This window comes from Vibrio sp. 10N.261.51.F12, from assembly GCF_041471725.1.
GTDB lineage: Bacteria > Pseudomonadota > Gammaproteobacteria > Enterobacterales > Vibrionaceae > Vibrio.
This window is the reverse complement of sequence record NZ_JBFROV010000012.1, coordinates 1-57,671: the sequence shown is the minus strand read 5'-3', so window position 1 is coordinate 57,671 and position 57,671 is coordinate 1. Positions and strand designations below refer to the sequence as shown.

Below are 57,671 nucleotides of genomic sequence, written 5' to 3'. Positions count from 1 at the left end.
GCCTGACCTGTGGATAATTGGTTTGGCTTAAGTCCCAGCACTTGGGGTGGTAAACCCACATCATCTAATGCTTGTTGAGCCAGCGCTTGATGGTCTCCGACAATATGCAAGTTCACGAGTGGTTCGATTAAAACCTGACTCACCGTATAGTAGGGATTTAAGCTCGTATGCGGTTCTTGAGGCATCATTTGTATGTTGCGGCAGACTTTGAGGCGATCATGTTGAGAGCGAATCGGCAGCGTGAATCCAGATACTTCCACTCGTCCTTTCGAAGGCGCTTTCAAGCCAAAAAGTAACTCAATGAGCGTCGATTTTCCGGCACCAGAGGGCCCAACAATAGCGAGGTTCTGATTATCAATAACCAACGAAATGTTGTTGAGCGCTTGAAAAGGTGTCCCACCTAGCCAGCTCGGGATTGAATAGTGATGGACACTGACGTTGTCAAATCGCACGCAGGCAAACTTGTTGTTAATGTTGCCTATTGTATTCGTTTGAGCTAATACCCTCATTGAATCAGTGCCTGTAATGAACGACAAAACTCATGGGTACTGCTCTGTATTACTTCTTTTGGTTGCCCATAAGCAATCGCTCGTCCCTCGTCGAGCACGAGCAACTTATCACATTGCAACGCGCTGTGAAGATCGTGAGTAATCAAAACTCCAGCCATGTTATGGTGTTTTACGTTTTGATGGATGAGCAGTAATATTTCCTGCTCTGTCACCGGGTCTAATGCACTGGTAGGTTCATCGGCAATCAGGACTTTTGCATCACTCAATAATCCCATGGCAATACAAATGCGTTGTCGCTGACCGCCAGACAGTTGGCTAGGGAATAAGGAGAGGATTTGCTCGGGTTGATGAAACCCCAACTGAGTCAACAATTGGCGAATAGTACTCTTGTTTTTTTCCGTTGGTTTGGTGCGACATGAGGTTAACGCGAGGCACAATTGGCTCTGTACAGAAACCAAGGGATTCAGCGCCTGCAGTGCATCTTGGAAAATAAAAGCGGGCCTTTGGTTTGCTGTCCGTTTGAGTAAAGGCAGGTTACAGACATTGCTATCAGCCAGTTTAATGTCTCCAGACACTAAAAGATAGTCGGGTGTAAAGCCAGCGATCGCTTTAGTTAACATCGACTTACCAATGCCTGAAGGGCCCATTACGGCTAGCATCTCTCCGGGGTACACATCGAAGTGAACATCTTGGAATAGTACTCTCTCCGAGTTTTCTATGGAAAGTTGTTTGACTGAAAGAAGTGGAGATGTCACTGAAATTACTCAAACGTGGAATGTTATAACGTAACAAATTATATCATTTCATTTTAGCGTTGAAAAGTCTTTAGCTATAAGTGATTGAGCTTTATCGAAATAACAAAATGGGCGACGCAAAGGCAAATAAAGCGCTATTCTTCAGCGCTTTACTTATGAAAATGAGTATTTTGGTCACTGCGTACTTAGGCACTATTTTAGTCAGTGCCCCAAATACTCATATGCTGAGCGCTATGCGACACACTTTTTTCTTATCTGATTGATAAAAGGATAGAGGAAGGCAATACGACCGCAGTAGAACAAGGTAAAAGCAAACCATAATCCATGATTTCCCCATTCATCCACAGCAATAGTTTGTACGATAAGGAACAGGCACAAGGCTAGAACACTGGAGTCTCTTACTGGTTTTGTCGTACCCGTACCCGTGAAAATACCATACACGGTTAAACCGAACCCAGCGGCAAGCGGGAATAAAATTAACCAAGGTGTCATTTCCTGATAAAGATGAATGATGTTAGATAAATCAGTAAAGAGATAAACAAACCGCGTTTGAAATAGGAATGTTATTGCGGTGAGAACCACAATAAAGCCAGCCGTCCATTGCGTATTGAGCTTGAGCACTTGCTCGAGCATAGCGGGACTTTTTTGGCCAACTGCCTTACCTGCAAATACGCTGGAGGCATTAGCAATGCCATCAAACATATAGCTGATGATAAAGGTCAGCTGCATAAGAATAGCGTTGGTTGCGAGTACATCTGTACCCAACTGAGAACCCATCCTTGCCATCATATTAAAGAAAATCAATATACATACGGTCCGTAGTAATAAATCGGAATTTGAAGAGACAATGGTGGCAAAGTCTTGCTTTGTCATCTTCGTTGATTTTACTAATTCAGCCATGGATATCGTATTGACTCTCATCACTAAGGTAATCCCGATGACGAAGGTCGTGATTTGAGCAATCAAGCTCGCGTAGGCAACACCAGCAACCCCTAGGTCGAAAGAAAGTACAAAAAGAAGGTTGAGGACGATATTTAGCACGTTACCAAAAACTTGGGTATACAAGGTTTCCTTTGCTTTCGCTTGTCCCATCAACCAGCCAATAATGGTGTAATTGAGTAAGACGAAGGGCGCACCAAAAATTAAAATACTAAAATACACATACGCTTGTTCCGCAACCACAGCTTCAGGTTCTACGGCCCACAAAGCAGCGTGCCAAATTAGCGGTTGTAGTACAATAAAGCATAATCCGATGATGGCAGACAGAATAAATGGGCGCATTAAGCTGGTTGCTAATAGTCTTCGATCACCATTCCCCAAAGCCATAGCGCTTTGTCCAGTGGTACTGACGCGAAAGAATCCAAATAGCCAGTATAGGGTATTCATTATGATGGTACCGATGGCTACGCCGCCAATAAGTTCGGCCATACCAAGTTGTCCAATCACAGCAGTGTCAACTGCGCCGAGCAACGGTTGCGTCACAGTTGAAACAACAAAAGGGAGTGCGATTTTGTAATAGTCTTTGTGGGAGATAGTCATTAAAGGTACTGTTAATCAGAGAATCTATGTGGAATAGATAATGAAAATTATTATCATTGATGTTGGTGGCGATAATAACGTGCTGATGACTATTTGTCATTAAGGAATAGGCAAGGTTCGTAGCGATTGATCTGTTTTCGCAAAATTATAACGACGTTATAGCGTGAGGGACGTTTACAATACGCTGCTGACGTATGCTTATTTTCAATCATTTCTCGAAGGCTAGAGGCTAGAGCTAAGTTCTAGGCTGTCGGTTGCCGTACGCCGTAAATCCGTTCTCTTAGTTCTCTTAGTTCTCTTCGTTTTTGACTGAGAATTGTTCTAGCTGGTTGACAAATCCTGAGCGTGTAGCAAAATCCTTGCTACTTATTGCTCTGGTTATTACTCAAGGAACTCGATTAATGAAATACGACTGGATTCTTTTTGACGCTGACGAAACCATTTTCAACTTTGATTCCTTCTCTGGGATGCAGCTTATGTTTGAAAGGATGGGCGTTGATTTCACTCGTGATGACTATGCGGACTATCAACTCATTAATCAGCCACTTTGGGTTGATTATCAAGATGGGAAAATTACGGCCGACCAACTAAAGCACATTCGCTTTGAAGGCTGGGCTGCAAAACTTGATACCACGCCATTGGCATTAAACAGCGCGTTTTTAGAGGCGATGGTGGATATTTGCACGCTATTACCCGGCGCTCGTGAGCTAATGGATGCGTTGTCTGGTCATGCAAAACTGGGCATTGTTACCAATGGGTTTACCGAGTTACAAGCAATTCGCTTAGCGCGCATGGATATGACTCACTATTTCGAACACGTTGTTATTTCAGAAGAAGTAGGCATCGCTAAACCTGATTTAGGCATCTTTTCTCACGCAATGACGCTCATGGGTAACCCATGTAAAACACGCGTGTTAATGGTCGGGGATAACCCGCACTCAGATGTCTTAGGTGGGTTAAACTTTGGCATTGAGACGTGTTGGTTGAATACCAAAGGGCAAGAAAAACCTCATGGTATCGAGCCACATTATGAAGTCAGTTCACTGCAGCAACTGCAAGAGATTTTAATTGCGTAGCTTGATCAGGTGTTATCTTTTTGAATAGTCACGAATAGGTGGCTATCTTGTCTGCAATAAGCCAGTAAATACGACTAATTTTATGGGCTTTCTAACACGGCGAGTTGGTAGAGGTGTCTAGAAAAAGGTCTCTTTTTAACTTGATTCAGAATAAGACATGTCAGAGCAGTAACCCCCTGTCGAAATAGAAAATAATGCCAGTGACTGATGAGCCACTGGCATTATTTTTAGCTGATGATGGTGAATATCTAGGAAAAATCGAGCATTAGTGCTTGTTGGTTGCATGGTGCTCTTCAAGTGGAGAACTGCCTAGCGTGACACCATTGATGGTCTCTCCATAGGCACTATTTTTACTGTGATACGTTTTCTTAGTTTCAGCCGTTGAGTTCTTATATCTAGGGTCTTGTGGTCTTTCGTGAGAGTTCATAAAAATTGCAACATCCCAAGCTTGTTGTGTCGTGAGCTGTATACTTTTCCCCAGGGGCATATTTTCATAGATAAACGCGGCAGACGTGGAGAATTTGTGCATGCCTGCACCCCAATTATAGCTATTGTCTCCCCAAAGTGGCGGTAACGATTTTATACCGGCGACTTCTTTACCTTGTCCATCTGCACCATGGCAAGCGGCACAATGCTTCTGAAATACCAGTTCGCCACGTTTATAGTCGGGTGTTAGCTCTGGCTTTGCCAATTTAGGAAAACCACGACCAGGCATTTTAGCTCTCGTATCCACGGTACTGCCTGCTTTATCTAGTGCTTTTTGCAATTCCGGATGAAATGGGAAATCATCGACTTTTCCGCCTGTTAGGAGTTGCTTATCAGAAACCTCTGGCACGGGCAGCCCTTTTAATCCATTCATGTTGTATAGCGTTGTAACGCCCAGCCAATAGGCGTACGCGGAAAAGTCGACAAGTACATCGCTATCAGTCGCTGGCATGACGCCATTCATTGAATAAATAAAGCAACCTTGGACTCGTTCTTGATAAGAGTTTACATGCTTGTTTTTTGAACGATAAGCAGGGTAAGCAAAAAAGGAAGCGCCCATTGGCGCGGCATTGGGCAATCGACCTGATGACAAGTGGCAGTTAGTGCAGTTCTGTTCATTGAAAACATATTTGTCACGCATCCTTTGCGAGTTCGTCATAAATTGATATCCCCGTTTAACTTTTTCACCGAAAGGTGTGTCAGGGATTGTTGATAACTCATAAGGTACGTGGTTCTCACTCCCTTCGACCTTAGCCACCGACGGCAGATCGGGTTGTTTTTCTATTAAATCAGAGTGATCCGCGTAAGCGAGTAATGGAAACAGCAGCGTAAATAATGTCAGTATCGGCTTCATTTTTAGCTCCTATTTCATTTTTGAAAGGTAATTAGCAACGGCTTTTATCTCGTCGCTGGAGAGTTTGACAGCAATATTTTTCATCATATTGTCGTGGTCACCGGTACGTTTATTTTGTTGCCAGTCGAGTAACTGATTCTCTAGGTATGCTGCGTTTTGTCCAGCGAGGCGTGGAAAGTTATCCACCCCTAGAGTGTCGGTACCATGGCAGGTGACACATGAAGGGATTTGTCGTTGCCAGTCGCCTTGATTGACAAGACGGGCAGCAGGATCGTTGTAGATAACCTGCGCTCCTCGTGGAGAGATTTTGCTAAGAGGTGATGTTTGTTTGGCATAGTATTGCGATACGTCCTCAATGGACTTTTTATCTAATCTGACAACCATCGATTTCATCGTGGCATTTTGTCTTAGGCCACTTTGAAAATTATGCAGTTGGTTTTGAATGTAGTGTGCTGAGAGCCCTGCGAGCTTAGGTGCAACGTCCCCTTGGCCCTCTCCATTCTTACCGTGACAGGCAATACAACTTTCTGCAGCCGCTGGTATCTTGCTAAGACTACTTGTATCTGTTGTTTGGCTTAATGGCGCTGAAGGTTCAACCTTGTAATCCGTTTGAATGCTTCGCAGGTAAGTGCCAACGAGTAAGATTTGATTATCGCTAAAACGGGCATCAAAAGCAGGCATCTGATTGTTGAAACCGGTAGCAATAGAATGATGTATCTCTTCTTTTGTCCCACCATGTAGCCAGACATCATCGGTCAAGTTCGCAGCGCCTATCGCTTTATTCCCTTTACCGCCCGGACCATGACAAGCGCTACAATTATCAGCGAATAGCGCATTGGGCTCTTTTGCATTATTGATATTCATTACATAGTCGGTGAGTTCAGATATCTGAGGGTCGGTAAGCTGGGGTGACCAGGCGGGCATCATTCCGTGGCGACCATGAGTAATTGAGCTGATAATGTGTTGGTCATTCCCGCCATACAACCAATCCTCATCGATCAAGTTAGGATAGTTATACTGCCCTTCTGCGGATTCAGTATGACAGGCTGCACAGTTATCTTTAAACAGTGATTTACCCGCATTAGTAAGATCTCTATTTTTTGTAAGTACCGTCAGAGGTGTGTTCGTGGGTGTTGCCAGTAGTTGGGCAATCTCGTGATCAGGGTTTTTGATATGACCATTGACGGAATCGTTTTCACCAGTCCAGTTGAGTACGCCTTTCCAAGATGCAATACCAGGGAATAGTAGTAAATAAACAAACGCCCCGATAAAAAAAGTGAGGTAGCCAAAAAATACGATACCAGGGATAGGCGCATCGTTTTCTTTAACACCGTCAAAAGTCATTAGGGTTTTGTTTTTGTCTGCCTGTTTATTTCGTCGATAGGGAGACACCACGACAGCAATCATGATAAGAAGGAATAGAATAGTAAAAAAGCTTGCCCAACCTAACCAGAAGTTACTCATTGTAAGTCCTTCTTATTCTTATGTGTATCAACACCCAAACTCATTAAATAGGCGACCAGTGCATCGCCCTTAGTTTTACCGTTCACGGCTTGCTCGGCATTGGCTATCTCTTCATTACTATATGGCACACCCAGCTCACGCAATGCTTGCATCTTTTTAGCGGTAATGGAGCTGTCTACAGGTTGATCAAATAGCCAGATAAATGGCGGCATAATTGATTCAGGAACTAAACTTTGTGGATCTTTTAAATGTTGGATCTGCCAATCTTCTGTGTATTTCAAACCGATATTCGTTAGGTCGGGACCGATACGAGAGGAGCCCCATAGGAAAGTATGCTCGTAAATGTCATCTTCCATTTTGTTCGCTCGTCCGTAACGCAAACGCTCAGCTTCTAGGTTTCTGACCATTTGAGTATGGCAAACATGACACCCTTGAGACATATAGACATCACGTCCCTCTAGCTGGAGAGGGGAGTATGGTTTGGCATCGGTGATCTTTGCTAAATGGGGCGTTATAAAAAAACCGGGCAAGACCCAGACAACGAAAGAGAACGCAGCAACACCAAAGGAAATAACAATAAAAGCGACGACAGATTTAGTCATATTAAAACTCATCGTTTATCCCTCCACTGTTTTAGTTGAGACAGAATAGGCGGTTACGGTTTTGTAGAGGTTGTAGGCCATAATGAACATGCCAGAGACATAGAACGCCCCCCCTAGAAAGCGAATAAACATATAAGGTGAGATAAATCTAAGTGTATCTACAAAGCTATAGGTGAGAGCTCCAGTGTCTTCCTGAGCCTGCCACATTACGCCCTGAGCAATACCTGCAATCCATAGTGCGACAATGTAGAGAAGTATCCCAATACTGGCGAAATAGAAGTGGATTTTGACCAATTTCATTGACCAGAGCTCAGATTTTCCAAACAGCTTTGGTATGAAGTAATAGAAGACGCCAATACAGCTCATGCCAACCCAACCCAGTGCACCGGAGTGAACGTGGCCGATGATCCAGTTAGTATTGTGAGCAATCATGTTAAACCAGCGAATTGCTAGTAGCGGTCCTTCTGCGGTTGATAACGCATAGTAGATGATCGACGATAGGAAAAACCAAAGGATATAATTTTCCTTTAGACGTATTTTATCGGCTGTTATCGTCCGGTACATATTGTACGCACCAGCCCAAGAAGGTAACCAAAGTAACAAGGACATCACGATTCCAATATTTTGAATCCAATCGGGAATAGAGGAATAAACCATGTGGTGAGTCCCTGCCCACGTATAGAACCCAATCAGCCCCCAGAAATTAATCATTGAAAGACGGTAGGAGTATATGGGCTGTCCAGTGACTTTGGGAATGATGTAGTAATTAATACCAATGATAGAGGCGGTTAATAAGAAACCAACAGCGTTATGTCCCCACCACCATTGAACCAGTGCGTCACTTGCGCCGGAAAAAATAGAGTATGATTTTGTTAGAGTGACGGGCAGTACGGCGTTGTTGACCACGAAGATCATGGTAATAATAATAATTACTGAGCCGAAAAACCAATTAGAGACAAAAATGTGTTTGGTTTTTTTGGTTGCTAAGGTGGCAAAAAATATATAAGCGTATAGCAGCCACATTGCGGCCATTAAGATATCGAGTGGCCACTCTAGTTCGGCATACTCTTTTGTTGATGTAAACCCTAAAGGAAGCGTGATATAACCTAAAACTAATAAAACCTGCCAACCATAAAATAGAATCCAAGCGAGTTTCTTTGAGACTAATTTTGTTTCAGATGTGGTGCAAACGACATAAAGAGATACACCCATTAAGATATTGCAGATTAGCCCGAAAATGACGCCGTTAGTATGTAGCGGTCTTAGACGCCCAAACTGAATAAATTCAGAACTAAAGTTGAGCTGAGGCCAGTAAAGCTGCGCTGCGAGAGAAACACCGATGAGCATTGCAGCAATGCCCCAAAATAAAGCCGCAAACATAAAGGCCTTAATTACCCTAGTTTCTTGCACCATAAATATCCCTAATTATGAATCGTAATATTTTTACGTTGGTCGTAGCGTCAATGCGACATCCATAATTAGAGATTAGTCCATTTCAATTAATTATCAGATTTTATTTATTAAATAGTATTGATGAACTTGGAGCCATATTCTGGCTATATATTGTGCATCGAATGAAGAGTGACTCTACTGAGCTCTGGCCTCATCAATAGATACGTACTCGATAGAAAGCGAGAGCATTCGATAGAGTAATAGTCCTCGAGAGAGCAACACACATTGGTAACTCGTCGCATGTTTTCAATGCACTAGGAAGGCCACTCCACTTGGTGGTGATAACGGTTATGTTCGCATTAAATAAGTGAAGGCGATTGATTTTACGAGGTTTCTTCTTTCCTAAATTGCTTTGGTGTTTTGTTATAAGCCAAGCGGAATTGTTTAGCGAAATACGCCGAGCAGTTAAAACCGCATTGGTTTGAAATATCGGTAATCGATTGAGTGCTATTCAGTAGCAGGGTGGTTGCCTTCCGCAGTCGGTAGTGGAGTAAATATTGATTGGGGGTACACTTAAGCGTTTTCTTGAATAGCCTATAACATTCACTTTCACTAATGGCGGCCGCTTTACTGATGCTACCTACCGACAGGTTGCCATCGTAATTGCAGTGAATATAACTCAGTAAAGAGTGAATACGTTGTTCACCAATTGACGATACGCCGTGTTTAGACAAAATGGTAGGTTCATGATGACAAAGCTGTTGCCAAGTCTTCATGAGTGCGGCGGTCATTATGATTTCATAACCCATAATATCTTGTTGCCAGGATTGGAATGCCTGCCGCATTTCCTGGATAATTTTGGAGTGCCAATGGTGGCTGTCGTCAAATACATAGCAAAAAAATTCAGGGTTGTTGATAACGGGGTAGACGTACTTCTTATACACGCGACCAAAATCCACACCGCCCAATATTTGTGGCTTAAACAAGACATTCAGAATGTGGCAATCTGTGTCACCGTGGTTAGTCAATTTATGTAACATCCCCGCATTAATCAGCACCATCTCACCTGTATTGATTACGGTGCTGGTGCCAATATATTCGAGAGTGGTACTTCCTTCTAATACTAACACAACCTCGATTTCATCATGCCAGTGCCATGGGACTTCACCATTGATAAACTCAGAGAAACGTTCGTCGTAGAAAGCGCAAGGAAAGTCATCGGAGCCATGAATCGTTAACTCTCGACCTTCTTTATTTGTTTCAATGTTATAGATTTGCATGATGATGAATTTGGTAGGATAATTATAATTTATAGTAGCATAAGTATAGAGTTAACCAATATTTGAGAGTATTTTATCAAATATTGATTTTTGTGTGACTTATTCTGTTTAGTGAAAACTCTATGTTGCTTCTTCTTGCGATTATTTATTTAGCGTTTATTAGTCTCGGTCTTCCCGATGCTGTTTTAGGCTCATCATGGCCAGTGATGAGTCAGGACCTCAATTCAACCTTGGAATTTGCGGGCATTATCTCCCTCATCATCAGTGCCGGCACTGTGTGTTCGAGCTTGATGGCAACCCGGCTTATTCATCGTTTTGGTACTGGCAAAGTCGTGGCATTCAGCGTGTTGATGACCGCTTGTGCCTTGCTTGGTTTTACGTTTGTTCATCATGCCCTCGCGTTAGTGATATTGGCGGTGCCATTAGGTATTGGAGCGGGCGCGGTGGATGCAGCGTTAAATAACTTTGTCGCCTTGCACTACAAATCTAAGCACATGAATTATCTTCATTCTTTTTGGGGGGTAGGGGCGACGGCCGGGCCGCTTATTATGGCAACATACTTGAGTTTGAATAATGGGTGGCGCGAAGGTTATACCACCATTGCTATGATTCAATTTGTGCTAGTGATTGTTTTGTTCTCGACGCTACCCTTGTGGAAAAAAGCCATGAGTATGACGCAGCTTAATCGAGCAGAATCGAGTGAAAGTTTGGACGACCATTCGCTGATAACTAACCGTCAAGCCGTGAATATTGATGGCGTTAAGCTTCAATTGTTGCTGTTTTTTTGTTATTGCGCCTTAGAAGCGGGGACGGGATTGTGGGCGGCCAGTTACCTAGCCATTGATAAAGGAATGTCGCCGGCAGATGCTGCATTTTGGACGGCAATGTATTACTTGGGGATTACCGCGGGGCGCTTTGTGTGTGGCATGCTCGCAGACCATATTAAAGAAGAGTCGCTGATTCGTGGTGGCTTAATAATGATAATGGTTGGGGTAGTAGGACTTATCGTTCCGATTCCAGACGTGATGACGCCAATGAGCTTAATTGTTATTGGCGTTGGCTGTGCTCCTATTTACCCAAACACCATACATCTGACGCCAAAACGATTTGGCAAGCGCGCCTCGCAAGCCATTATCAGCTTAACGATGGCCACAGCATACATCGGCACCACCGTTGTACCGCCAGTTATTGGTGTTGTCGTTGCGACACTCTCGTTTACGTATTTTCCGGGTATTTTATTGGCGTTGAGCATCACAATGTTTGTGATGAGTGAGCGATTAGTGAAGAGGCGCACTTGTCAGGAGAAGTGTTCATCAACGACGTCGTCGGAATGGTAGCGAGAACGACAAATCCTGAATTGGTGACCGTCACCGCATAAGACTAGCTTAAGAATAGAAAGGTGGATAAATAAATTGAATAAATCACAACTAGAGAAGCAACAAGACCAATGGGATCACCCGCACTTAGGTGAACTTGTCCTAAGCACTCAACAAATCGAGGAGGGCGTTGAGATTGTAGCCACAAAGCTAAACAAACAATTTACTGATGCTGTTGTCATTAGCGTGGTGCCTGGTGGGATTATTTATACTGCCGACTTGGTCAGAAAACTAACGTTTGAGGTTAGTCTTGATTATATCTCATGCCCTCATACGCCTGGAGACAGAAACAACACATCGGCTATCGTTTATCACAATAATATTGATCTGACAGATCGACATGTCATTGTGGTTGATGATGCGATTGAATCCGGCGGTACAATGAAGCGGTTAATTCAGCACCTAGCGGACAACTATGAGGTTAAGTCGCTGTCAATTGCCACACTGTTTGTTAAGCCGAGTCGAGTCTTTATTGATGCCACTCAGTATTTTGCTTACGAAATGACAAACGATGATCTTTTGGTCGGCTATGGTCTCCCTTGGCAAGACAAGCTGAGAAATGTTCCTTTTATTTCGAAAGTAGCAAAATGATTCGACGTGATGTGAACAAGGTATTGAGCGCATCACTTACTTAGCGCAGCATGTCTAACAAAACCTCGATGCCACTTTTGTTTAGCTTAAAAATACGTATTGATGGTTAGATATTTTTAATATCAAACTCTTAACGTTACTCTCTACGCTGGCCCTATATTTATCTCAATTGAATACGGCCTTGTTGCGTTTTTATTCTCCTTGTTTCGCCATAGCTGCATAAAACGACTTAGATAGAAGAAACCCCTTGCCGAACTCAGAACTAATTCTGACGACGGTAATATGGAAGGCTGCGGTGAAGGCATGATTGATTTCAGATCATTGAGGTTGATTATCATTGAAGGACAGGGCACTGTACTCTAACCATCTCATTAACAACGGATTGCTCGATGATAGCTAAAATAATTCTTACTGCACTAGTGGCGCTGATTGCCTATATGGTTTACAAAAATAATACAACGCCGTCTTATTTAGGGGTTAATGATGGACAATTTTCACCTATGCCAACCACGCCTAATGCGGTCTCGACTCAAACTAATGATGCAGAAAAAAGAGTTGAGCCCCTTATTTTTTCAGATAGGAGTCATGCAAAAAATAGTGTCGCAATGGTATTGGATAAAATGGGTAACAATGAGGTTGTGGTCGATTCAGGTGACTATATGCACGTGATTTTTACCACCCCTACTATGAAATTTCACGATGACCTTGAACTCTATTTTGATACTGAAAGCAACACGCTGCAGTATCGTTCTCAATCACGTACAGGCTACAGTGATAAAGGACTCAACAGAAACCGCTATAGCGAATTTTCGCAGCGGTTTGCCGAGGCAGAAAGCCAGGAATAGCGGCTAGCAAACGGCGCCGTGCCGGCTTAGCAATCGACATCAAGTCGCTTTGAGACGACATAGCCTTGAAGCCAACTATCCTTGAAGCAAATTGGTCTTGAAGCTGGATGGTTTTGAAACTAAGTGGCGTTGACGTTTATTAGTATTTGATCTAAATAACATCGCTTGAGTATGTTTGAACGTAAAAAATCGACTCGCTGATTACAGTTAGTCGATTTTTATTATTTATTTATCAATGAGGTAAGGCAGGGCTTACTTAAAGAATGATTCGTCTAGTAGACTGGTGACGGGTTAATTATCCGCCCAGTTGAACTTACTCTCGTCTACGCCGTCTTTTGCTTCTTTTAAGCGCTCTTGTCTGAAGTTTTCTTCACTGCGAGCTGCATCAATTTCCTGCATGATCGCGGCAAGATCTGCTTCAACATTATTCTCTTGAACTTTTCCGGTTAATTCCGTTTCTGGTGTCAGTTCGCCTTTTTCGTACAATGCCCACATTTCTTTGGCATATTCAGTCGTGCTTAATTCTGGGGCAAATTGGCTGTAATAGTCGCGGATGTTGTTGACGTCACGCGTCAACATCCATTCTGCATTGTTATTCGCAGACGCGTCGACAGCCTGAGGTAAATCAATGATAACGGGACCATATTCATCGACCAAAACGTTGAACTCTGACAAATCACCGTGGATAAGGCCGACACACAGCATTTTAACCACATAATTCATCATAACATCATGGTCTTCAATGGCTTGTTCAGCGGGCATCACTACATCGTTGAGTCGTGGGGCAACGTAGCCCTCGTCATCGGTGACCAATTCCATCAATAACACGCCGTCAAAGCAACCGTAAGGAACGGGTACACGTACGCCTGCTTCAGCAAGCTTGTACAACGCGTCAACTTCGGCACTTTGCCAAACTTTTTCTTGTTGCTCGCGTCCAAACCCAGAGCCTTTCTCCATCGCACGTGCGCGCCGACTGTTACGGACCTTGCGGCCTTCTCTGTAGGCGGAGGCCTTCTTAAAGCTTCGCTGGCTAGCTTCTTTATACACTTTAGCGCAGCGGATCGTGTCGCCACACCGCACAATGTACACCGATGCTTCTTTGCCACTCATTAACTGGCTCTTCACCTCGTCGACGAGACCATCGTCAACCAGAGGCTGTATTCGTTTAGGTATTTTCATCGCATCGTTATACCTTAATTGACGGTGAAATGTCATGTTAAGTTCGAAAATAAAGCGCAAATAACGCTGGAAACTGAAATGGCTGGTGAAAACCGACTTCGAATAAGCACGTTGTTTGACTCATTTATATATTATCTGCGCCTTTGACCTAGATTGATTTGCCAATCCCTCTTCTCGCTTCTATGTTTTTAAACAGTACTCTCTATTGTTCTATTCTAAGTATTCATACGTACAACAGGCTTAGGATGAGTCGAAGCGTGCAGTTTTTACTGCACTGATGATAGCAACACTTTGATTTTAATTATTTTTAATTTTACACGACTCGATCAAAGGAAAATTACGCGTGGTAGCGCAAGTAACACAACGTGCCATATAAGGAATTGTGTCATGGTAAGAAGCACGCTTCATCGTTTAACCCGACTATCTGTTTTAGTTACTTTTTTTATTTCGCCCTACGTTTTTGCCGACGAAAAATTTGATCTTGGTGAACAAAAAGCCAAAGTATGCATGACGTGCCATGGTGAAGGCGGTATTTCCAGTATCGAATCCTACCCAAATCTGAGAGGTCAGAAAATGGCTTACCTCATCACTTCTTTGAAAAGTTATCAATCCAGAGAGCGCTCTGCTGGCCTTGCGGTTTTAATGCAGCAACAAGCCGATGCACTGTCGGACAGCGATATTTCAGATATTGCCTATTACTACTCCATGCTCGGTTCTAAAGTACACGAGTCTACTAATAGCAAGGCCGACACAGTTAAATAAGAACAGTGTTTACAGGGAGCTCTGACATGGAAGATGCGTCAACGCAGTTTAACGTAAAAGTCGTCAAATATTTTGTGGTTGCCTCTGTGGTATGGGCAATTGTTGGCATGTTTATTGGGGTAGTGCTTGCTGCTCAATTATACTGGCCGGTGTTGAATTTCGACTCTGAATACATTCAGTTTGGCCGCTTGCGCCCATTGCACACTTCAGGTGTGATTTATGGTTTTGTCGTCAATATTCTTATGGGTACCTCACTCTATATCGCCCAACGAACTGGGCAATGTGGTCTATACAATAAAAGTTTGGCTTGGATGGTATTTTGGGGCTGGCAGTTAGTTCTGTTGTTGGCGGTGTTGACGCTGCCGATGGGTTACACCACTTCAAAAGAATACGCTGAATTAGAGTGGCCAATTGATTTATTGATAGTGTTGGTTTGGGTGCTGTACGCGGTGTTATTTTTTGGCACAATCGGGCAAAGAAAAGTGCAACACATCTTCGTAGCAAACTGGTTTTTTGCTGCCTTCATTATTGTCGTAGCGATGATTTTTGTTGTTAATAACTTGGCTATGCCCGCTTCATTTATGAAGTCTTATTCGGTGTTTGCGGGCGCTCAAGATGCCATTGTTCAATGGTGGTGGGGCCACAACGCCGTTGGGTTCTTGCTGACGGCGGGCGTGATTGGTATGAACTACTATTTCATACCGAAAATATCAGAAAGACCTATTTATTCTTATCGACTGTCTATCATCCACTTCTGGGGATTAGTAGGTTTCTACACCTGGGCTGGGACACATCATCTTATCTATTCTTCCGTACCCATCTGGGTTCAAAATATTGGTATCGTCATGTCATTGATTTTATGGCTGCCTTCTTGGGGGGGGGCATTCAACAGCGCCATGACATTGCTACAAAATAAGGAAAAGCTCAAAACTGACTACATCATGCTTTTCTTCTTTTCTGCCATTCTTTACTACTGTTTAGCGACATTTGAAGGGCCGTTGCTCGCCATTCGTTGGTTCAATATGGTCGCTCATAATACGGAATGGATCATTGGGCATGTTCATTCTGGCGCATTAGGTTGGGTTGGAATGTCGGGCATCGCTGTTTTCTATTACTTCATACCAAGACTGTGGGGGAAAGAAGCACTGTGGTCGAGGCGTTTGATCAAATGGCATTTCTGGCTCGCACATGCAGGGGTGGCGATTTATGCCATTGCATTGTGGGTAGCAGGTATTGGAGAAGGCTACATGTGGCTAGCACAAAGTGAGAATGGCGCGTTGCTGTACAGCTTTGTTGAGGCTATGGACTTCAAAGCACCATGGTTATTCTTACGCTTCTTCGGTGGGGCCTTGTTTGTACTCGGGTTATTGTTGATGGTATTTAACTTATATAAAACAGTCCGCTCTGCAGCGGTGCCTGTAGCAAAGGAGGCATAAGATGACGGCTGATTTTACTAAGTCTGTTGGCATTCTCATTGTGACCACTGTTGTGGTGGCCTCTTTCTCGCTGCTCGTTTGGGTTGTACCAAATATTGTGAGAGGACCGGAGATTGCAAAAGGTAGCATGGCATTACCATTAACGGCGATTCAAGTAGCAGGGCGAGATATTTACATTAGCGAAGGTTGTCATGTTTGCCACACGCAAATGGTTCGTCCTCTTGATCCTGAAACCAAGCGAAATGGTCGCGCTAACAAAGAATCTGATGATATCTACGAGTTCCCGAATCTTTGGGGTTCGAAGCGTACTGGACCAGATTTAACCAATATGGGTCGCAAATATTCTGACCAATGGCACACCATTCATTTGATCAATCCTCGTCAAGTGGTTCCTACCTCTATCATGCCGTCATATCCATGGCTGTTTGAACAGAAGTTGTCTGGTGATGATATTACCGGGAAGATGGAAACGCTTCGCACGCTGGGCGTTCCTTATACTGATGATGATATTGCCGATGCTCGATTGCAAGTTCGTGGCAAAACGAAGGGCGAAGCATTGATTCACTATCTGCAAAGCCTAGGCGTTGATACCTCAGAGGGGGCGTTGTGATGGACAGCAATGAAATGAGTGTATTTTGGAATCTTTGGGCCGTCATAGGAACCTGTGTATTCTTCGTGCTGATGGTTGTGGTCGTGATCAAATATTGGCGAAATAACCACAGTGCGAATGAAAACAAAACCATAGGTACCTTTGATGGTATTGACGAAAATGACGCCCCTCCGCCTAAGATTCTGTTTGTGTCTTACTTTATCGCGTTTTCAATTTCTGTTGGGTACCTAATCCTGTACCCAGGCATGGGGAACTGGCAAGGACTCGTCGATTGGAAACAAAGCGATGACAAACTCAGTAGTGTGAGCACCAATCTTGATGAACAAATGGCGCAAATACCGGAGAAAAAATTAACGGAATTAGCACTAAACGATATGGTGGTTGATTCGGGGCGAATTTTATTCCAAACGCATTGTGCAGCCTGCCACCGCAACAATGCGCAAGGGGCGAAGCACTTCCCTAACTTGATTGACAATGAATGGTTATATGGCGGCGATGATGAAGCCATTATTCATTCTATTACACAAGGACGAAACGGGGCGATGCCGGGTTGGGTCGATGCAATCAAACCCGATGATATTGCCAAAATGTCTTATTACTTGGCGTCATTGAATCAAAGGCATACAGACGTTCCTGCAGTAAAAGTGACATTAGGCAAAGAACTGTTTATTCAATACTGTTCATCGTGTCATGGTGACGGTTCCGTTGCCAATGCACAGCTTGGCGTCCCTGATCTTTCCGACAGTATCTGGCTTCACGGTGGCAGCATAGAGGAGATTCAGCACACGATTAGAAATGGACTTAATAACGTGATGCCGGCATTTGGACAACAGCTCACATCGAATGAAATATTGGCTCTTGGTGCTTACATGACCAAGTCTAGATTGGACGAAGACGAGAAACTCGCGAGGTTGGATCCTGCGGCAGTCGAGCGAGGCGAATATCTTGCTTACGCGGGTGATTGTGTTGCCTGCCACAGTGCAGAAGGAGGAGAACCTTTTGCTGGTGGCCTGCCATTCGTTACCCCATTTGGTACAATTTATTCAACGAACATTACCCCACATACAACGGAAGGGATTGGTCTCTATTCATTTGAAGATTTTGAAGCGGCGTTAGTGGATGGTAAAGGACAGCACGGTTATTTGTATCCGGCTATGCCGTATACTTCTTATCAGTATGTTAATGATCAAGACATGCATGATTTATGGGAGTACATGCAATCAATCGACGCGGTCTCGAGGCAAAACGATCAAAACCAGATGATGTTCCCTTCGAACATTCGACTGGGATTATTGGGTTGGAACATAGTCTTTATGGACACTGCCGAGTTGGATTACACACCTCCTGCTGAGCTCGAAAGCAACATCGACGATATTGATAAATGGAAAAAGGGAAAGTACTGGGTAGCAGGATTGGGACATTGTTCTGAATGTCACACGCCGAGAAATATCGCACAGGCACTCGATACGGATAGGATTTTTCAAGGTAACCTAATTGATGGCTGGAATGCCCCCAACATCAGTGCTAATGAATTATTCGTTGATGGTTGGGATGAATCAACACTATCTGATTTTTTACATACAGGACATTCTGATAAGGGGTCAGCTTTCGCTGGGATGGCTGACGTTGTGAAAAATAGCTTGAGTTTGATGACGCGAGAAGACATTGAGTCAATGTCTTATTATTTGTTGATGGGAGACAAAAATAATGTCATCAAAAGTGGGTCGGTTACCTTGAAGCCTACTGGTTTTACGGAAGCCGCGTACGCCGATGAGATCTACGCTACTTACAATCAAACCTGTGGCGCTTGCCATGGCGAGGATGGTAAGGGACGCGATCCTATAGCACCTACATTGCTAAATAACGGCATTATTATGCATAGTGATCCATTCAATACAATCGCGGTAACCTTAAGAGGACTGCAGCCAACCTATTTAGATGAAGAAAGAAACTTTATGCCAATGGTGAGCTTTGATGATGTGTTATCGGATACAGCGTTATCAGAACTCATCTCATTTGTTCGCTTACATTTGGGGGCGCGCGAGTCAGCCGTTACTGCCGAACAGGTCAAGCAAGTGCGTGAGACCTTAGAGAAAGCGGGTTATACGGGGGGGTTACACACCACACCAGATATGTATGATGAGCGTGACCAGAACGTTAACGTCAACTAGTTAAGCAGGTGTCAAAACAAGTTGCGTACCATGGCTTGGTTTGTTGATTAACGGCGTAAAGAGCACGTATGCGACAATTTGCCCAATAAATTGTTCGCATTGCTTTGGAAATGATTGAGGATTCGGTACGATAGCCCGGATCCTCAATTATTAAAGGGCAGATTTAGGGCCCGTTTCGTGGTTTATCATGACTTACAGCAGTGCGCCTTCCTTAGAACTTAACGCCAAGTGGCAATCCTCCATCGAATCACTCAGCCAAGTGACTCAATCAAACGGGTTGCTTAAACAGGTAGAGCCCTCTAATAAATGTTTATGTGAATTTAAGTCATTTGTTCAAAATGAATCGTTTGAAGTCGCTTTGCCAGAAGCAATGTCATCATTTGCCTTCCCTCATCTTAATGCCGTGCCTGTTACAGCTGAACAAACATTCTTTTGTTTTGCGCCCATTTGGGGCGAGAATCAGAATTTGTTTGCAGTCCTTGTCATGTCCTCCCGATCAATATTTCGAGAGGATGATTTACGCTCTATAGAATCAACGGCAGGGCGAATTAGCTTTGATGTCTGTATGCAGCTAGGAAGCGCGCAGCAGTCGCAACCTGCTCAGGCCTTAGCGACCATTAAGGATAAGGTTGCAATCGAATCCGCACGAGCCCCGACGTTACAAGAGTTTATCGATGCGTTAGACGATCACACTTGGATTAAGAATGTCGATGGCCACTATGTCATGATTAATGACAGCGTAATGACGGCATGGAATTACACCAAGGCGCATGTCTATGGTAAAACCGATTTAGAGCTGTTTGATGAGAAACGTGCGCAAATGTATACCGCTGCGGACCAAACCGTTATTGATAAAAACGAACAAGTTGTGATTGAAGAGTGCCCTGTCTTAGACGAGAACCAAGAGAAGATCTGGCTAGAAACGATCAAGTCTCCAATCCGAAACGATTCAGGTGAACTGATTGGTGTATTGGGGATGACTCGCAACGTAACACGTCGAAAAGTCGTTGAGACCTGGTTGTCTGTGAGTGGGGAAATTTTTGATAATTTCCAAGAGGGCATGATGATTACGGACAGTACTGGCAATATTCTTGATGTGAATAGCGCGTTTGTTCGGATTACTGGCTATACATTATCCGACGTTCTCGGTAAAAACCCGCGCTTTCTTCAGTCTGGGCACCATAATCTTACTTTTTATCAAAACATGTGGCGTAATCTTGTCTCTTCGGGGCAGTGGAAAGGCGAGTTTATCAATCGTAAAAAGGATGGCTCTCTTTATCCGCAGATGACAACAATTAGTACTATTATGGATGAAGAAAATGCCTTAATGCACCATATTTGTGTTTTTGAGGATATATCTGCTCAAAAAGCAGATGAAGAAAACCTACGAAAAATGGCATTTTATGATCCGTTAACAAATCTTCCCAATCGCTCGCATATTGGAAGTTTGTTGGTGCAACATATTGAGACAGGTCATAAGCATCAAAAGCAATTTGCAACCTTGTTCCTAGACCTCGATCATTTTAAGCACATTAATGACAGTAAAGGGCACTTGTATGGTGACCGACTGTTAGAGCAGGTCGCCGACAGACTCAGTCAGGTGCTTGAGCATAAAGCCCATATTGGTCGAATAGGAGGGGATGAGTTCGTTATAGTCTTGTCTGACTTTGAATCTGAAGACGAGTTGCTAGACTATATTGATAGCATTATGGGCGTTTTCAATCCGCCATTTATGTTAGAAGCCGAGGATTCATTGCGGGTATCGGCCAGTATCGGTGTCGCGTTATATCCTAAAGACGGCACCAGCAGTGAGGTTTTATTAAAAAATGCAGATACAGCGATGTACTTGGCTAAAAAGAATGGCCGCAATGGATACGCATTTTATTCTCCTGATCTGACTTACCGCTCTGTATTGCATGTTCGGATCCAGTCTGCTTTACACGACGCATTAGAAAAAAACCAATTTTATTTGGCTTATCAACCTCAATACTCATTGGTTGATCATTCAGTCGTCGGTGTCGAAGCGTTATTACGCTGGCAGCATCCCGAGCTTGGCTTGATATCACCATTGAACTTTATTCCCATCGCCGAAAAAACGGGATTAATTCAAAAAATTGGCACTTGGGTATTACGTGAATCTTGTATACAAGGCACTCGCTGGCTAGCAGAAGGTAAAGAGTTTGGTCGAATAGCGGTTAATGTATCAGCGTTACAGTTGCAGAATTTAAGCTTCTTTTCAGTACTTAAACAGATCTTAAAAGAGACGGGATTTCCTCCTGAGCGATTAGATATTGAAATAACCGAGAGTTTTTTGTTGTTTGACCCTGAAAAAGCCATTGCTGCTCTAGAACAGTTGAGTTTACTGGGCATAGAGATTTCATTGGATGATTTTGGTACGGGGTATTCCTCATTGTCTTATTTGAAAGGATTGCCTATAAATAAACTCAAGATTGACCAATCTTTTGTTAAAGATGTCCCTGAAAATGGAGACAGCAACGCGATCGTGAACGCCATCATTGCGATGGGGCAGGCATTATCATTAAAGGTGGTGGCCGAGGGCGTAGAAAGCTGGCAACAAGCTGATTATTTAAATCAGCGCGGTTGTCAATATGGACAGGGGTATGTGTTTAGTCGGCCACAAAAACCCGAGGCACTATTTACCTAGCGCCAACGACTTTTGTGAGTGCTTGAGTGTTCTATCAAGCCAATAGATTGTCACAGGCGTCCTGTTTGAAAGCGTCTAACCAAAAAAGTAAGGATAAAATGACGCTCCTTTTAGTCACCAATATCACGTACTCTTCATCGGTGAAGGCACCTATGCCAACCCAACTATCTGAAATAACGCCCGAAAATTCTTCATTAGGTACCGTTTTGCTTTTTGTCTATTGCCATATTGAGTGAGTTTATGTTTGAGTGCTTGAAAGGCTTCTTCGATAGCAGCATTCGCGTCACGGTCAGTACGAATGATAAATATCGACTGATTATCAAGATGTACTGTTAACTCGACTTCGAAATCCTCGAACCCTGTGTGAAAAGCCACGTGACATTTTGATGACAATATGTCGGGATAGTGACGATTTAGTTGTGCATTTTCTGCCTGGATAATCGACTTACTCTCTAACGAAGTAGGGGTGTTTTGTGTCGTGATATACATAGGTACTCGTAACGTAATTTGATTTAATTGAGCGCATTAGTTACATGATAGGGAGGTTTGATTCCCTAAATCAGTTACAACGGCAATGTGGGGGGAATAATTTTCTTATCCCTTATTTCTTACTTGTTAAACCTGCGCTTATATCCAAAATGTCCTGTTCACTAAGGCTCCCAACCGCTTGTTTTAATTGTACTTGTGATAATATATATTGATAGCGAGCGTCGGCGAGGTTTCTATTGGCTTGGTACACGTTCTGCGTACTTTCTAATACATCAACAATGGTTCGAGTACCTACATTGAACCCTTCTTGAGTCGCGGTAAGCGCTGATTTTGCAGAAACGACAGATTGTGTATAAGCCGTAATGGAGCCTATTGATGAACGAATATTGTTGTTGAGCGCTCGAACCTCTTTTTGAACATCGCGAAAGTTTGATTCTAAATCTTGACTCGCGGCTACGTATTGATATTCAGCTTGCTTGGCTTCGGACGTGACTCTGCCGCCAGAGTAAACCGGTAAGTCAATGGATACGCCAAGATTGAATTGATTTTGGTCGTTATCGAGCGCTGCGCCAGTGATGGGGTTACTTGGTTCATTGTGGTTTTTCGAATAACGGTAGTCTGTTGTCAAGGCGATGGTCGGTAAGTGACCGGATTGCGCCAACGATATTTGTTCCTTTGCAATATCTTTTTCGATCCGACTCGCGAGAAGTCTAAGATTGTCATTTGAGGCTTTATAGACGAGTTCGTCAGCCGTTGTGACGGGTAATGCAGTAGAGAAGCGCTCTGTGTCGAGTGTTGAGAGATGAGAGGCCGGATGTCCTGTGATGGCTCGTAGTTCTTCGTACTCGTTCTCAACGGAGTTCTTGGCTTGGATTTCTTGGGCGATAACACTATCAAACTGAGCTCTTGCATCATGGACGTCGGTTATAGGCGCGACGCCAACACTAAAGCGTTGTTCGGTCTGTGCTAATTGCTTTGCGACGGCCTCTTTTTCCGCTTGTACAAACATCAGGTTATCTTCAGCTTTCAGCACGTCAAAGTATGCTTTGGTTACTTTATAGATGGTCGCTTGCTGAATAGCAGCATTGCGAGCATCAGACGCGCGGGCATTTTTTTCCGATATCGTTAATGCGATCCAGCTACTACGATCGTAGATGGATTGAGATAATCCGAGACTTACGTTGGATGAACTGCCATCCATGGTGTGTCGATCACTGTCTTGATACGCGTAACCTGCGGTTAAATCAATTTGCGGTAATAACAAGCTTCTACTCGAATTGATTGCTTCAAATGCGCTCTCTTTTTGCGCTGCCGCTTTGAGAAGCATAGGATCGTTGGTTTTAGCCAAATCGTAGATCTCAGTGAGCGAGTCTGCATCGGCAGTGTAGCTTATTGCCGTTAAAAATAATGGGGCGAATGTTAAGATATGCTTCATATAAATACCGTGTTGAGTCTACGTTTAGTGTTAAAATGTCATCGCTTTACACGATATTAATTACGCTGCAGCCGCCATTGGAATATGACCCAGCATGTTCTTCAGTTTTGCTAACGCCGCTACTTCAAGTTGACGAACACGCTCGGCAGATAAATTGTGTTTAGTTGCAAGATCTGACAGCGTTACTTTTTCACTGGTTAGCCAGCGGTGGAATACAACATCACGGCTTCTATCATCTAGTTTTGAAAGGGCGGTACGTAGTTCAGAGGAAACATGATTTCTCCAATTATCATTTTCATGACGAGTTGAAATATCATCGTCAAGCTCGTGAACATGGTTATCTTCTATATAACTTGAATTGTCATGATCTTCACCATATTGATAACCATCAAGCTGTTTATCTTTTCCAGATAATCGTCTGTCCATAATAAATACATCTTTAACACTAACATTGAGTTTTTTTGCAATATAATTAGCTTGTTCTTCACTGACCCAACTAGAGTCGGTTTTGTGTTTTTTTAAATTAAAAAACAACTTTCTTTGCTCTTTAGTAGTGGCAATTTTAACTAGACTCCAATTTCTAATAACAAATTCATGTATCTCGGATTTTATCCAATGGATAGCAAATGAAACTAATCTGATACCACGAGATGGATTAAATCGCTTTATAGCTTTTATTAGACCGATGTTACCTGCTTGAATAATATCGAGCATCTGCATGCCATACCCAGAAAAATTTTTTGCAATATGTGCAACGAATCGTAAGTGAGGTAATACTAATTCATTTACGGCATTGGTGTCATTATTATGAAATGCTTTGTAGGCTAACTCTTTCTCTTTTGATTCGGTAAGTATTGGGTACTTGCCTATTTTAACAAGGTAGAATGATAGGTTGTCTTTATTATTGTTTGTTAAGGCTGATGCTGACACTTTGTCTCCAAATTAATTTCGGTATGTATTAGGTGGTGAAAATTCTAAGACAAATGAAAGTGAGAAAAATAATGAATGCATTAGAATCTGATACTATAAATTTTATTGATTAAATTCAATGGGTTAGGTTTTGATTTATCTTTTTTTATACCGTCATTATGATGGGTTTTATCGGTTCATTAGATTCGTTTTAGGTGTGAGTTTATCTATTATTAAATTTTTATTTTGTGCTTATTTCATCGATTTAATCTTTGGTTATAGTTACTCCAACTTAAACAAAGGTAAGAATGATCATGAAAAAACGAACATTAGCGTTATTAATTTGTATTACTGCATCTTCACAAGTTTTGGCACAAAATTTAATTGTGGATACTAAAGGTTTAGATCAAGAGAAGTATAGTGCAGACATGTATCAATGTGAGCAACTAAGTGACCAAGTTCAAGAGCAAAATATAGAGGGCGCTGGAAGAACGACATTTAAACATGTAGGAAGAACAGCGGCGTTAGGTGCAGGTGCTGCGGCTATTGGTGGAGGGTCAGGAACAAAAGGAGCAGAAATAGGCGCAGGTATTGGTTTGGTTACCGGTGTATTGGGACATTCATCAGAAAAGCAGCAAGTACAGAACAACTATCAAAACCAAAAAGAGTTGGTAATGAGAAACTGTATGACAGAAAGAGGTTATACAATTCTAAATTAATTTAATCCGTAGACTTCTAGTTTAATTCTTTGGACTTCTTTATATAAAAATACACGTTACGTAACTATATCAGAGTAAATATAATGAAAAAATTAATGGTACCGTCTTTGCTTCTATGCTTAATCTCCTCAAGTGTTATTGCGGAGAATGCAGACAAAGTTAAAGAGGATAGCTATTCAGAGGCCAAACTTGAACTGAACGAAGCGAGACGAGAAGCAAGAAATGCCACTAAGACGGGGGATGTAATAGCAACGAAAGAACTCTCTAACAATCAAAAACTGGATAAAAAATGGCAACATGCGTTACCTTTTTATGCACAAAATGCTATTGATCTAGGCTTTGATTTACCGCTGCCTTTTTCGTTTTCAATTATTCCGACCTACACTCAACAAACGATTGGGTTTAACAATCTTGATGTGAAGGTTGGAGACAAATCACTTGGAGACAGTGTCAATCTCGGTCAGATAGACTTTGGTAACCCCGATGTTAAAACGGCCACGCTGCAGCTTAGGGCTGGCGCTTGGTTGTTTCCATTCATGCAAATTGGCGCTCATGCAGGTCGATTTCAAGGAAACACGGATTTAAATGTAAATATACCAGGCTCCGTCTTTCCTGGCAGTGTCTCAGACCATTTAGCGGGTTCTAACGTAACGTGTAATCGATTTAATGATATGTGTGGTGATAGGCTTTCAGAGGCTTTAGGCCAGATACCAACGTTGTCTTTTTCTCCTGAATATCAGGGGTGGAACTACGGGCTGAGTACTAACCTTGTTGCTGGATTTGGTGAATACTTTGCGGTTCTTCCGGTCAGTTATACTTGGTCTCACACAGACGACGGACGTACTTCCAGTCAAACATTGGCTGTTAGCCCTAGGATTGGACGCTCTTATCATATAGAAAATTGGGGGCTCATTAGCCCATATATCGGCGTGTCTTATTTACATACTACTGGTACCACGAGTGAAACGAATGCCCTGGGTATTGAGGGACTTGGCTATAGTATTGACCAACAAAACGAAAATGATTGGTCAGGCTTGAATTGGAACCTTGCGCGGCACTATGGAGTAGCGGCAGAAGCAAGTCTAGGGCAAGGAAGAAAGAGTGTGATGGCAATGCTGACTTATCGTTGGTAACTAAAATACCCAATAAAAAGAGCGTGGTTTAGATAATAAACCACGCTCTTTTTTTATATGACACTATTTTGAATAGTTCGCTCTTAACTTTTCCTTGATCTCAGAAAGGTCGCTGTTAAAAAAGAGAACTTCAGATAAATTGAGTATCAGAATATCAGAGGTTTCTAAAACAGCGTGGTAGTAGAACTCTTCGGCTGCATCACGGTTACCAGTTAATTCAGACGCTTTTGCATTGAGGATATAGAAAAAAACCGAACGCCTTTCATGAGGTATGGATTGCAATATTGATTTAGCTTCAAGTGGCTTGTCTTTAGACAAAGCCATCATGGCTTTTGCTTCTAATACCCTTGGTGTTACTTTCCCCATTGAGGCAAATTCGTCAAACTTAGCCATCGTACTTAGATTCAGCTGCGACATATCGTCAGTCATATTTTGTGTTGGATTCAGGTATAAATGGGAGACTTGAAACATGTAGTTGGTCGCGACTACGTAAGGATTGTTGGGCGACTCTTCTTGCGCCTTGTTTATCTGGTTAAGTGCTTTTATGTGGGTGTAATTGTGGTATGAGGCGCCTAATGATGTTAGTGCAGACGCGGTGGATACATTACTTTCAGGTAATTCATCAACTAAATTAGCGATCAGTGTCTTGTCAATTTCGATATTAAAGGAGTCCAATAAATCATCGAGCGACTTTTTCATTGCAGGTTTTAAGGATGAAGGTGTCAATCGGTAATTTCTATCGAGATGCTTGTGCCCCGAAATGCGGTTCACATATTCAATTTCTAGGTAATCTTGACCGTCTTTGGTGTGAGTGTTGAATCTGATTTCGTTTGCGGCAACAGAAGCTGCTGGCCCATTATAGATCAGTCGGAAGTCTTTATAGGTTTTTAAATATTCCAATAACTTTTTAGTAAAGCCGACTTTTAGGTCATCATTAAGGATATTTGAGTCCATGACGACATGAATATAACGAGGCTCTAACGAGATATAACTCTGAGTAGCTTCGGCTTCGACGACCTTCATTTTTTCTTGGTTGCTGCTAACGTGCATATAGCTATAAGCAACAGATACTCCTAAGATAATCAACGCAGGGACAACAAACCAACGCTTTTTGAACCTTGTTTTATCTGCAATTTTATCTGCAGTTTTAGATTCAGCGCTGCGGTGAACGGGGTCGCCAGTTTTTTTGACTACTTTTTGTATTGATGGCGATTTAGAAACATCTTGGTCTTTTGTTAAACTCGGTTCATCGCTTGTGGGCGTGGGATCCGTAATCGGTGTAGTGTGCTCTATTGGTGCTGTACTGACGGCTGCTGAGGTATTATGTAACGCTTCAGTTGGGTCAGTAATAGCGGAGCTCGGTAATTCCCCGTCCTCTATGACAGTGCGAGATTCATCCGATATGACCTCTAGCGTAGAGGACAAGGCTTCGACGATTTGCTGCACTTTCGCGTCGAGTTTATAGCCTCGTTTGGGAACCGTCACTATATAACCATAGGGATGATTACCATGCTGTTTAAGGATTTTTCTTAATTCAAAGATGGCTTGAGTGATGACTTGGTCTGTGAGGATGGAGCCATTCCAAACCTCATTAATCAGTTCATCACGGGAGAAGACGGTCTCTGGGTTATCACATAAAAAGTGAAAGAGCTTAGATAGCCGATTATCAATAATGATATCTTCGCCATGTAAAATGAATTTGTCTTCGTAAGGAACAAAAACCCACTCATCCATTTGGTACTTGATTTTTTGATTTTTCATAGGCCATTCATAACTTACTGTATCTAATAAAGAAGTATCGGATAGGATTATCAAAAATACAAAAAGAAAAGCCTCGATATTTTACATATCGAGGCTTAAGTCATGTTATGACGAATTAGCAGCTTTTATAAAGGTCGTAATAGCGCTTTAACATTGCGTTGATGGAGTCCGATATGATGGCATAGTCTGAATCCGGCAAGTTCGCTAGTGACACACGAAGTGACCAATCAGGAGCATCAAAACCGCCTCCAGGCATGACTACGATGCTGTTATCTTGAGCTAAACGTACCAGGAAATCTAACGGTTCGTATTTCTCTTCCATCCAATCGAAAAAGTTTTCGCCGTATACGGATGTCGCCATGTCTTGGATGTTGATTTCAACATAGTAAAAAGCGCCATTGGTGTTGTCTTCGGTGATCGTAGGCTCAGTAGGGCTGTTTTCCATTAAGTTACGATAGCGCTCACGTACAATCTTTTTAGCATTTTGTTGGTATTCTTTACCGCCTTTCAGCAATGCCAACAATGAAAATAGTGACATTTGAATTTGCTGTGGTGTTGAAAGCCCAGCAGTATGGTTCAAAGCAACCGCTCGGCTATCGGCGACAAGGCGGTCGATAAACTTGATGTTCGCTGGATCTAAGCTGATTCCACCGTAACGCTTGGTAAGATCGTTGCGTGTATCTTCAGGTAAATCGGCAATCATTTTATCCAGATGGCTGTCTTTATCGATGGCAATGACACCAAGTCGCCAACCTGTAGCACCAAAATACTTAGAATACGAATACACGAGAATCGTATTTTTCGGTGCTAGCATGGCAAGTGACGTAAAGTTATCGGTAAACGTACCATATACATCATCAGTTAGAATGATGAGGTCCGGTCTTTCATTTGCAATGTCAGCAATCTTTTGTAGCGTTTCATCGCTTAGCTTAACCGATGCAGGATTACTTGGGTTAACTAAGAAAAAAGCTTTGATTTTAGGGTCGCGCAGCTTCTCTAACTCGCTGTCTGGAATCTGCCAGAATGACTCTTCGGTCGCCATAATCTCGACTTTGTTTAGGCTATAGTCTTCTAGTTCAGGCATTTCTAGATAAGGTGTAAACACTGGCGCGCCAATAGCGATGTTGTCGCCTTTGTTGAGCAATCGGTTTGTCTTTAGCGTATTGAAGATGTAAACCATCGCCGCCGTGCCGCCTTCAACAGCAAATAAATCGAAGTTAGACTCTGGCAAATGAGCCTGATGTCCCATTTCTTGCTCAATGAATTTTTTCGCAATGAACTCTGAGTGTTTTAGCATACGGTCAGGAACAGGGTAGTTGTCGCCTAGAATACCTTCAACCCATTCATAGATTAGCTCGTCAGCATCGAGCCCTTGTTCAGTCGTTAAATAGCTGAATGAATCAAGTAGGAAGCGAACGCCTTCATTTTGCTCATTGTCTTCACAAAAACTTAGAAAGCGAGTTGAGATATAGTTTTTGTCGCTCATGCCACCAAAACCTGGGTATGTTGAAAACGTTGCCTTTGACTCTTGTAATGCGAACATACCCAGCTGGAAGAATGCTTCACGTGGTACGGTGGCAATCCAGTTTGGATTACCACGCCCCGCATTAATCATAGCGTTGCTATTATTATTTTGAGCAAGTTCAATTAGAGTGTTTTTAACTTCAAAAGGGCTCAATGTTTCTAGTTTCTTTTCTTCAGTACGGTTCATTTTTATTTCCAATTATTATCTTAAATATTCATTGATAGGGGTAAGGTGTTATTTTCTATGTTCGAAATGCAATCCTATTGATTACTTGTTTTATGATGTAATCGAGACGATTTATTATGACTGTTCTTTTTATCCTGGTGGTGCTTGTCATGATGACCATCTGAATGATGATTAATTAAATGTTTGTGACCTTCATTTTTTCCACCGTGTTTCTGGTGAGGATGAGATTTCACTTTATCTTCATATTCTAAGTGGTCTTTATTATGTTTGTGTTCGATGTCTTCTCCGTAAATGCGTGTCATTTTTTGTGATGTTGTATGTTTTGTATGTTGCATATATTGACCTGTTGTTCTTCTGATTGATGGTCACTACTTTACGTCTATTCAGAATATAAAACATGAAATTGGCATCATTTTTTATTGTTTATATTTGATTTATATTTACCTAACTTGTTGTTTTTTATGGTTTATATTTTGATTATCTCAAGTTATTTATTGATTATGCAACGATGATAATTAAATCTTAAAAAACGTTTAGATTATGTGTCATTCGCAACGTCCAACATTAAGAGAAAATCATGTCTAAGAAAGCAATATCAATAGTTACAGCAGCCGTGCTGTTAATACTACTATTCGTTTTTGGATTTAATAGCTTCAAGAACCATATGGTTGAGAAGAAAATAGGTGAGTATAAAAAGCCACCTGTTGCTATTACTACTATTACGGCAAAAAACGATAGTTGGGTTAAAACAGTTAAATCAGTAGGGCATGTAACGTCTAAGCAATCAACCGCAGTTACTAGCCAAATATCAGGGCAAGTTAAAGCAGTTAATTTTGTTTCTGGTCAGAAAGTCAATAAAGGCGAAGTGATTGTTGAATTAGATGATTCACTTCTACAAGCTAAATATAGTAGCCAGCTGGCTAAGAAAAAATTGGCAAAAATCGAGTTAGCCCGTCAAGCAAAATTGTTAAAAACTAATAGTACGGCGAAAAGTTCAGTGGATAAGGCTCAAGCTCAATATGATGCAGAATCAGCGAACCTTGCTTACATTAAATCTCAAATCAACTTTATGAGCATTAAAGCACCATTCTCTGGCGCATTAGGTATTCGAACTGTCGATTTAGGTGATTTCATTAACCCTGGTTCACTTATTGTTGAATTAGAAAGTATTAATGACAACTACATTGACTTGTCCGTATCGGAAGACGTTCAGCCACAAATCGCGGTTGGTCAACAAGTCGCGTTTCATAATGATGCATACCCAAACCAAACATTTACTGCGGTGGTGACTGCTATCCAGCCGTCATCAGATAGTCAGTCGCACAACGTTAGTGTAAGAGCAAAAGTGGAAGGCAATGGTAACCAACTTGTGAGTGGCATGTATATCAACGCAGAAATAACGTTAAGTAACGAGACGGCCGTCGTACCCGTGCCAAAAGTGGCGATCGCTTATTCCTTGTATGGTGACACCGTTTTTGTTGTAAAAACCGAGAAAGGCCAACAAGTAGTTGACCAAAAACTCGTAAAAATTGGTCCACAAAGGGATAACCAAGTCGGCATTCTTTCAGGGCTTGAACAAGGCGAAGTTGTCGTGACATCGAACCAGCAGCAGTTGAAAAAAGGCACATTAGTGAAGATTAATGACGCTGTTTCTTTCCCAGCAGTTAGCAAGTAATAGGTAGGCAATATTATGAGTTTTACCGATATATTTATAAAACGTCCTGTTTTAGCGACCGTGTTGAGCTTAGTGCTATTAGTACTTGGTCTTAAAGCCTTTTCAGCATTGCAAGTACGCCAATACCCTGTGATTGAAACTGGCGTTATCACGATTACGACGACGTATCCAGGTGCCAGTTCAACCAGTGTACAAGGTTATGTTACACAACCGCTTCAGGCGCAGGTGGCGCAAGCTGAAGGCATTGATTACATGACATCGGAAAGTAGTCTCGGTAAATCTCTTATTACGGTAAACCTAAAGCTGGATTATCCGACAGATAAAGCATTGACCGAGATCTTGTCGCTGGTTCAACAGGTTAAGTATCGTCTTCCGGCAGGTACACAAGACCCAAGTATTCTGAAATCGACGTCTCAATCACCAATACTGTATGTCGCTTTCTCTAGTGACTCGTTGGAACCTCAGCAGATCTCAGATTATGTCAGCCGAGTAGTAAAACCGACGTTCTCTACCGTAGACGGTGTTGCCAAGGTTGATTTGCTGGGACAAAGTGACTTTGCAATGCGTATCTGGTTGAATCCAACTAAAATGGCGGCGCTAGGTGTAACGGCAAGTGATGTACAAAATGCGATTAAAGCAAGTAACTCTGTTAGTGCTGCAGGTAAGCTGAAAACAGATTTCATCGAAATTGATATTAATGCACATACAGATGCTTCTTCAATTGAAGAATTTAAACAGATTGTTGTTAAATCGGCGAATGGGCAACTCATTCATATCGAAGATGTAGCAAGAGTTGAGCTAGGTGCTAACACTTATAATTCACAAGTTTTGTTTAATGGCACTGGTTCTATCACTACGGCAATTAGTAATACATCAACGTCGAACCCTTTGACCGTAGTGACCGGCTTGTATGACGTTCTTCCTGGAATTACAGACAGTCTTCCACCAGGTATGCACGCACAGGTTGTTTATGATTCAACGAAATTTATTAATAGCTCAATTGATGAAGTGACGAAAACCCTTATAGAAGCAGCGTTGATTGTTGTCATCGTTATCTTTGCATTCTTGGGCTCAATGCGAGCAATGATCATTCCGCTCGTGACGATTCCGTTGTCATTGATTGGCTCATTATTTTTGATGATGACGCTTGGGTTTAGTATCAACCTGTTGACGTTGTTAGCGATGGTACTCGCGATTTCACTTGTGGTCGATGATGCGATTGTTGTTGTAGAAAATACGTTCCGTCATTTGGAAGATGGTACAACGCCAATGGAAGCGGCTTTAAAAAGTGCTAAAGAGATCGCAGGCCCAGTCGTATCGATGACGCTTACTCTTGCTGCAGTATATGCGCCTATTGGTTTCATGGGTGGGTTAACCGGTAAATTATTTACTGAATTTGCCTTTACGTTGGCTGGCTCAGTGCTGATTTCAGGCTTTATCGCATTGACTCTGACGCCAATGATGACGTCTAAACTACTTAGCCAAAAAACCCTTGACGGAAAAATGGTTAAGAAAATTAATGGTGTGATTGCTGGTCTGACACGTCATTACGAGAATATTCTTACTGTTGTACTTAAAAATCGTCTGTTAGTTTGGCCTTTAGTGCTGACATTCTTAGTATCGCTAGTCTTTATGTTCACGCATACATCGAGTGAACTCGCGCCACAAGAAGACCAAGGCGTTGTACTTGTTATGGGGCAAGGTCCATCGCAAGCGAATACGGATTACTTAGCACAATTTACTCAACCGCTTGACGAAACAATTCGTCAATATCCAGAAACAGAAATGTCGTTAATGGTTAATGGTTACCAAAAAGACTCTAAGTTCTTTGGTTTAGGCGTGTTAAAAGACTGGGGCTCACGTGATGCTTCTGCTAAAGACATCATGACGCGTTTCCAAAAAGATACGGTTGATTTTCCGGGGTTACAGGTGTTTACCATCTCACCTCCCGATCTGCCTGGTACCTCACAAGGGTTGCCTTTCCAGATGCTATTGAAAACACCAACTGGTACGTACCAAGAGTTATATCAGTACGCAGAAAAGTTAAAAGAATATGCAGTAAATAGTGGCAAATTTATCTACGTTCAGAATGACTTAGAATTTACGAAACCACAGGTAGAACTTACTATTAACCGTGATAAAGCCGCGTTAATGGACGTCAATGCCCAAGAGATAGGTAATGTGCTGACACGTTATGTGAGTGAAGGTTTCGTCAACTATTTCGCTCTAGATGAACGCAGCTATCAAGTAATTACACAAGTTGAACGCGGTGATCGTAGTTCTTGGAATGATATTGACCAGTACTATGTACGTTCAAACAACGGCACCATGGTTGCTTTATCGTCATTGATTGATATTAAGCAAAGCGTACAGCCTTCAGCGGTTGACCAGTTCCAGCAACTGAATAGTGCAATGATAGAAGCGAAGATGATGCCAGATGTGAGTATTGGCGAAGCGTATAAAGTGATGCAGCAAGGGGCTAAAGAGATCTTACCAAGTTCTTATTCTACCGATTCATCAGGACAGCTACGTCAGTTCGTGCAAGAAGGGTCATCACTTGTTGCAACCTTCATGCTGGCTTTAGTCATTATTTACTTAGTACTAGCTGCTCAGTTTGAAAGCTTTAAAGATCCGTTGATTGTGTTAACCAGTGTGCCACTTTCTATCTTTGGTGCGATGATTCCGCTTTATTTAGGACTTGATACCTTAAATATATACACTGAAGTAGGGCTGGTAACCTTGATTGGTCTCATTAGTAAACACGGTATATTGATTTGTGACTTCGCCAACCAATTACAAGCTGAGTTTAATGGCGATAAGGTTGCAGCAGTGAAAAAAGCAGCAGCAGAGCGTCTTCGTCCTGTGTTAATGACAACGGCGGCGATGGTAATAGGCGTCGTACCACTGCTAACCGCGGCTGGCGCTGGTGCAGAAAGTCGTTTCTCAATTGGTCTTGTGATTACAGTTGGCATGACGATAGGCACATTGTTTACCTTGTTTGTTGTACCGACGGTATACACGTTCCTTGCCGATGATCACAGTGGAAAAACTGAAGGGTAATGGAGCAAAAAACTAAACCAAAGTAACTCAATACAAAGCACCAAGGAGGGTGCTTTTTTTTGTCACGGCTATTCATGACCATGGCCTCCCTATCTTTCTTTCCGTTTTTCGATGACATGCAGCATTCCTGAAAGCACCATTGAGATATTTACTGCTATTACTGCCGTTTATCAACTATCTATTTTCACTCCCGTTTATCATCTATTATCACTTCCGCTTATCAATGCTCAATTTCTGTTAAGTATGTTCTAAGAACGTCAGCCGTATCCGCCTCAACAAAGATGATTGCTCGACGATTGCTGAGAACGAAGCATTCATTAGTCTTTTAAGTCTCTCCTTTATCTTTCTTCTAATAGATTATTTTAGCGGGTGAATCTTGTTTTTATCTTGATAAATCAATTGGTTATTTATTTTCATCTTGAGTTGTTTGCCTTACTTCTATCGCCGTTTCCCTGTGTAGTTGTAGGTATTTATGTCGATAGGCTGTTCAATGATCAAACGGATACATAATGAAGTCATACTCATTATGTATCCAAAAGGTGCTTCCATATGCTGATGACTAGCGATTGAGCAATGCTGTGTTTAAAGAGGTAACGTTGTAAAGCCCGCTATAAGAATAAGCTGAGTCGACGTGTTCACGGTACTTTGATATTGGTTGAATGGTCCTGGAAAGGAAGTAGGAACCATTGTGAACGAGTGCCTAGTGAAACAAAAACGTGTTGGGGTTACGGGGTACAGTTTCTTTTTTTATTCATACGGTGTAGAAGGAGCAGTGAAATAGCTTGAGAAAATCGCAATCATCGAGCAAGAGAAACTAGCTATAGGCGGGGGATATAACAGATGAGGAGTGGTGCTCATTAGTAAGCAAAAAAAAAGCCCAGCTTAAAGTTAAGCTGGGCTTTTTAAATGTGATAAATTAATAAAAGGTTACTTTTGCTGTATATCCCATACGTTCAGATTGATTTAAAGCATATTGATAGAAGTCAACACTAAAATATTTTGGTTTATCTTTGTTAATACGAGAAGCTATTTTTTTCTCCAAATCATCAACCGAGTTAAAATCATAAGCATTGAAAGTAAAACCTGGTGTTAGATCCAATTTATTGGCTGTTGACTCTGTAATGTACGATTCGCGAAAATGAAGAGATAAGTAATCATGGTAAGTTGCTATGATGCTATCTTCATTAACGGAAATATAAGTGAAATCAACATCTCTAAGTGTTTTTGTTTGCAGTGCTGCCATTGCATTATCTATTTTTGTTTGGTTTTCTTCTTGGCTATTAGTGTTTGCCATAACAGAGGTTGTTGCAAGAAGACAGAAAGGGAGTACATATTTTAACATTGGTAAATACCTTTTTATAGTGAGCCTTATTAAGGCTTGGTTAATTTTTTAAATTCTAAGTGGCGTATGATGTAATGCCTACTCGTGGTTATTTTACATGAATGGATGTTATATAAATAATGAGTGTATAATACTTATTTCAATTGGCGTTTTATTTTTATTTTATAGTGGGTTTGATATTAAATTTAATCGCAAGTATTAATAGTGTTAGTGTTTTTTTTATATTTAATATTGTTTCTTCTTATGGTGTTGGCTTGTGTGGTGTCGTAATTATTGATTTTATATCAACAGCTTGATTTTTAATTGATAAGAAATTTAATAGCTGTTCCTATAATTTTTCTATTGTGGATTATTATTTTAGCTAAGTATGTTTTTTAAGTTATTTTCATTATTAAAATGTTGTGCATAATTCACTCCTTCAAAAACACTGTCTATTATTAACACTTGAGAGAGAACATAGAATGAAAACAAAAATACTAATGCTAACAATCATATCAGTCTTATCTGGTTGTGCGAGCTCACTGCCTAAAGAACAGGAGATGGCATCTTTACATGGTGGTTATACATATAAAGAAATGGATTACAGTAAAGACGAGAAAGGGTTGTTTTGGCGTTCGGCGGAACTAGGCAATACGCAATATCAGAACATTATAGTCGAAGACGTGAATGTAAATCTAAGTAATGGTATTAAAAACAAGATCAAAGTTGTTGATTTGGATTCGTTTGAGGAAAATATCAAGTCATCGCTGTCGGCTAAATCAGAAAAGTTGTTTCCAAATGACAAAACGGCCGACCACCAAGCGACGGTAGACGTTAATATTATTGAAATTGAAGACATTGGTGAAGATGTTAAATTCAGAGAAATCATTCCAATTGGTGGCGTGATCAGCCTAGCTAAATATGCAGCAGGGACTCGTGACCGTTCAGTAAGAATAGTTGTTGATATTGATGTTAAAGATAAATCGGATGGGCACCTTCTTGCAAGGCGAGTATTTGTTGTCAATAACAATGGCGTTCTAGAAAATGAAGATTCAATGATTACCGGTAAAATCCTTGAGTCAGACGTGAATAAGATCACCGAGCAAGGTGTCAGCTTCATTTTGCACACGTTGTATATGTAAGGCGGTCTCATGAAATTATCTACTCAACACTCAACACTATGGTTAGTGATGCTAGCATCACTTCCAACCTCGGCTTTCGCTGCAGGAAGCGATAATTATTACACGACGGAAATGGATAATTGCATACTGCAAAAAGTTCATATGAGTGTTGAGCAGGATGATTTAGAAGAAATTAAAGCGCAATGTCAATCTGAAAGCTCTCATGTTGTACCGTCGAGGCGTTTGTTGGAAGAGAGCAGTGAAAACAACCCTTTTGTTATCACGCCTTACAGACAAAACTATATTTTACCTATGACAGAAATGAGCCAGGTTAACACGGCGCCTTATTCATCGGACATCTTTGATGGTAAAGCCGATGATTTGAAAAATGAAGAAATTAAGTTTCAACTTAGCTTTAAAATTCCATTGATCGAAGATGGTGTTTTTAATGACCAGGACCGCGTCTACTTTGGTTTTACGGTAAAATCATTTTGGCAGGCATACTCTTCGGAGATATCGGCACCGTTTCGTGAAACGAACTATCGACCAGAAATTTTTTACGAAACCCCTTTACCGATTGAAAGTACCAATGGTACTTGGTTCTCCCGTGTAGGCTTTGAACATGAATCAAATGGACGTACGCAAGATTTAAGTCGTAGCTGGAACCGTGTTTATACAGGAATTGGCTACGCTGAAGATGATTTTATGCTGTACGTCGAACCTTGGTATCGTATCCCAGACAATGATGATGATAATCCAGATATCGAAGATTATATGGGGCACTTTGAACTGACGTCGGCATATAAATATGAAAGCGTAGAGTTTACCGGTGTCGCACGGTATAACTTTAGTACAGGGTATGGTGGAGTAGAAGCGGGGATGAGCTTCCCACTATTTGGTCGAGTTCGAGGTTACGTTCAGTACTATCAAGGCTATGGTGAAAGTTTGATTGATTACAATTACAACACAAAACGCATTGGTGTTGGTATCTTGCTAACGGACATACTTTAATTACATCGAAATATTTGGTCATAAACGCCCCCTTACAGTGAGTCTGTAAGGGGGCTTTTTTATAAGTGGCGATCATAAAGTGCTATCATTTCATATGCGAATACGTATCTTCTTCAATACCTGACATAGCGTAACAACGATGGCATCGCCGTTAGTGCCATTGTCGAAACATGAGTAAAACGTCAGTATATTTTTGTGGCAATCCTAGTTTTTTGAATGGGGCTTAATGGCCGTCTAACCTATGGAAAAAATGAAATCTTCCCGCTTTGCTTTTTGATCTAAAGCCTCAACGTCCGCATTATCCACCTTCCAGGCAGCTTCATTACGTTAATACAATCGATTGTAAAAATAAGACAGTATCAAAGCACCGGGATTCAGCGTGCTTTAAATTTCTTTAAGACACAATGGAGTGATATTTTCTTAACGTCGGAAAATTCCTCGCCCTGTAGGCTATGAACTTAGGGAGATCACTATCCCTTTGCGTGGACTCTCGTTAAATTGCAATTCAAAGAGACGAAAAATAACCAGGAAGCTCGTGTACTTTCCGTCTCTTGTTGACTAGAGAACCCTGTCTTTTATTGTATTTACACACCTAGTATACGTTGTAAAAAAGTCGAAGGTATCAATATCAAACCCTGCGATGATCAAGCGAACGATATTGCAGGTGGTCGTCATATCGTTGGCTGGATGTTGTCTTATCCAATCAATAGTTGAAACGTTTGGCTTTGCTTGTTTTACGACAACAGAATGGACGTTGGGTTGTTGTCACGCTACTGCGACAGCCTTACATCATTTTTTGATGGGCAGAAATAGAGTGACTTTTTGGGCGCAACGAGGCCAATGTCTTGGATTCATGCTTGATAGAACCATTCGAAATAATGAGAAGTACTCCTTATATTCATCATCACTTTACAAGACGCTTGTTTAGCCAGCAGTAACAGCTTGAATCTACTTCTGTTAAGGCTCTCAGAGGCGCATGGTTGTGAGTAGGTTGACGACACGTTCGTTCATATACTTGGTATGAGTGTTTCGCTATATCGATAGCCATAGACTTTCATACCGCATGGACTTATTTAAATACCCCCTGAAGAAAGGAGGTTTCATATATCGTGAAAATATGGAGCGCAGCAGGTATGCAGTTCATTGAAAGCTGCCGATGAGCCACGTTACATCAATCCACAGAGTGCTTGGTCAAATTCGGTTTTAAGGGAAAAACGGCTATTTTTGTGCCGGGAGTGATACGTTTGGGGAGACGGGGAAGGGTCAAAAACGAAAAAGTCTCTTACCGAGGTAAGAGACTTTTGAATAAAAAATGGTGATGGTGATGGTGATGGTGATGGTGATGATTAGTAAACCAGCACCATAATCATACCGATGAGCGTTAACAACGTGTTAGATACCGCGTATGGAACGGTGTATCCAAGCATTGGGATATTGCTGTCGGCTTTGTCTGCGACCATGGCAACTGACGCGGTACTGGTTCGAGCTCCGCCACACACACCTAGATTAAGAGCAGGGTGGAACTTAAAGATGTATTTACCGATTAATGGTGCAAGCAACATAGGAATTGCCGTAGCCGCTGCACCAAGCAAGAATAATTCTGGACCTGCGCTTTTCAGTCCTGAGATAAAGCCAGGGCCCGCTGAAATTCCAACAATAGCAATAAAGATATTTAGGCCGACAGAGTTCATAAACCATTGTGTTGGTTCAGGTAATCGAGCAAACGTTGGGTGAACAGAACGTAACCAACCAAGCACGAGACCACCAATCAGTACGCCACCAGAGACAGAGAGTGTCACAGGTGCGCCTGAGATATTTACGGTTAATGCGCCAATTAAGCCAAAGATAACGATGAACAAGCCAACCCAAACCATGTCGGTTTCTGTGGTGGTTCTATCGACATGTCCTACTTCTTTCTCTAGACGACTTGTGTGAGTTTTTGTACCGGTAATACTAAGAACATCGCCTCTATGGATATCAGTTTGAGCAAGCAACGGTACTTCTTGGCTTGCTGCGCCACGAGTGATTTTGTTCAAGAATACACCGCGAGTGTAATCTTCTCCAGCTAGGTCGACTAAGGTACGGTTAGCAAACTTTTTGTTGGTTACCACTAGATCAACCGTTTCTAGTGGAAGGTTCTCAATTTCTGCGTCACTGACTTCAGTCAGGTATTGTTCGGCGTGGATTAACGCATCAACGTGTCCTGATATCGCCATAAGATCATCGCTTTTAAGCTGAGTCTTCGCATCGAAATCAATCAATTGTCCTGCTCGTTTTAGTTTCTCAATAAACAAACGCTCTTTTTGATGTGCCGTTTCAAAATCACCAATTGCAATACCATCAAGCTCGTGTGACGCCATATAAGTACGAGACTCTGTACGGTGCCAGATGTGTTGAATACCTTGTTCTGGCGTGCCTACAGACATTTCTTTTTCGTAATCTTTACAAGCCTGCTTAAGATCGGTACCAATTAACCAAGGACCGAGGTAAGCCAAGATCATGCCAGTACCGATGGTACCAAATAAGTAGCAGATTGCGTACGCCACCGGAATTTGGTCAAGCATTTCTTTAGCATTGCTCAGGCCTGAAGAGTTGATCGCGTCAGTTGCAAGACCAATCGACGCTGAAATCGTTTGAGCACCCGCCCACATACCAGCGGCCAGGCCGACATCGAACCCCGCGAGTTTTGCGCCTGCATACGTTACTGCAAAACATAATGCACAAATGACGACGGCGAAAATAGCTTGAGGTGCCCCGTTTTTGGCCACGCCACGAACAAACTGAGGACCTACGCCATAGCCGACGGCAAATAGGAACATGGTAAAGAATATGGACTTAACTTGGGAAGAAATTGTGATATCAAGCTGACCAATCAGTACACCAACAATTAATGTCCCCGTAACGGCACCTAGGCTGAAATGCCCAAACTTGATTGCGCCAATCCAATAGCCGATCCCCAGAGTGAGAAAGATGGCAAGTGTTGGATGTGCTTGCAGTACTTGTACAATCCACATCGGCTCAGCGGCTGCGTCAGCTGTCGCGTGTACGTCGGCGGTTGATGCTTTTTGTTGGGTAATCGAAGTCGAAGGGTCCGTAGCCTGCTCTTGCGCTTGCGCAGGGCTGAACATACCAATCTCGGGTAAGCCTTGGTTACCATCAATGGTAAGGTTACCTGCTAGCATGAAGATGGCTAGCAAGCTTAGAAAGAGGTGCTTAATGAATTTAGTAGGATATAGCGTCATAGTAAGTGCCAATGTTATCTCTGATTAATTGAATGTTGGACGGCGAATCATGGGTACCCGTTGTCAGGTAAGTGATAACCTGACAACTGTCCCGACACGCTCAATAGGTTTTATTCTGTTTTTGTCAATACGATGAGCCGGCCTAAGCAAGCCTCATCGCGTTTATCACTTATGAGTGGTTGAAAGAGCTTGCTGATTCCTCATCGACAGAGTTAACTACCGGGAACTTGTCGAATTTTTCGATAGTTCGTTTCAGGTCTTTAACGAGCAGGTCAACCATGTCACGGCTGACACCGTGACGGATTAGAATGCGCATGATCACGAGATCTTCACGATTAGATGGCATAGAGTAGGCGGCAATCTGCCAACCACGAGCACGAATAGAATCGCTTAAGTCGAATAGGTTAAAGTTTGCGTCAGCATCTTTTTTCAAGCTAAAACTCATTGCTGGAATACCACCACGGCCATCATAGATAATGTCAAATAAACCGAGCTTAGCGACTTCATCTGATAGGTATTGTGCTGAGTGGTAACAAGCATCATGAATGCGCTTGTAACCGTCTTTGCCTAAACGTAAAAAATTGTAGTATTGCGCAACAATCTGACCGCCAGGGCGAGAGAAGTTAAGCGCAAAGGTAGGCATATCACCACCTAAGTAGTTCACTCTAAAAATAAGATCTTCTGGGAGATCAGACGCTTCGCGGAAGACTACCCAGCCCACACCCAGTGGTGCTAGACCATATTTATGACCAGAGGCATTGATTGATTTCACTCGTGGAATACGGAAATCCCATTCAAGCTCAGGGTCACAGAATGGGGCAATGAATGCGCCGCTCGCACCGTCAACGTGAATTGGAATATCGAGACCCGTGTCTTCTTGAAGTTGATCTAAAGCATCTGCGATTTCTTGAACCGGTTCGTACTGACAAGTAAACGTGACACCGAGTGTTGGCACTACGCCAATCGTATTTTCGTCACAGCGTGCAAGTACTTCTTCAGCGTTCATCAACAAACGGTCACCTTCCATAGGAATTTCGCGTAGTTCAATGTCCCAGTATTTTGCGAATTTGTGCCAGCAAACTTGTACAGGGCCACAGATTAAGTTTGGTTTGTCGGTTGGCTTGCCTTCTTGGCGACGTTTTTCGCGCCAGCGCCATTTCATCGCCATACCACCAAGCATTGCTGCTTCACTTGAACCTGTGGTTGAGCAACCCATTGTGTTTTCTGGATCCGGAGAGTTCCAAAGATCCGCTAGCATATGTACACAGCGATTCTCGATTTCAGCCGTTTGTGGGTACTCGTCTTTATCAATCATGTTTTTATCGATGCATTCATCCATAATTTTATGAATATTGTCATCTACCCAGGTTTGGCAAAAGGTTGCTAGGTTCTGTCTAGAATTGCCGTCTAGAATGAGTTCATCATGAACAAGTTGATAAGCGGCCTCTGGGTTTGATTCATCACTAGGAAACTTATATTGATCTAAAGAGGAATCTAGTAATTTGTCAGCAAATACATCATCGATTGAAAACGTGTTGTTTTTAGTCATTAGTGTGTTTCTCCGGTCTATATATTATAACAAGTAAGTTCTGTCTGTTTTCTAGAGCTGTGTCGTAGAAGTCGAGATGAATTATTACGTATGTTGAAAATAAAACCATAACCATATAATAATCATTGAATAATTAACTTCTAATGAATAGATAAAACCCAAATAATGGTGATAAATAAGAACATTATTTTTTGTGTATGATACCGTTGATGATTAGTTACCGACAGTAAACGGTAAGTTTCTATCTCGATTTATACTATCAACTTGTTTAAATTGGAGGTTAGATGGCAAAAGGGGGTGTTCTTTCATTACTAAGGCAGAAGGAAGTAGACAGAATGATAAGTGAGTTTTTGGTTGTTAAACGCTAGGCTTTTCATTGTAATATGACAATAAATGAAAAATAAGGCTTTAAAAACAACAGTTTAATTTTATTTACTATAGAGTTTTTATGTTTTTTTTATGCGCTATAAATTACTTTATTTCTTAATCAACCTAAACTAGCTCCCAAGTTGATTCAGTAAGTGCGACGAAATAAACAATGTTGCTATCAGGTAGTACTACTGCCTTAATATTGAATTTAAGTTAATACAACAATGAATAATGAAAGGTAGCATGATGAGTGACCATATTCTCTTTGACTATATATACATACCTGGTTTTATGGTGCTTGTTATAGTTGCTTTAGCAATATTGTTTGTTATCAAATATACGGTGGGTGGTTTGCTTAGAAAAGGTAAAGTATTTAATCCATCTTTAAGTGAACTATGTTTAGTGATTATTATTACTGGGCAACTTTTAATGATAAAGGTGGGTTAAGTGAAAGCGTTTAGAATTTTATTACCAGTGGCATTAGTTGCGGCTGCCGGAGTGACCTGTTACTCGTCTTGGTCTGCGTATACTGAGTCATTATGGACAAGAGATGCAAAAGTACACGTTGAGATTGCCGAGATATCACCTCAAGTATCAGGTGAAATTGTGTCAATTTTGGTGAGCGATAATCAATATGTAAAAGCGGGTGAGTTATTATTTAGTATTGATGATGCTGATTATACCAATAGTGTTACACAAGCAAAATTTGCAATGTTGAAAGCAAAAGCTGAACTGGAAAAGTCTAAAAATGTTTACCGCAGAGATTCAAAACTACTGAAACGAAAACTGATTGCTGAAGAACAGGTTATCTCGGAAAGGCTTCAAGTTGCTGTAGACAAAGCAGAGTATGACCAGGCAAAAAGTGGGTTAGCGAAAGCCGAATTAGATTTAAGCCGTACTCAAATCGTAGCGCCACAAGATGGTTATGTAACAAATCTTAATCAACGAGAGGGTAACTTTATTAATACGGGAGAACCGTTTGTTGCGTTGGTTGAAAGCGATACCTATTACATTTTGGCATACTTTACCGAAACAAAAATTAAAGGATTGAAAGAAGGCGCAACGGCGGTTGTTCAACCATTCTCATCTGATCATTCATTTGAAGGGAAAATTGAAAGCGTTGGACGAGCCATTATCGACCAAAGTGCTGATAGTTCTGGTTTGATTACTAATGTAAATCCGACCGTACCCTGGGTAAGGCTAGCACAGCGTGTCCCGGTACGTATTAGCATTCCGAAACACGTTGTTGAGAATGAAAGGCTCATTGCGGGTACGACAGTTTCAGTGGATATTAGATAATGTTGATGAATTGGGCGCGACAGTGGTCAAACGTCGATTCAATGATGTTTGCCTTTCGTTTCTGTTTTGCAGTGTTTATGGCCTGGGGCTTATCGCTATTGATGGACTCGGACACAACAGGTACTGCGATGGCCACTGCTGCCATCATACAAATAACCGGCAGTCGCGGGGCAAGCGTAAAAAAATCAGCAGCTAGGGTTTTAGGGACGTTAGTTGGCGGGATTTATATCCTCTTTATTGCTAGTGTGACTTTGATAGATTCCTGGTTATACAACTCATTCTTAATCGTTGGAATTGTTGTTAGCTTAGGCATCGCCTCGTATTTTCATCGTCGAGTTTCTTACATGTTCGCGGTCGTTGGGATTACGCTATCGCTGGTTGGTTTCCCTGTTGCAGCTGAAGCGGACATGACAAACTTATTTGATCTTGTTCAGGTTCGATGTATTGGAATCACGTTCGGTATTTTAATGTCGATGATCGCCAGTATGGTGCTCCCTTACTCAGATAATAAAACAGAGCTATTTTCGGTCAAGCAATACACAACATCATTCTTGCGTAATGTTTTCCAATCGGAGTCAGCAGCGACAACAAAGTTAACGTCAGCGTTCTTAAGCTTCGTTGGTAAGAAATGGCTGGTGGTCGATGATGAAATTTATGGAAGTGATCAAGCAAAGCAAGAGAAGCTACAGAGTCGAGCGACATTCTATGATTGCATCAATATTGGCATTCAAGCGATTGAGTTAAAGAAGTTGGGTAATGCCATCGGTGTGACACCAACACTATGGAGCATTTTAGAGACAGGTTCCTTTGAAACAAAGATTGATGATGCGCTGATAAGTCAATGGAATTTAAAGCAGCCCCAGCTCATTACCTTGTTTACGGAACAGGTCAGATTATTCTCTCAGCGTTTAGCCGAGTTTGATCAACATCACAGTGTATTTGAATACGGTTCTAACCTGCATGTTGATGAGATTGGAAATTTCACTGATGGCTATGTAGTAATAAATAACATGGTCCGAGCATCATTGGCGTTATTCACATTGTCATTTGTCTGGATCGAGCTGCAATGGGAAAGCGGCATGACCGCGATGATCATGGCGGGTATGATGATCTCTGCATATGCAGCGAACCCAGGAGCGGAACGCGCAATGAATGCTAATTTTTATGCACAGTTTATTGCAGGTACGTTTGGTTTCATTGTTACCTTTGGAGTAATGCCAATTGGTTCTCCATTACTTGTTTTTGTTGCGAGTTTCATCGGTGTGTATCTAATGGCCTACTGGTTCTGGCAAAGTAAATCCATATTTAAAATAGTGTGTATGGTGTCGTTGTTTTCTTGGACAAATCTAGTGCCTACTACAAGTGCACCAACCTATGATTTCGAGCAGTTTTTGAATACGGTTGTGGCGAACATGACTGCATTAATCGTTCTTTGGGCGGTATATGAAATAGTACCGTCAAGAAAAACGGCCGTCGTCATTAGAGACCGATTACGTCTATTGACTAAAAAACTCAAAACAAAAGATACAACAGCACTAAGTACATTTAATGTAAATAATCTAATTTTGACAGCATATTCGTATCTTATTGAAGATTCGGATAGTAAGACAATTAAGAAACTACTCTATGTGAAATCACTATTGAAGATTTTAGATACTGAAAGTGTGACGGCAGATGAACAGGCGTTATTGATTACTTCTATAGATAATGACTTTTCTAGTTTCATTAGCAATGCCGAATTGAAAAATATGATGAGTGATAAATTTAACACCGCAGCCGATGAAGACTATAAATGGTTTACATTATGTAAGCAGTTTAACGAGCTCTATAAGGAGTTAAATAAACGCTAGAGCCAAGGATTGATGGCGATGGTTTATGGAAATGAGCAATGTGCTTTTATCTCGAGTTGCTGTTTTAAGTTTTTAGATTAGAAGCTCTATAAGTTGACGGGCTTTTTTATTACGAAGGCAGCCAATATAGATGAAAGGCGGGTAGTTTTGGGTGTTAAAACTCAAGCTACTTCTTTCTAATATGACGATAAATGAAAAATAACGCATTAAAAACAGTGGCTTAATTTTTATTCCTATGGGTTTTTTATGTTTTTTTTATACTCGGCGAATTACTTTATTTCTTGTTCCCCCTAAACTAGGTCCCAAGTTGATTCAGTAGATACGACAAACATAAATATAGCGTTATCAGGTAGACACACTGCCTAAATACTGAGTCGAAATATTATTTTCGATACCGTATATCAGAGGAAAAAACATGAAAAACGTTGCTATAAGTCTAGCAATATGGATGTGTCTGGGCGTAAGCCTTGCTCATGGAAGTGACATTAAGTCTCCGCCACTAAGAGGTGATGCACAGGCCCCAATTCAGTCTTTAGGTTTATCAACCCAATTGAGAAGTGGCTTTTCAAATGATGAAACAGAAGTGTTCGCCAGTTATAACATTGGCAGTGTGTGGGTGACGGGGGATGATTTTAACCTAGATTACTATCAAAATAAGATGACAACAGGTATTCAATGGTCTCCTGCTGAGAAATGGAACCTAGAACTGAAGTATCAGTACGCATGGGCCAAAAACAACCACCTTGATGGCTTGGTTAAGTCGTTCCACAATGCGGCAGGACTCAAATTGGACGGTCGAGATGATGTCGAAAACGATAGTTTTAACATCGATAGTAATACCTATGATGTCCACAACAATGATTTTGAAGGTGATTCGCTAGAAAGTGCGTTGTCTTTATATGCGCAATATTCACTCTATGAGACAAAGTACCAAGCCTTGTCAGTCGGTGCGTCGCTGTACTATAACAACCAAAGTGATTATGAATTTTCTTCTGCAGGTTTTGACCAAAATTTACAAGTAAACTGGTCTTATGCTAAAGGCGGTCATTCGTTCCACTCAACACTAGGTGTGGTGCATCATGCCAGTAAAAATATAGATGAAGACTTATATTTTAAAAAGTTCACTGTAGAGGGCGCAGTTGGATACGGATATCGATTTTTGTCAAATCACGAAATATTGGCGGAGTACCATGTTTATCAAGGAACATTAAATCAAACGGCTTTCTCAGAAAACGTCAATGAAGCGACGTTGGGGTATCGTTATTATTTCTCAGATACTGTCCTTGAACTATCAGGAACTGAGAACCTATTTAACATGGATAATTCAACAGATATCGCGTTTACGCTAGCACTAAGACATTACTTTTAAGTGGCACCATTAAAGATGAGTTAATAGTCATTTTAGATTTGTTCAATTTATTAACCCAACCGCGTATGAGACATTAGGTCCATCGCATTTTATGAATAAAAGAGAAAAATTATGTTTAAATATCTACTACCAGTATTATTTGTTTTTTCATCAGGCGTTTATGCTGAATCTTTACAACACATGTCATCGGTTGACCACAACGATCAAAAAATGGAACAAGCGATGAATGACATGCAAGAGGTCAATCTTTCGGACGATACTTATATTACGACTGATTCCAATGAAAACTTCAATGTGACGGATCGTATTGAGACCTTATCAGCTAGCTTTAATAATACTTACATTACAAAAGACGAAGCTAAGGCAAACGGTTTAGAAGTAGTGAAGGAATTCACGGTTAACAGCACTGCGAACTTTGATGGATTGATTAAACAGGTTGAAGAAAAAATTAATGCAGATGAACCGGCTTTCTTCTCAGTGTCGTTATCTCAACACGGTATCGGTGATATTGAGCTGACTGATTACGTTGCACGTGTCGTTGAATATAAATAATAGAATACAATTAGAGAGATTTAATCATGTCAAAACAACATACTAAAATGGCAACTCATGAAAAAATGGTTCGTGAATACGGGGATGAACACGAGCATAAACATAACAAGGACCATCTAGAGTTTCAAATGAAAGACAGTGAAGAACATCTACACTTACACGGCGGGCATAACACGCATAAGCCATCGCATCACCACCATAAGACAGCGCATACTGAATTGCATAAACGTAATCACAATAAAACATAAGCAAAGTAACGGCTTGTAATTGTTATTGCTTATCAGCTTTTTAGGATAGCGATAAGATTAAATATATTTGGTTTTGTGCAAAGGGATTCGTGATTTTATGGAATGGCACTCTAGTGTTGTCAACGCATAAGCGTGTAACCAAACAATAACGCCACTCTCATACCAATAAGAGAGTGGCGTTAGTCATTTAATGTAACGTCTATTTTGATATCAAGGCATTGTTTCTGCGGGTCTCGGTGACCTCAATAATGGGAGCTTACTTACCCAGGTTTTTTCGCTTTGTGCCTTTTCGTAACCATAATGGTAAAGTGCTTTCAAATACTCAGGATCAAAGAACTTACTGGCTTGAGGCTTAACCGTAAAGTCATCATTAACATAGGTCAGGAATAATGTTGCCCCAATTTTTTTTGTCACATACATCTCTCTAAAGATATCTCCGCGAGTTTGTTCTAACACTAGATTATCAATACTTCTGGTGGCTAAGCTGACGGTATCATCGGAAACAAACTCAAACTCTGCTTTTAAACGTCCATTTCGAATAATATAGACCTGTGGCGGTTCGTCATACCCTAACGCGTGGACCAATTTTGTGAAGTCAAAGCCCACTGGGTCAAAGAATAGCTGACTGGACAACCCCCCATCGACGTGCATTTCTTCAAGTGCTTTCCCGTTTACGGTAACAGGGACAAATTGAGGCGGGAAAACACCGGGTATCGAAGAGCTGGCAGCGAATATTTGACGGATGAGCTCATTTTTGTTCGGCAAATCACTGTTAGCTATGCGACCTATGTTCCATATCATCTGTCTACCTGAATCAAAGTGAGTGGTGCCGATCAGCATCCTTTTTCCGGTCATGTGTTGCTTGGCTATTTGGTCTATAAAATCATCATCATAGGTTTTTTGAACCATTTGGTAGAAACTGTTTCCTTCAGAAAAAGCATCACCAAATAGTACTTGAAGGATACTTGTGCCTCCCAGCATCATACTGTCGTCAAGGCCGAGCATGACGTCTCTTAATTCGTGATATTTGTCTCCACCGACATACACGAACGGCGCAATCAGCGCACCCGCACTGACGCCTGTTATTAGAGAGAATTCAGGTAACTCACCTTGATCACGCAAACCATTTATCACGCCTGCGCCAAAGGCACCTCGGGGACCCCCTCCAGAGAGAACGAGAACATTAAATTGGCTCCCTATTACCTTGGGAGTGCTCGGTGAGTTTTTCAACGTTTCGATCGTTTTCTGATCAATCCCTTGTTTGGGGAACGTTTTTAGATTTGAGGGGACTTCGTCACCCCAAAAGCGATAAGGTTCGTTTTCCAAATCGACGACGTGTTCAAGGGGACCGATTTGCGCTTTTAAATAATTAGATTCATCTACTCGTAGTGATTCTGTATGGGGGCTACTCGAGCACCCGAGAAGAATCAAAGATATAACAATAATGGCTATCTTCTGCATTGCGAGGTCTTTCCCATCATAATTAGACTAATCTTATAGTCATCTAAATATAAGATTAGTCGTTGCCTCAGAAAATAGGCAACAACATTGTAATTATGACGAATAAACAGAGTGTTAGATCCAACATTGTAGAGGGTGAATCAAGTGGTGAGAATCAGTGATCAAAACAATTTTATTTACTTTACGCTTTCACTTATTCTCATTTTGGTGATAGGGGCGGTTGTGAAGGAAATCGCAGGAGCAGAGTTAGAGTTTCTATTGAAGCCTGTGCTGCTAAATAGTTTCGTGATTTGCTTAATGAGTATGAAGTTTAGTCAGAAATGGTACATTTACCTTGTCACAATCAGTGTATTGATGACTGGGGTAATTATCATTCACACGTTTTCAGGATCAGAGCTCGCGAATACCTCTATGCTAATTCTTATGTTGGCATTTTTTTATGGCGTCTTCCATTCTACTGCCCATCATATTTTACTTTCGGATCGTATCGACAACAATAAGCTCATCGGTTCTATCGCACTTTTTCTGGTCATGGGTCTGGGCTGGGCTGCACTCTATCTACTCATACTCGAAGTCAACCCCAACGCTATTTTGGGCGTAGAACCTGCTAGTTCTTGGGGCAATAACTTCTCTGAGATGACCTATTTTAGTTTTGTCACGCTAACCACTTTGGGTTATGGAGATTACAGTCCAAACAGCCCTTTGGCGGAGGTCGTCGTTTATCTTCAAGCGATTACAGGGGTATTTTACATGGCGGTTGTTGTTTCTGGGTTGGTCAACGCCAGAGAAAAGTAACGCAAGCTAATTTGATACGATATTCTTTGGCGGTGGATGAGGCCAGGTGGTCATCGCAGCGAAACGTAATGATAATTTTTTTATAAGAATAGCCTGCAACTATTTGAAAAAAATGGTTTATTTAATTTTTATCCAACGCATAGTGCTCTATGATAATTCTTGATTGCTAATGCGTTAATATCAAAACCTCTTAAATAATAGTTAGTTGACAGGAACCAATATGTATTACGTTCACCGTGGCTTCCCTTATGGAAGGGCGGATTTTTTTCCCCAAGATAACAATGTTACATCGATGTCACAGGGCGATACTTTTAATCGAGCCAGATCACCTATTTACAATGGCGTTACTTTTAAATCCAGCGGTACATATGCCACAAAATTCCGCGGTCTTTTGAGCGGTTACGGTGATGAGGTGCGACGATGAGCTCCGTAAAAGCCAGTAAACATAGTCTCTACGCGATATTTCACAACCTTATGTCTATCATTTTTGCGTGTGGTTCGATTGTGTATGCGATGAGCGCTATCGTATTTGTTGCGGGTAGTTTTATTGCGATGGTTAGCCTTAGCATGGCTCAAATGATGATACGGACGATACAAAGAACCCCACTGCAAGTGGGGTTCAAGAATCAACGCTAGCCTTCGGCGTTGGTTAGTTCAATGTCATTTTTAGCTTGCTGCTGGTTTGCGGCAGCAAGCATCTTGCGAATGGCAGCAGAAGCAACAAATGCGATGCCAACCATGACAACCGCAAGGATTGTCAACATAGAGAAGTAGTCACCATATACTTTTTGCACAAATTCTTGTGTGATTTCTTGTCCTTTTTCTGCCGCAATCGAGGTAGAGAAAACCGCGCCTACGATACCAGACAAGGCAATAGCGACCGAAAACAAGCTCACTGAGAAGTTTTCGATGTGCTTTGGTGCCACCGATAAAATGAATGCCACCACTAATGAACCAACAATGACCTCTGCAAACGCTTGGAAGAAATGAATAACCAAGAACACTTCAGGACGAATGATGACACTGTCTCCCACATTCTTAACGGCAAACGCGAGAATACCAAACGCAATGGCCGTTAAGATAAACGAAAACCCAATTTTAGTCGCGGTGGTGAAGTGAATGTTACGCTTTTCCAAACCAGAGAATGTTGCTGCAATAACCGGTCCAGCGACAATACACCATAATGGGTTCATCGACATAGATGCCTCTGGTGCGATTGGGATAAGGCCAAATAGATCACCGCGCATTGTGTTGATCGTTACCATCGTCATCGACGTCATCATTTGCCCGTAATAGACGAAAAACGCGGTCGTAAGTGCGGTGACAATGAGGATAGTGCCCATACGTAACGCATCGGCTTTTTCGGCTTTTAACATTAATGATATGAAGTATCCAATCGCGGCAAGTCCAATCGCGTAAACAATGTTCTTACCAATATCCATATTAGAAAACATGAAAAATACCATGCCAATCATGGCTAATGATGTCACACCAAATAACAGCCAATTTTTTGTTGATACGGGGGCTTGGTCTATCTCTGCGCCTACTCCTTGCAATTGCTTGCGGAACATGATGAGCATGCATAAAGCGGCAAAGGCTAAGATCCCTGATAAAAGGAAACTGCCGTAGAAGCCAATGACAAGAACAAACATTGGGAACAGGTATTGACCGAGTAAGGCACCTACATTGTTGACAGAATAATTAACAGGGTAACCGTTTTCGAAATCTTCTTGGCTTTTGAACGTGCGCTTATAAAGGCTAGGATAAGAAGGGGACATTAAGCCACGTGCATAACTTGCTAAGGCGATACCCGCGAGACTCATGGGTATATTGACGGTAGAGGCACCAAGCACCAATAGTACATAACCTGCACTGAAACCAAAGTAAGCAATGGTGAGAGACCGATAGGCGCCTAAGAATTTATCGGCAATAAAGCCGCCGGCAATGGCAAATAACGGCCCAATGGATGAGAAAGCACCTACAACCATCATCGTATCAGCTTCGCTGTATCCCAAGTTTTCTAAGAAAAATCGCGTGAGAATGACCATGACACCATAGAACGACAGACCAAACATCATCTGGCAGAGCATCATGGATTTATTGAGCTTGTTCCACATAATAAAATCCTTAACTTTAAAATAAAACTGGTTTTTAAAACCATTTTTATAATAACAGACAAGATATGTTACATATTGATGTGGGTCGATATACTGTGGACGTGAAGCACGAGAAATTCTAATCCAAAGCGTTAGTTTTTCTGTCGTTGATACACGGTCATTAAGGTGAGGTATTCTTGAACAATCGTTCATGTAAAAGAAAGCCCCTGTAGTTTAAGTACAAGAGGCTATATCTAAGTTTTCTAATTTTGGATGAAAAACATTGAGTTCTGTTTTCTTATTCTGCTGGTAATGGTTTTGGCCCAATCACGGTTTTACCAAACAACTAGCGGTTACAGCACTAACCCACCATCAACCGCCAGCACCTTGCCGTTATAAAAATCATTTTCAATGATGAACTGCGCAGATTTTGCGATTTCAACATCTTGGCCAAGACGTTTAACCGGTGCCATCTGTTCGAGGCGAGTCAGTGCTTCAGGCTTCATTGACGCTGTCATTGCGCTATAGCAAGCCCCTGGCGCGATAGCGGCGGCGCGGATGTTATAACGAGACAGTTCTTTTGCCCAAACCATGGCCAATGATGCGACGCCGGCTTTTGCAGCACTGTAGTTGCTTTGACCCATATTGCCATCACGTGCGACAGATGAAATATTGATAATCACGCCTTGTTGATTGGAGCGAATCATCGCTTTTGCTGCTTCTCTACCGCACAAAAATGTGCCACTTAGATTCACATTAATCACGGCATTAAATTGTTCAAGCGACATCTCGTTTAATATTTCTCCGTCTTTTGCTTTTATCATCAAACCATCGCGCAATATACCGGCGTTGTTAATCAAAACATTGACTTTGTTAAAGTCATTTAATATTTCGTTGAAGACATTAACGGTTGCGGCTTCATCGGTAATATTGGCGCAGTAGGTGCCTATTTTGGTGCCGTTTGCTTGAAGATCGGCAGCCGCAGAGACCAGTTGTTCTTCATTGCTGTCAATGATAGCAATGTGTGCGCCTGCTTTAGAGAGCATGTTCGCTGTAGCAAAGCCAAGGCCTTGTGCGCCACCTGTGATGACGACAACAGAATCTTTAATATTCATGAATCTTCCTTTGGTTATTGAGTTGCTGAGTCTCACTGTATGTTTTGGAGACAATTATTATTAGAATAATTTTTTGTTTGAATTTCGTTATATCTCGCCACTATTTATTTATTTGCTAAATAACATAAGAAGAAGAAATTATTTAGACATAATGGCGAGTGACTATTTAAGTGTAAGCACAAAACGTTCAGTGAAAAGCAAAAATTTTAGACGTTGAGGGCATGTTTGTACTGGACCTAATGAGCAAGCATTGGCGCGACTCATTATTTTATTCTGGTCTTACCACTCGGTATTTTCATCTTGGAGAGTCGGTGTCACCCTTGTTTTCACTATTTTGACAATGATTTTTTAAACTACGTTGATTTAGCATAGAGCGATTCAAAGATAGAAATTTACTTGAAGGAGGCAAAAAAGGTGAAATGACAATGATATTTGCTCAGGGAATGTTTGTTTAAATTGAGGGTTAAAATTACCCCAATGAGATGTAAAATCATCACTGGGGTAAGAGGAGGTGCTTAACTTTCACTATCGAATGATAGAAGAGCTGCTATTACGCGACGCGAGTCAGGTCCTGTGAATCTGGTTCATTCGTCAGGGTTTGCTTCATATCATGGCTAAAGTGATCGACCTGAATAGCACGATAACGCAGTGCATCAGCAGCAACGGTCTTATCCACTTCTTCTTGGGTCAAAACGTCGGCTTCTAATGCTTGCTGTAGTCGATCGAAAAGTAATCCTTTTTTCGCAACTTTCCCTGCTTTGACACCTTTAAAGAGCTTTGCTTCGAGATCTCTTATGTTATACATCGCGATGAATGCTCGTTCCATAATACCGACGTTGTCATCCTCATGTTCACCGATATAGCAAAGGTGCGTTAGACGATCACGGTCTTCCCCCGGGATCATCAGCTTTTCAGCAATCTTAAGACTTAAGCTGTCAGCCGGCTGTTTGAAGTGATTGCCAATTGGGAATAGCAGTGCCTTCAGTGTTTTTCCGGCAAACCCGCTTGGGAAATTGCGATAGGCTTCGTTTAACGACTTAGCGGCGTGGTAGAAACAATGCTCGGCGGCATAATGCACATAATCAAGATCGGCGGCTGGTTGTCCCTCATCATGGAATTTTTTCAGTACGGCTGAAACCAAGTACAGGTACGCCAAACCATCGCCTAATCGAGCTGAAATCAACTCTTTACGCTTTAGTTGCCCGCCAAGAGTGAGCATTGCAAAGTCAGCACTCACTGCTAATGCCTTACTTAAACGCTTTAACCTCTTATAATGACGTGCCGTTTCACCGCTAACAGGAGAAGACGTAAATGCGGAGCCAGTCAGGGCAGCAAACAAACCGCCTATGGAGTTTTTCGTGGCATGACCGATGTGCTTGAACAATAAGTTATCGAACGCTTTTACACCTTCTTCGTGGTTAGGATTGGCCGCCGCTTCCATCTCTTGTAAGACATAAGGATGACAACGTGTTGCCCCTTGACCAAAGATCATAAGGTTACGTGTGAGTATATTCGCCCCCTCTACAGTAATAGAGACTGGCATGAACATATATGGGGAAGCGAGGTAATTCATTGGACCACATTGGATAGCGCGGCCAGCATGAATATCCATTGAATCATTTAGGATAGTTCGTGAGATTTCCGTCATGTGGTATTTAGCAATGGCGGTAACGATTCCTGGGGTTTCGCCCATATCCAATGATGTCGTAGTCAGGGTGCGGTTGGCTTCAAGAAGATATGTCATACCCCCGATGCGACCCATAGCCTCTGCGACACCTTCAAATTTACCAATCGACATCCCGAACTGTTTACGCACATAAGCATAAGCACCAGTTGTTCGTGCTGTTAAATGACCAACGGCTGTGCCAAGTGCTGGAAGTGAGATGCCACGCCCAGCCGATAGACATTCTACTAACATTCTCCAGCCACGACCGGCGTAGTTTGCACCACCTATTAGCCATTCCATCGGGATAAATACGTCATTACCGCGAATAGTACCGTTCATAAAAGCAAGGTGCATCGGGTCATGGCGTTCCCCAATGATAACGCCATCGTGGTCAGTTGGAATTAACGCACAGGTAATGCCAATGTCTTTTTTATCACCCAATAGCTGCTCAGGATCTTGTAACTTAAACGCGAGCCCCATGACCGTCGCAACAGGCGCCAATGTTATATAGCGTTTATTCCAGCTTAGACGAATACCGAGTACTTCTTGACCTTCGTGCATGCCGTAACAAACCGTGCCAGTATCCGGAATACCACCAGCGTCAGAGCCCGCTTCTGGCCCCGTAAGTGCGAAGCACGGTGTATCCGTACCGTTGGCGAGACGTGGTAACCAATAATCTTTTTGTTCTTGTGTACCGTAATGAGACAGGAGTTCGCCTGGCCCAAGTGAGTTGGGGACCATAACGGTAATCGCGGCATTCATACTACGCGATGCAATCTTAGATACGATGGTCGAGTTAGCCAGTGCAGAAAAATGACGGCCACCATAGTCTTTAGAAATGATGAGAGAGAAGAAGCGCTCTTTGCGCAGATACGCCCATACCTCGGCAGGGAGATCGCGATCTTCTTTGACCATTTTATGATCATCAAGCATCGACAGTAGGGTTTCAAGCTCGTTATCGATGAATGATTGTTCTTCTTGTGTCAGTGTCGGTTTTGGATACTGATGAAGGGTCGAGAAATCAGGGTTACCAGAAAATAGTTCACCGTCCCACCATACGCTGCCCGCTTCCATTGCCTCTCTTTCGGTAGCGGAAAGGGGTGGAAGTACTTTTTTAAACAAGCTAAATGCAGGTTCACTGATTAATTTTTGGCTGATGAAACTCATAAGTACTGTTCCTTGTGTTCAATTGAGTCATTGTTTATGACTAGAGCGAATGTGTATGCGCTAGCGCAGGGGGGTAAAGGTGCATAGCGGCTTAAAAACGGACCACGAGTTGATGCACATTGGTTTAAAGTGAATGTGTATGTTGAGTGCATTTAGCGTTTCTCTATATTGGAAGGCGCTAAAACACCTGCAGACAGATAAGGGATGAGGCGATCGATGATGCCTTCGACGTCCGCGTCGTGTTGATCAAATGTACTGGATGCGATTTCGGTGAGTGCCTTACTCGAACCGATGGCAAAAATAAAGGTACCCAGAGAAAAATGAAGGCGCCAAAATAACTCAGCGTCATCCATGTCGTCGCAACACGAGCGGACGGATTCGACAAAAAGGTCTAAGGTGCTTTTATATCGAGTTAAAATGAACCAACGTAAGTGCCCTTGAATATCGGAGTAGCCTTTACTCAGGAGCAATAAGAAGCGGTTCATGCCGTTAGCCTTGATGTTATTTAATGAACACAACGGTGCCTTGATTGCATGGAATACATCATCAAGGTTGTAGCTTTCCCTTTGATTTAAACAGAGCAGCGATTCGTTAATCGCTGGCATCAATTCGCTTAAGTAGCGATTAAGTAATTGACGAATCAAACTCTTTTTATCACCAAAATGGTAGTTAACTGAAGCCACGTTGACTTTAGCCTTACTGGTTAGAGTACGTAATGATGTTCCTTTATATCCATGTTCAGTAAATAAAGCCTCAGCAACATCTAAAATTTTATCTCTTGTTTCTGTTTTATATTCCATGCGATTAAAACACCTGTATTAAACACTCGTTTTAATACTATCGGTTAAAAATTAACACAACAAGTGATTAACATCATGTTTTTAAATTTAACAAGCGGTAGCGGTTTTATTTAACGATTAACTATATGAAACATAAGTATTTTTATCTGTAAATTAT

General features: G+C 41.8%; 46 protein-coding genes (1 of these 46 running past the window's edge). 23 read left to right on the top strand and 23 right to left on the bottom strand.

What is annotated here, in order from left to right:
• The 3 genes from AB4405_RS06300 to AB4405_RS06290 all read right to left on the bottom strand — a co-directional run.
• Positions 1-509, bottom strand: the 5' portion of a protein-coding gene (locus AB4405_RS06300) for an ABC transporter ATP-binding protein (RefSeq protein ID WP_372060093.1). It extends 331 nt beyond the left edge of the window; 509 of the gene's 840 nt are visible here — the first part of the coding sequence; its start codon is at positions 507-509; the stop codon falls past the left edge of the window.
• Positions 506-1,264 carry an ATP-binding cassette domain-containing protein gene (locus tag AB4405_RS06295; RefSeq protein WP_372060092.1) on the bottom strand — a complete coding sequence of 253 codons (759 nt, stop codon included), beginning with the start codon at positions 1,262-1,264 and terminating at the stop codon, positions 506-508. Before AB4405_RS06295 ends, AB4405_RS06300 begins: the two co-directional genes overlap by 4 nt.
• A gap of 231 nt (positions 1,265-1,495) precedes the next feature.
• Entirely contained in the window at positions 1,496-2,803 is a 1,308-nt protein-coding gene (locus AB4405_RS06290) for an MATE family efflux transporter (protein WP_372060091.1), read from the bottom strand.
• Positions 2,804-3,204: 401 nt separating this feature from the next.
• Between AB4405_RS06290 and yjjG the strand changes: the two genes are divergently transcribed.
• Positions 3,205-3,879, top strand: coding sequence for a pyrimidine 5'-nucleotidase (gene yjjG, locus AB4405_RS06285; RefSeq protein WP_372060090.1), 675 nt, complete (start codon positions 3,205-3,207; stop codon positions 3,877-3,879).
• A 265-nt stretch (positions 3,880-4,144) separates the two neighbouring features.
• Here the strand turns inward: yjjG and AB4405_RS06280 are convergent, their stop codons facing one another.
• From AB4405_RS06280 to AB4405_RS06260, 5 genes are all read right to left on the bottom strand, one after another.
• Complete coding sequence (locus AB4405_RS06280) at positions 4,145-5,218, bottom strand: c-type cytochrome (RefSeq protein WP_372060089.1); 1,074 nt, start codon at positions 5,216-5,218, stop codon at positions 4,145-4,147.
• 9 nt (positions 5,219-5,227) lie between these two features.
• Positions 5,228-6,682 (bottom strand): cytochrome-c oxidase, cbb3-type subunit III, encoded by a 1,455-nt coding sequence (ccoP, locus tag AB4405_RS06275; RefSeq protein ID WP_372060088.1) that lies wholly within the window; start codon positions 6,680-6,682, stop codon positions 5,228-5,230.
• Complete coding sequence (locus tag AB4405_RS06270) at positions 6,679-7,296, bottom strand: cbb3-type cytochrome c oxidase subunit II (RefSeq protein ID WP_372060087.1); 618 nt, start codon at positions 7,294-7,296, stop codon at positions 6,679-6,681. Before AB4405_RS06270 ends, ccoP begins: the two co-directional genes overlap by 4 nt.
• A gap of 3 nt (positions 7,297-7,299) precedes the next feature.
• Entirely contained in the window at positions 7,300-8,697 is a 1,398-nt protein-coding gene (locus AB4405_RS06265; protein WP_372060086.1) for a cbb3-type cytochrome c oxidase subunit I, read from the bottom strand.
• A 362-nt stretch (positions 8,698-9,059) separates the two neighbouring features.
• Positions 9,060-9,956, bottom strand: coding sequence for a helix-turn-helix domain-containing protein (locus AB4405_RS06260; protein ID WP_372060085.1), 897 nt, complete (start codon positions 9,954-9,956; stop codon positions 9,060-9,062).
• A gap of 122 nt (positions 9,957-10,078) precedes the next feature.
• On the opposite strand from AB4405_RS06260, the gene AB4405_RS06255 reads away from it, so the two are divergent.
• The 3 genes from AB4405_RS06255 (at position 10,079) to AB4405_RS06245 (ending at position 12,768) form a co-directional block, all read left to right on the top strand.
• Positions 10,079-11,293 (top strand): sugar MFS transporter, encoded by a 1,215-nt coding sequence (locus tag AB4405_RS06255; protein WP_372060084.1) that lies wholly within the window; start codon positions 10,079-10,081, stop codon positions 11,291-11,293.
• 75 nt (positions 11,294-11,368) lie between these two features.
• A complete protein-coding gene (locus AB4405_RS06250; RefSeq protein ID WP_372060083.1) occupies positions 11,369-11,923 on the top strand; it encodes a phosphoribosyltransferase in 555 nt (184 codons plus the stop codon).
• Positions 11,924-12,312: 389 nt separating this feature from the next.
• Positions 12,313-12,768, top strand: a complete 456-nt coding sequence (locus AB4405_RS06245; protein ID WP_372060082.1) for a DUF1499 domain-containing protein — start codon at positions 12,313-12,315, stop codon at positions 12,766-12,768.
• A gap of 291 nt (positions 12,769-13,059) precedes the next feature.
• Here AB4405_RS06245 and AB4405_RS06240 read toward each other — a convergent pair whose 3' ends face one another.
• Positions 13,060-13,947 (bottom strand): PA4780 family RIO1-like protein kinase, encoded by an 888-nt coding sequence (locus AB4405_RS06240; protein WP_372060081.1) that lies wholly within the window; start codon positions 13,945-13,947, stop codon positions 13,060-13,062.
• Positions 13,948-14,334: 387 nt separating this feature from the next.
• Here AB4405_RS06240 and AB4405_RS06235 point away from each other — a divergent pair, with 387 nt between their 5' ends.
• From AB4405_RS06235 to AB4405_RS06215, 5 genes are all read left to right on the top strand, one after another.
• A complete protein-coding gene (locus AB4405_RS06235; protein WP_102469527.1) occupies positions 14,335-14,709 on the top strand; it encodes a cytochrome c in 375 nt (124 codons plus the stop codon).
• Between the two features lie 26 nt (positions 14,710-14,735).
• Positions 14,736-16,145, top strand: coding sequence for a cytochrome-c oxidase, cbb3-type subunit I (ccoN, locus tag AB4405_RS06230; protein WP_372060080.1), 1,410 nt, complete (start codon positions 14,736-14,738; stop codon positions 16,143-16,145).
• A gap of 1 nt (position 16,146) precedes the next feature.
• Positions 16,147-16,755: a cbb3-type cytochrome c oxidase subunit II gene (locus AB4405_RS06225; protein WP_372060079.1), complete on the top strand. Its 609-nt coding sequence runs from the start codon at positions 16,147-16,149 to the stop codon at positions 16,753-16,755.
• 14 nt (positions 16,756-16,769) lie between these two features.
• Positions 16,770-18,926: a c-type cytochrome gene (locus tag AB4405_RS06220; RefSeq protein ID WP_372060201.1), complete on the top strand. Its 2,157-nt coding sequence runs from the start codon at positions 16,770-16,772 to the stop codon at positions 18,924-18,926.
• Positions 18,927-19,113: 187 nt separating this feature from the next.
• Positions 19,114-21,591 carry an EAL domain-containing protein gene (locus tag AB4405_RS06215; RefSeq protein ID WP_372060078.1) on the top strand — a complete coding sequence of 826 codons (2,478 nt, stop codon included), beginning with the start codon at positions 19,114-19,116 and terminating at the stop codon, positions 21,589-21,591.
• A gap of 150 nt (positions 21,592-21,741) precedes the next feature.
• On the opposite strand, the gene AB4405_RS06210 is transcribed toward AB4405_RS06215, so the two are convergent.
• From AB4405_RS06210 to rpoH, 3 genes are all read right to left on the bottom strand, one after another.
• On the bottom strand, positions 21,742-22,080 hold the full coding sequence (locus AB4405_RS06210; RefSeq protein ID WP_372060077.1) for an HPF/RaiA family ribosome-associated protein: 339 nt from the start codon (positions 22,078-22,080) through the stop codon (positions 21,742-21,744).
• Between the two features lie 112 nt (positions 22,081-22,192).
• On the bottom strand, positions 22,193-23,515 hold the full coding sequence (gene tolC / locus AB4405_RS06205) for an outer membrane channel protein TolC (protein WP_372060076.1): 1,323 nt from the start codon (positions 23,513-23,515) through the stop codon (positions 22,193-22,195).
• A gap of 60 nt (positions 23,516-23,575) precedes the next feature.
• A complete protein-coding gene (gene rpoH / locus AB4405_RS06200; protein ID WP_372060075.1) occupies positions 23,576-24,445 on the bottom strand; it encodes an RNA polymerase sigma factor RpoH in 870 nt (289 codons plus the stop codon).
• Positions 24,446-24,738: 293 nt separating this feature from the next.
• Here rpoH and AB4405_RS06195 point away from each other — a divergent pair, with 293 nt between their 5' ends.
• Positions 24,739-25,143 carry a glycine zipper family protein gene (locus AB4405_RS06195; protein WP_372060074.1) on the top strand — a complete coding sequence of 135 codons (405 nt, stop codon included), beginning with the start codon at positions 24,739-24,741 and terminating at the stop codon, positions 25,141-25,143.
• Positions 25,144-25,226: 83 nt separating this feature from the next.
• On the top strand, positions 25,227-26,276 hold the full coding sequence (locus tag AB4405_RS06190; RefSeq protein ID WP_372060073.1) for a hypothetical protein: 1,050 nt from the start codon (positions 25,227-25,229) through the stop codon (positions 26,274-26,276).
• Positions 26,277-26,339: 63 nt separating this feature from the next.
• Here the strand turns inward: AB4405_RS06190 and AB4405_RS06185 are convergent, their stop codons facing one another.
• The 3 genes from AB4405_RS06185 to AB4405_RS06175 all read right to left on the bottom strand — a co-directional run bounded on the left by AB4405_RS06185 (position 26,340) and on the right by AB4405_RS06175 (position 30,083).
• Positions 26,340-28,037, bottom strand: a complete 1,698-nt coding sequence (locus AB4405_RS06185; protein WP_372060072.1) for a winged helix-turn-helix domain-containing protein — start codon at positions 28,035-28,037, stop codon at positions 26,340-26,342.
• Between the two features lie 115 nt (positions 28,038-28,152).
• On the bottom strand, positions 28,153-29,748 hold the full coding sequence (locus tag AB4405_RS06180; RefSeq protein ID WP_372060071.1) for a bifunctional aspartate transaminase/aspartate 4-decarboxylase: 1,596 nt from the start codon (positions 29,746-29,748) through the stop codon (positions 28,153-28,155).
• Between the two features lie 74 nt (positions 29,749-29,822).
• Positions 29,823-30,083: a hypothetical protein gene (locus AB4405_RS06175; RefSeq protein ID WP_372060070.1), complete on the bottom strand. Its 261-nt coding sequence runs from the start codon at positions 30,081-30,083 to the stop codon at positions 29,823-29,825.
• Positions 30,084-30,325: 242 nt separating this feature from the next.
• Here AB4405_RS06175 and AB4405_RS06170 point away from each other — a divergent pair, with 242 nt between their 5' ends.
• Positions 30,326-31,423 carry an efflux RND transporter periplasmic adaptor subunit gene (locus AB4405_RS06170; RefSeq protein ID WP_372060069.1) on the top strand — a complete coding sequence of 366 codons (1,098 nt, stop codon included), beginning with the start codon at positions 30,326-30,328 and terminating at the stop codon, positions 31,421-31,423.
• A gap of 15 nt (positions 31,424-31,438) precedes the next feature.
• Complete coding sequence (locus tag AB4405_RS06165) at positions 31,439-34,483, top strand: efflux RND transporter permease subunit (RefSeq protein WP_372060068.1); 3,045 nt, start codon at positions 31,439-31,441, stop codon at positions 34,481-34,483.
• A 916-nt stretch (positions 34,484-35,399) separates the two neighbouring features.
• Here the strand turns inward: AB4405_RS06165 and AB4405_RS06160 are convergent.
• The gene (locus tag AB4405_RS06160) at positions 35,400-35,825 is read right to left on the bottom strand and encodes a hypothetical protein (protein ID WP_372060067.1); all 426 of its coding nucleotides are present in this window, start codon (positions 35,823-35,825) and stop codon (positions 35,400-35,402) included.
• A gap of 461 nt (positions 35,826-36,286) precedes the next feature.
• On the opposite strand from AB4405_RS06160, the gene AB4405_RS06155 reads away from it, so the two are divergent.
• Positions 36,287-36,946, top strand: a complete 660-nt coding sequence (locus tag AB4405_RS06155) for a DUF3313 family protein (protein ID WP_372060066.1) — start codon at positions 36,287-36,289, stop codon at positions 36,944-36,946.
• A gap of 9 nt (positions 36,947-36,955) precedes the next feature.
• Positions 36,956-37,936, top strand: a complete 981-nt coding sequence (locus AB4405_RS06150; RefSeq protein WP_372060065.1) for a phospholipase A — start codon at positions 36,956-36,958, stop codon at positions 37,934-37,936.
• A 1,346-nt stretch (positions 37,937-39,282) separates the two neighbouring features.
• Here AB4405_RS06150 and aspT read toward each other — a convergent pair.
• Both aspT and AB4405_RS06140 read right to left on the bottom strand, forming a co-directional pair.
• Positions 39,283-41,178, bottom strand: coding sequence for an aspartate-alanine antiporter (gene aspT, locus AB4405_RS06145; RefSeq protein ID WP_372060064.1), 1,896 nt, complete (start codon positions 41,176-41,178; stop codon positions 39,283-39,285).
• Between the two features lie 169 nt (positions 41,179-41,347).
• Positions 41,348-42,727 carry a glutamate decarboxylase gene (locus tag AB4405_RS06140; protein WP_372060063.1) on the bottom strand — a complete coding sequence of 460 codons (1,380 nt, stop codon included), beginning with the start codon at positions 42,725-42,727 and terminating at the stop codon, positions 41,348-41,350.
• Positions 42,728-43,339: 612 nt separating this feature from the next.
• Here AB4405_RS06140 and AB4405_RS06135 point away from each other — a divergent pair.
• From AB4405_RS06135 to AB4405_RS06110, 6 genes are all read left to right on the top strand, one after another.
• Entirely contained in the window at positions 43,340-43,543 is a 204-nt protein-coding gene (locus AB4405_RS06135; RefSeq protein ID WP_372060062.1) for a hypothetical protein, read from the top strand.
• Complete coding sequence (locus AB4405_RS06130) at positions 43,544-44,395, top strand: efflux RND transporter periplasmic adaptor subunit (protein ID WP_372060061.1); 852 nt, start codon at positions 43,544-43,546, stop codon at positions 44,393-44,395.
• Positions 44,395-46,245 (top strand): FUSC family protein, encoded by a 1,851-nt coding sequence (locus AB4405_RS06125; protein WP_372060060.1) that lies wholly within the window; start codon positions 44,395-44,397, stop codon positions 46,243-46,245. Before AB4405_RS06130 ends, AB4405_RS06125 begins: the two co-directional genes overlap by 1 nt.
• Positions 46,246-46,660: 415 nt before the next feature.
• Entirely contained in the window at positions 46,661-47,614 is a 954-nt protein-coding gene (locus AB4405_RS06120) for a DUF3187 family protein (protein ID WP_372060059.1), read from the top strand.
• Between the two features lie 111 nt (positions 47,615-47,725).
• Positions 47,726-48,166 (top strand): hypothetical protein, encoded by a 441-nt coding sequence (locus AB4405_RS06115; protein ID WP_372060058.1) that lies wholly within the window; start codon positions 47,726-47,728, stop codon positions 48,164-48,166.
• A gap of 26 nt (positions 48,167-48,192) precedes the next feature.
• Positions 48,193-48,414 carry a hypothetical protein gene (locus AB4405_RS06110; RefSeq protein ID WP_372060057.1) on the top strand — a complete coding sequence of 74 codons (222 nt, stop codon included), beginning with the start codon at positions 48,193-48,195 and terminating at the stop codon, positions 48,412-48,414.
• Positions 48,415-48,624: 210 nt separating this feature from the next.
• Here the strand turns inward: AB4405_RS06110 and AB4405_RS06105 are convergent, their stop codons facing one another.
• Complete coding sequence (locus AB4405_RS06105) at positions 48,625-49,875, bottom strand: patatin-like phospholipase family protein (RefSeq protein ID WP_372060056.1); 1,251 nt, start codon at positions 49,873-49,875, stop codon at positions 48,625-48,627.
• Positions 49,876-50,019: 144 nt separating this feature from the next.
• On the opposite strand from AB4405_RS06105, the gene AB4405_RS06100 reads away from it, so the two are divergent.
• Both AB4405_RS06100 and AB4405_RS06095 read left to right on the top strand, forming a co-directional pair.
• Complete coding sequence (locus AB4405_RS06100) at positions 50,020-50,670, top strand: potassium channel family protein (protein WP_372060055.1); 651 nt, start codon at positions 50,020-50,022, stop codon at positions 50,668-50,670.
• A 420-nt stretch (positions 50,671-51,090) separates the two neighbouring features.
• Positions 51,091-51,306, top strand: a complete 216-nt coding sequence (locus AB4405_RS06095) for a hypothetical protein (protein ID WP_372060054.1) — start codon at positions 51,091-51,093, stop codon at positions 51,304-51,306.
• Here AB4405_RS06095 and AB4405_RS06090 read toward each other — a convergent pair.
• From AB4405_RS06090 to AB4405_RS06075, 4 genes are all read right to left on the bottom strand, one after another.
• On the bottom strand, positions 51,303-52,787 hold the full coding sequence (locus AB4405_RS06090) for a peptide MFS transporter (protein ID WP_372060053.1): 1,485 nt from the start codon (positions 52,785-52,787) through the stop codon (positions 51,303-51,305). The genes AB4405_RS06095 and AB4405_RS06090 overlap by 4 nt on opposite strands.
• A 332-nt stretch (positions 52,788-53,119) precedes the next feature.
• Positions 53,120-53,881: an SDR family NAD(P)-dependent oxidoreductase gene (locus tag AB4405_RS06085; protein ID WP_372060052.1), complete on the bottom strand. Its 762-nt coding sequence runs from the start codon at positions 53,879-53,881 to the stop codon at positions 53,120-53,122.
• A gap of 550 nt (positions 53,882-54,431) precedes the next feature.
• Positions 54,432-56,714, bottom strand: coding sequence for an acyl-CoA dehydrogenase (locus AB4405_RS06080; protein WP_372060051.1), 2,283 nt, complete (start codon positions 56,712-56,714; stop codon positions 54,432-54,434).
• A 152-nt stretch (positions 56,715-56,866) separates the two neighbouring features.
• Positions 56,867-57,514 (bottom strand): TetR/AcrR family transcriptional regulator, encoded by a 648-nt coding sequence (locus tag AB4405_RS06075; protein ID WP_372060050.1) that lies wholly within the window; start codon positions 57,512-57,514, stop codon positions 56,867-56,869.
• Positions 57,515-57,671 lie beyond the last annotated feature (157 nt).

Coding starts and splice junctions, on each gene's coding strand:
- AB4405_RS06290 (WP_372060091.1), bottom strand. CDS start 2,803: ATGACTATCTCCCACAAAGACTATTACAAAATCGCACTCCCTTTTGTT.
- yjjG (WP_372060090.1), top strand. CDS start 3,205: ATGAAATACGACTGGATTCTTTTTGACGCTGACGAAACCATTTTCAAC.
- AB4405_RS06280 (WP_372060089.1), bottom strand. CDS start 5,218: ATGAAGCCGATACTGACATTATTTACGCTGCTGTTTCCATTACTCGCT.
- ccoP (WP_372060088.1), bottom strand. CDS start 6,682: ATGAGTAACTTCTGGTTAGGTTGGGCAAGCTTTTTTACTATTCTATTC.
- AB4405_RS06270 (WP_372060087.1), bottom strand. CDS start 7,296: ATGAGTTTTAATATGACTAAATCTGTCGTCGCTTTTATTGTTATTTCC.
- AB4405_RS06265 (WP_372060086.1), bottom strand. CDS start 8,697: ATGGTGCAAGAAACTAGGGTAATTAAGGCCTTTATGTTTGCGGCTTTA.
- AB4405_RS06260 (WP_372060085.1), bottom strand. CDS start 9,956: ATGCAAATCTATAACATTGAAACAAATAAAGAAGGTCGAGAGTTAACG.
- AB4405_RS06255 (WP_372060084.1), top strand. CDS start 10,079: ATGTTGCTTCTTCTTGCGATTATTTATTTAGCGTTTATTAGTCTCGGT.
- AB4405_RS06245 (WP_372060082.1), top strand. CDS start 12,313: ATGATAGCTAAAATAATTCTTACTGCACTAGTGGCGCTGATTGCCTAT.
- AB4405_RS06240 (WP_372060081.1), bottom strand. CDS start 13,947: ATGAAAATACCTAAACGAATACAGCCTCTGGTTGACGATGGTCTCGTC.
- AB4405_RS06235 (WP_102469527.1), top strand. CDS start 14,335: ATGGTAAGAAGCACGCTTCATCGTTTAACCCGACTATCTGTTTTAGTT.
- ccoN (WP_372060080.1), top strand. CDS start 14,736: ATGGAAGATGCGTCAACGCAGTTTAACGTAAAAGTCGTCAAATATTTT.
- AB4405_RS06225 (WP_372060079.1), top strand. CDS start 16,147: ATGACGGCTGATTTTACTAAGTCTGTTGGCATTCTCATTGTGACCACT.
- AB4405_RS06220 (WP_372060201.1), top strand. CDS start 16,770: ATGAGTGTATTTTGGAATCTTTGGGCCGTCATAGGAACCTGTGTATTC.
- AB4405_RS06215 (WP_372060078.1), top strand. CDS start 19,114: ATGACTTACAGCAGTGCGCCTTCCTTAGAACTTAACGCCAAGTGGCAA.
- AB4405_RS06210 (WP_372060077.1), bottom strand. CDS start 22,080: ATGTATATCACGACACAAAACACCCCTACTTCGTTAGAGAGTAAGTCG.
- tolC (WP_372060076.1), bottom strand. CDS start 23,515: ATGAAGCATATCTTAACATTCGCCCCATTATTTTTAACGGCAATAAGC.
- AB4405_RS06195 (WP_372060074.1), top strand. CDS start 24,739: ATGAAAAAACGAACATTAGCGTTATTAATTTGTATTACTGCATCTTCA.
- AB4405_RS06190 (WP_372060073.1), top strand. CDS start 25,227: ATGAAAAAATTAATGGTACCGTCTTTGCTTCTATGCTTAATCTCCTCA.
- AB4405_RS06185 (WP_372060072.1), bottom strand. CDS start 28,037: ATGAAAAATCAAAAAATCAAGTACCAAATGGATGAGTGGGTTTTTGTT.
- AB4405_RS06180 (WP_372060071.1), bottom strand. CDS start 29,748: ATGAACCGTACTGAAGAAAAGAAACTAGAAACATTGAGCCCTTTTGAA.
- AB4405_RS06175 (WP_372060070.1), bottom strand. CDS start 30,083: ATGCAACATACAAAACATACAACATCACAAAAAATGACACGCATTTAC.
- AB4405_RS06170 (WP_372060069.1), top strand. CDS start 30,326: ATGTCTAAGAAAGCAATATCAATAGTTACAGCAGCCGTGCTGTTAATA.
- AB4405_RS06165 (WP_372060068.1), top strand. CDS start 31,439: ATGAGTTTTACCGATATATTTATAAAACGTCCTGTTTTAGCGACCGTG.
- AB4405_RS06160 (WP_372060067.1), bottom strand. CDS start 35,825: ATGTTAAAATATGTACTCCCTTTCTGTCTTCTTGCAACAACCTCTGTT.
- AB4405_RS06155 (WP_372060066.1), top strand. CDS start 36,287: ATGAAAACAAAAATACTAATGCTAACAATCATATCAGTCTTATCTGGT.
- AB4405_RS06150 (WP_372060065.1), top strand. CDS start 36,956: ATGAAATTATCTACTCAACACTCAACACTATGGTTAGTGATGCTAGCA.
- aspT (WP_372060064.1), bottom strand. CDS start 41,178: ATGACGCTATATCCTACTAAATTCATTAAGCACCTCTTTCTAAGCTTG.
- AB4405_RS06140 (WP_372060063.1), bottom strand. CDS start 42,727: ATGACTAAAAACAACACGTTTTCAATCGATGATGTATTTGCTGACAAA.
- AB4405_RS06135 (WP_372060062.1), top strand. CDS start 43,340: ATGATGAGTGACCATATTCTCTTTGACTATATATACATACCTGGTTTT.
- AB4405_RS06125 (WP_372060060.1), top strand. CDS start 44,395: ATGTTGATGAATTGGGCGCGACAGTGGTCAAACGTCGATTCAATGATG.
- AB4405_RS06120 (WP_372060059.1), top strand. CDS start 46,661: ATGAAAAACGTTGCTATAAGTCTAGCAATATGGATGTGTCTGGGCGTA.
- AB4405_RS06115 (WP_372060058.1), top strand. CDS start 47,726: ATGTTTAAATATCTACTACCAGTATTATTTGTTTTTTCATCAGGCGTT.
- AB4405_RS06110 (WP_372060057.1), top strand. CDS start 48,193: ATGTCAAAACAACATACTAAAATGGCAACTCATGAAAAAATGGTTCGT.
- AB4405_RS06105 (WP_372060056.1), bottom strand. CDS start 49,875: ATGCAGAAGATAGCCATTATTGTTATATCTTTGATTCTTCTCGGGTGC.
- AB4405_RS06095 (WP_372060054.1), top strand. CDS start 51,091: ATGAGCTCCGTAAAAGCCAGTAAACATAGTCTCTACGCGATATTTCAC.
- AB4405_RS06090 (WP_372060053.1), bottom strand. CDS start 52,787: ATGTGGAACAAGCTCAATAAATCCATGATGCTCTGCCAGATGATGTTT.
- AB4405_RS06085 (WP_372060052.1), bottom strand. CDS start 53,881: ATGAATATTAAAGATTCTGTTGTCGTCATCACAGGTGGCGCACAAGGC.
- AB4405_RS06080 (WP_372060051.1), bottom strand. CDS start 56,714: ATGAGTTTCATCAGCCAAAAATTAATCAGTGAACCTGCATTTAGCTTG.
- AB4405_RS06075 (WP_372060050.1), bottom strand. CDS start 57,514: ATGGAATATAAAACAGAAACAAGAGATAAAATTTTAGATGTTGCTGAG.